At 56.2% G+C, this 57671-nt stretch carries 47 protein-coding genes and 2 pseudogenes (2 of these 49 running past the window's edge); 20 read left to right on the top strand and 29 right to left on the bottom strand.

What is annotated here, in order from left to right; translation table 11 throughout:
* The 3 genes from gspE to nadC form a co-directional block, all read right to left on the bottom strand.
* Positions 1 to 527: the beginning of a type II secretion system protein GspE gene (gene gspE, locus DVA43_RS13970; protein WP_114315887.1), read on the bottom strand. 859 nt of this gene lie to the left of the window's left edge; 527 of the gene's 1386 nt are visible here — the first part of the coding sequence; its start codon is at positions 525 to 527; its stop codon lies off the left edge, out of view.
* The gene (gene ppdD, locus DVA43_RS13965; RefSeq protein WP_114315886.1) at positions 524 to 976 is read right to left on the bottom strand and encodes a prepilin peptidase-dependent pilin; all 453 of its coding nucleotides are present in this window, start codon (positions 974 to 976) and stop codon (positions 524 to 526) included. The genes gspE and ppdD overlap by 4 nt, the downstream gene beginning before the upstream one ends.
* A 183-nt stretch (positions 977 to 1159) precedes the next feature.
* On the bottom strand, positions 1160 to 2053 hold the full coding sequence (gene nadC, locus DVA43_RS13960) for a carboxylating nicotinate-nucleotide diphosphorylase (protein WP_114315885.1): 894 nt from the start codon (positions 2051 to 2053) through the stop codon (positions 1160 to 1162).
* An 87-nt stretch (positions 2054 to 2140) separates the two neighbouring features.
* On the opposite strand from nadC, the gene ampD reads away from it, so the two are divergent.
* Together ampD and ampE are read left to right on the top strand one after the other, a co-directional pair.
* Positions 2141 to 2704: a 1,6-anhydro-N-acetylmuramyl-L-alanine amidase AmpD gene (gene ampD, locus DVA43_RS13955; protein WP_114315884.1), complete on the top strand. Its 564-nt coding sequence runs from the start codon at positions 2141 to 2143 to the stop codon at positions 2702 to 2704.
* On the top strand, positions 2701 to 3555 hold the full coding sequence (ampE, locus tag DVA43_RS13950) for a beta-lactamase regulator AmpE (RefSeq protein WP_103823264.1): 855 nt from the start codon (positions 2701 to 2703) through the stop codon (positions 3553 to 3555). Before ampD ends, ampE begins: the two co-directional genes overlap by 4 nt.
* Before the next feature lie 18 nt (positions 3556 to 3573).
* Here ampE and DVA43_RS13945 read toward each other — a convergent pair whose 3' ends face one another.
* From DVA43_RS13945 to aroP, 3 genes are all read right to left on the bottom strand, one after another.
* Positions 3574 to 4524, bottom strand: coding sequence for a family 43 glycosylhydrolase (locus DVA43_RS13945; protein WP_114315883.1), 951 nt, complete (start codon positions 4522 to 4524; stop codon positions 3574 to 3576).
* A gap of 10 nt (positions 4525 to 4534) precedes the next feature.
* A complete protein-coding gene (locus tag DVA43_RS13940; RefSeq protein ID WP_103178290.1) occupies positions 4535 to 5932 on the bottom strand; it encodes a glycoside-pentoside-hexuronide (GPH):cation symporter in 1398 nt (465 codons plus the stop codon).
* A gap of 160 nt (positions 5933 to 6092) precedes the next feature.
* Positions 6093 to 7463 carry an aromatic amino acid transporter AroP gene (gene aroP, locus DVA43_RS13935; RefSeq protein WP_146052349.1) on the bottom strand — a complete coding sequence of 457 codons (1371 nt, stop codon included), beginning with the start codon at positions 7461 to 7463 and terminating at the stop codon, positions 6093 to 6095.
* Positions 7464 to 8001: 538 nt separating this feature from the next.
* Between aroP and pdhR the strand changes: the two genes are divergently transcribed.
* From pdhR to lpdA, 4 genes are all read left to right on the top strand, one after another.
* Complete coding sequence (pdhR, locus tag DVA43_RS13930; protein WP_039030352.1) at positions 8002 to 8766, top strand: pyruvate dehydrogenase complex transcriptional repressor PdhR; 765 nt, start codon at positions 8002 to 8004, stop codon at positions 8764 to 8766.
* A 121-nt stretch (positions 8767 to 8887) separates the two neighbouring features.
* Positions 8888 to 11551 carry a pyruvate dehydrogenase (acetyl-transferring), homodimeric type gene (aceE, locus tag DVA43_RS13925; protein WP_103178292.1) on the top strand — a complete coding sequence of 888 codons (2664 nt, stop codon included), beginning with the start codon at positions 8888 to 8890 and terminating at the stop codon, positions 11549 to 11551.
* 14 nt (positions 11552 to 11565) lie between these two features.
* Positions 11566 to 13482: a pyruvate dehydrogenase complex dihydrolipoyllysine-residue acetyltransferase gene (aceF, locus tag DVA43_RS13920; RefSeq protein WP_114315882.1), complete on the top strand. Its 1917-nt coding sequence runs from the start codon at positions 11566 to 11568 to the stop codon at positions 13480 to 13482.
* A gap of 199 nt (positions 13483 to 13681) precedes the next feature.
* Entirely contained in the window at positions 13682 to 15106 is a 1425-nt protein-coding gene (gene lpdA, locus DVA43_RS13915; RefSeq protein ID WP_103178294.1) for a dihydrolipoyl dehydrogenase, read from the top strand.
* A gap of 55 nt (positions 15107 to 15161) precedes the next feature.
* Here the strand turns inward: lpdA and DVA43_RS13910 are convergent.
* Positions 15162 to 15955 (bottom strand): annotated as a pseudogene (locus DVA43_RS13910) (DUF2950 family protein).
* Positions 15956 to 15965: 10 nt separating this feature from the next.
* Positions 15966 to 17501 (bottom strand): DUF3300 domain-containing protein, encoded by a 1536-nt coding sequence (locus tag DVA43_RS13905; protein WP_114315881.1) that lies wholly within the window; start codon positions 17499 to 17501, stop codon positions 15966 to 15968.
* 890 nt (positions 17502 to 18391) lie between these two features.
* Between DVA43_RS13905 and acnB the strand changes: the two genes are divergently transcribed.
* On the top strand, positions 18392 to 20989 hold the full coding sequence (gene acnB, locus DVA43_RS13895) for a bifunctional aconitate hydratase 2/2-methylisocitrate dehydratase (protein ID WP_114315880.1): 2598 nt from the start codon (positions 18392 to 18394) through the stop codon (positions 20987 to 20989).
* Between the two features lie 157 nt (positions 20990 to 21146).
* On the top strand, positions 21147 to 21509 hold the full coding sequence (gene yacL / locus DVA43_RS13890) for a protein YacL (protein ID WP_103178299.1): 363 nt from the start codon (positions 21147 to 21149) through the stop codon (positions 21507 to 21509).
* A gap of 30 nt (positions 21510 to 21539) precedes the next feature.
* On the opposite strand, the gene speD is transcribed toward yacL, so the two are convergent.
* The 3 genes from speD to DVA43_RS13875 form a co-directional block, all read right to left on the bottom strand.
* A complete protein-coding gene (gene speD / locus DVA43_RS13885) occupies positions 21540 to 22334 on the bottom strand; it encodes an adenosylmethionine decarboxylase (RefSeq protein ID WP_103181029.1) in 795 nt (264 codons plus the stop codon).
* 5 nt (positions 22335 to 22339) lie between these two features.
* Complete coding sequence (gene speE / locus DVA43_RS13880; RefSeq protein WP_103178300.1) at positions 22340 to 23197, bottom strand: polyamine aminopropyltransferase; 858 nt, start codon at positions 23195 to 23197, stop codon at positions 22340 to 22342.
* Between the two features lie 110 nt (positions 23198 to 23307).
* On the bottom strand, positions 23308 to 23655 hold the full coding sequence (locus DVA43_RS13875) for a YacC family pilotin-like protein (protein WP_103178301.1): 348 nt from the start codon (positions 23653 to 23655) through the stop codon (positions 23308 to 23310).
* Between the two features lie 145 nt (positions 23656 to 23800).
* Between DVA43_RS13875 and cueO the strand changes: the two are divergent.
* Positions 23801 to 25350, top strand: a pseudogene (gene cueO / locus DVA43_RS13870) (multicopper oxidase CueO).
* Positions 25351 to 25434: 84 nt separating this feature from the next.
* Here cueO and DVA43_RS13865 read toward each other — a convergent pair.
* Positions 25435 to 27825, bottom strand: coding sequence for a glucose/quinate/shikimate family membrane-bound PQQ-dependent dehydrogenase (locus DVA43_RS13865; protein WP_103823274.1), 2391 nt, complete (start codon positions 27823 to 27825; stop codon positions 25435 to 25437).
* Between the two features lie 205 nt (positions 27826 to 28030).
* Here DVA43_RS13865 and hpt point away from each other — a divergent pair, with 205 nt between their 5' ends.
* Positions 28031 to 28567, top strand: a complete 537-nt coding sequence (hpt, locus tag DVA43_RS13860) for a hypoxanthine phosphoribosyltransferase (RefSeq protein WP_103178304.1) — start codon at positions 28031 to 28033, stop codon at positions 28565 to 28567.
* A 76-nt stretch (positions 28568 to 28643) separates the two neighbouring features.
* Here the strand turns inward: hpt and can are convergent, their stop codons facing one another.
* Positions 28644 to 29306, bottom strand: coding sequence for a carbonate dehydratase (can, locus tag DVA43_RS13855; RefSeq protein WP_103178305.1), 663 nt, complete (start codon positions 29304 to 29306; stop codon positions 28644 to 28646).
* Positions 29307 to 29413: 107 nt separating this feature from the next.
* Between can and DVA43_RS13850 the strand changes: the two genes are divergently transcribed.
* The 4 genes from DVA43_RS13850 (at position 29414) to DVA43_RS13835 (ending at position 32963) form a co-directional block, all read left to right on the top strand.
* On the top strand, positions 29414 to 30340 hold the full coding sequence (locus DVA43_RS13850) for an ABC transporter ATP-binding protein (RefSeq protein WP_103178306.1): 927 nt from the start codon (positions 29414 to 29416) through the stop codon (positions 30338 to 30340).
* Entirely contained in the window at positions 30337 to 31107 is a 771-nt protein-coding gene (locus DVA43_RS13845; protein ID WP_103823275.1) for an ABC transporter permease, read from the top strand. The genes DVA43_RS13850 and DVA43_RS13845 overlap by 4 nt, the downstream gene beginning before the upstream one ends.
* Positions 31108 to 31212: 105 nt before the next feature.
* Positions 31213 to 31653 (top strand): PTS sugar transporter subunit IIA, encoded by a 441-nt coding sequence (locus DVA43_RS13840; protein ID WP_114315879.1) that lies wholly within the window; start codon positions 31213 to 31215, stop codon positions 31651 to 31653.
* Between the two features lie 62 nt (positions 31654 to 31715).
* Positions 31716 to 32963, top strand: a complete 1248-nt coding sequence (locus DVA43_RS13835; protein WP_114315878.1) for a polysaccharide deacetylase family protein — start codon at positions 31716 to 31718, stop codon at positions 32961 to 32963.
* 2 nt (positions 32964 to 32965) lie between these two features.
* Here the strand turns inward: DVA43_RS13835 and DVA43_RS13830 are convergent, their stop codons facing one another.
* From DVA43_RS13830 to thpR, 16 genes are all read right to left on the bottom strand, one after another.
* Complete coding sequence (locus tag DVA43_RS13830) at positions 32966 to 34075, bottom strand: fimbrial protein (protein ID WP_114315877.1); 1110 nt, start codon at positions 34073 to 34075, stop codon at positions 32966 to 32968.
* Entirely contained in the window at positions 34068 to 34655 is a 588-nt protein-coding gene (locus DVA43_RS13825; RefSeq protein ID WP_114315876.1) for a fimbrial-like protein, read from the bottom strand. The genes DVA43_RS13830 and DVA43_RS13825 overlap by 8 nt, the downstream gene beginning before the upstream one ends.
* Before the next feature lie 27 nt (positions 34656 to 34682).
* Positions 34683 to 35237, bottom strand: coding sequence for a fimbrial protein (locus DVA43_RS13820; RefSeq protein ID WP_114315875.1), 555 nt, complete (start codon positions 35235 to 35237; stop codon positions 34683 to 34685).
* Between the two features lie 24 nt (positions 35238 to 35261).
* Positions 35262 to 35831 carry a fimbrial protein gene (locus tag DVA43_RS13815; RefSeq protein WP_114315874.1) on the bottom strand — a complete coding sequence of 190 codons (570 nt, stop codon included), beginning with the start codon at positions 35829 to 35831 and terminating at the stop codon, positions 35262 to 35264.
* 13 nt (positions 35832 to 35844) lie between these two features.
* A complete protein-coding gene (locus DVA43_RS13810; protein ID WP_114317146.1) occupies positions 35845 to 38415 on the bottom strand; it encodes an outer membrane usher protein in 2571 nt (856 codons plus the stop codon).
* A gap of 60 nt (positions 38416 to 38475) precedes the next feature.
* Positions 38476 to 39219: a fimbrial chaperone gene (locus DVA43_RS13805; protein ID WP_114315873.1), complete on the bottom strand. Its 744-nt coding sequence runs from the start codon at positions 39217 to 39219 to the stop codon at positions 38476 to 38478.
* 58 nt (positions 39220 to 39277) lie between these two features.
* A complete protein-coding gene (locus tag DVA43_RS13800; RefSeq protein ID WP_114315872.1) occupies positions 39278 to 39862 on the bottom strand; it encodes a fimbrial protein in 585 nt (194 codons plus the stop codon).
* A 249-nt stretch (positions 39863 to 40111) separates the two neighbouring features.
* Entirely contained in the window at positions 40112 to 40492 is a 381-nt protein-coding gene (panD, locus tag DVA43_RS13795; RefSeq protein ID WP_032616579.1) for an aspartate 1-decarboxylase, read from the bottom strand.
* Positions 40493 to 40577: 85 nt separating this feature from the next.
* Positions 40578 to 41432, bottom strand: a complete 855-nt coding sequence (panC, locus tag DVA43_RS13790) for a pantoate--beta-alanine ligase (protein WP_114315871.1) — start codon at positions 41430 to 41432, stop codon at positions 40578 to 40580.
* Between the two features lie 11 nt (positions 41433 to 41443).
* A complete protein-coding gene (gene panB, locus DVA43_RS13785; RefSeq protein WP_103823279.1) occupies positions 41444 to 42235 on the bottom strand; it encodes a 3-methyl-2-oxobutanoate hydroxymethyltransferase in 792 nt (263 codons plus the stop codon).
* Positions 42236 to 42357: 122 nt separating this feature from the next.
* Positions 42358 to 42837 carry a 2-amino-4-hydroxy-6-hydroxymethyldihydropteridine diphosphokinase gene (gene folK, locus DVA43_RS13780; RefSeq protein ID WP_103823280.1) on the bottom strand — a complete coding sequence of 160 codons (480 nt, stop codon included), beginning with the start codon at positions 42835 to 42837 and terminating at the stop codon, positions 42358 to 42360.
* Complete coding sequence (pcnB, locus tag DVA43_RS13775) at positions 42834 to 44231, bottom strand: polynucleotide adenylyltransferase PcnB (RefSeq protein WP_210406709.1); 1398 nt, start codon at positions 44229 to 44231, stop codon at positions 42834 to 42836. Before pcnB ends, folK begins: the two co-directional genes overlap by 4 nt.
* Before the next feature lie 53 nt (positions 44232 to 44284).
* The gene (gene gluQRS / locus DVA43_RS13770; RefSeq protein WP_114315869.1) at positions 44285 to 45172 is read right to left on the bottom strand and encodes a tRNA glutamyl-Q(34) synthetase GluQRS; all 888 of its coding nucleotides are present in this window, start codon (positions 45170 to 45172) and stop codon (positions 44285 to 44287) included.
* A 72-nt stretch (positions 45173 to 45244) separates the two neighbouring features.
* Positions 45245 to 45700 (bottom strand): RNA polymerase-binding protein DksA, encoded by a 456-nt coding sequence (gene dksA / locus DVA43_RS13765; protein WP_012016093.1) that lies wholly within the window; start codon positions 45698 to 45700, stop codon positions 45245 to 45247.
* 178 nt (positions 45701 to 45878) lie between these two features.
* The gene (gene sfsA, locus DVA43_RS13760; protein ID WP_114315868.1) at positions 45879 to 46583 is read right to left on the bottom strand and encodes a DNA/RNA nuclease SfsA; all 705 of its coding nucleotides are present in this window, start codon (positions 46581 to 46583) and stop codon (positions 45879 to 45881) included.
* Positions 46584 to 46595: 12 nt separating this feature from the next.
* Positions 46596 to 47126, bottom strand: coding sequence for an RNA 2',3'-cyclic phosphodiesterase (gene thpR, locus DVA43_RS13755; protein WP_114315867.1), 531 nt, complete (start codon positions 47124 to 47126; stop codon positions 46596 to 46598).
* 73 nt (positions 47127 to 47199) lie between these two features.
* On the opposite strand from thpR, the gene hrpB reads away from it, so the two are divergent.
* The 6 genes from hrpB to fhuB all read left to right on the top strand — a co-directional run.
* The gene (gene hrpB, locus DVA43_RS13750) at positions 47200 to 49629 is read left to right on the top strand and encodes an ATP-dependent helicase HrpB (protein WP_114315866.1); all 2430 of its coding nucleotides are present in this window, start codon (positions 47200 to 47202) and stop codon (positions 49627 to 49629) included.
* A 112-nt stretch (positions 49630 to 49741) separates the two neighbouring features.
* Positions 49742 to 52258 (top strand): bifunctional glycosyl transferase/transpeptidase, encoded by a 2517-nt coding sequence (gene mrcB, locus DVA43_RS13745; RefSeq protein ID WP_114315865.1) that lies wholly within the window; start codon positions 49742 to 49744, stop codon positions 52256 to 52258.
* A gap of 236 nt (positions 52259 to 52494) precedes the next feature.
* Positions 52495 to 54705 carry a ferrichrome porin FhuA gene (gene fhuA, locus DVA43_RS13740; protein WP_114315864.1) on the top strand — a complete coding sequence of 737 codons (2211 nt, stop codon included), beginning with the start codon at positions 52495 to 52497 and terminating at the stop codon, positions 54703 to 54705.
* A gap of 54 nt (positions 54706 to 54759) precedes the next feature.
* On the top strand, positions 54760 to 55557 hold the full coding sequence (fhuC, locus tag DVA43_RS13735; protein ID WP_103823288.1) for a Fe3+-hydroxamate ABC transporter ATP-binding protein FhuC: 798 nt from the start codon (positions 54760 to 54762) through the stop codon (positions 55555 to 55557).
* A complete protein-coding gene (fhuD, locus tag DVA43_RS13730; protein ID WP_371413988.1) occupies positions 55557 to 56444 on the top strand; it encodes a Fe(3+)-hydroxamate ABC transporter substrate-binding protein FhuD in 888 nt (295 codons plus the stop codon). Before fhuC ends, fhuD begins: the two co-directional genes overlap by 1 nt.
* A protein-coding gene (fhuB, locus tag DVA43_RS13725; RefSeq protein WP_114315862.1) for a Fe(3+)-hydroxamate ABC transporter permease FhuB crosses the window boundary here: on the top strand, positions 56441 to 57671 show its 5' portion. It continues 752 nt past the right edge of the window; only the first 1231 of its 1983 coding nucleotides appear in the window; its start codon is at positions 56441 to 56443; the stop codon falls past the right edge of the window. Before fhuD ends, fhuB begins: the two co-directional genes overlap by 4 nt.

Genomic DNA, 57671 nt, shown 5'->3' with positions numbered 1-57671 from the left:
TTGCGACAGGGGAGGGTAGCAATACGAAACGAGACGGGAGCGCCGGATAGCTCAACCGTAAATTGCCCATCCTGGGGTAAGCGCCGCTCGGCGATATCCAGATTGCCCAGCACCTTCAGTCTGGCGATAAGCGTAGTGCCCAGCTCGGACGAAAGAGGCTGTTGCGGATACAACACGCCGTCGATGCGTAACCGGATCTGCCAGCTCTCGTCGGCGGGCTCGATGTGAATATCCGATGCCCGCTGGCTCATCGCCTGCATCAAGGTGCGGTTAAGGATCTCAATGGCGGAGCGGGTGGAGATGGCGGCCACAGGCAGATGCGAGTCTGACGCGGTTTGCCGGTGTTTTTCCATTCTCTCGCTGGTCCAGCATTCGATATCTATCCTTTTCTGCGTCGCGAAACGTAACGCCTCCAACAGTTCAGCAGGCGGGTTACCGACCACTGCAATCGTGACTCTGTCCGGGGCGCTGGTCAGCAACAAAGCGTTGTGACGCTGACACAGCGCGGTGAGCTGGTCAGAATTCATTGCACGTTCTCCTCGCCAGCCGTAAAGCGGAACACCTCTTCACAGGCCTGCTTCAGCGCGCTGTCGTTGGCAATGGTGCAAACGCGCGTCCAGCCGGTGATGCCGTTGCCATTATTCCATTGCGGCGTCATCACGACCTCCAGACCGTTCAGGCTCTCCTGACCCGTCAGGGTAACGGTACCCTTGGCAATGCTCATGGCTGAGACATAGCGGGAGGTGGCAGGGGAGGGAACGCCGTTGACGCCCGCGTCGCAGCTTTCTGTCCCGCCATGATCGAGCGCGCAAAGTTCAACGGCGGTACGGTAGGGCAGGAAGGTTTGCAGCATATCGGTGAGAGCGGCTTTTCGCAGGTAGTTCTGATAGGCCGGAATGCCGATGGCGCTGAGTATGGCGACGATGCCGATGACGACCATTAGCTCGATGAGGGTAAATCCTTTTTGTCTTTCCATGAGTCTCTCCTTATGTGAACTGGCACTACTGTGGCAGTACGGCAAAACAGGAGCGAGCGGCAAAAATCATTTCGGGAAGCAGGATTCAGCGAGGAGTGTTGACGTTACAGCGTGGTGCAGCGGGTTTGCGAGAGGGGTCGTAAATCGGGCGAGCCCGGCCCTGGCAGACCGGGCTGAAGTCAGCTAGCGAAAGCGCATCGACAGATCGAGGGCGCGAATATGTTTAGTCAGTGCGCCAACGGAGATGAAGTCGACGCCGGTTTCGGCAAATTCACGTAAGGTTTCACGCGTCACGTTGCCGGAGACCTCCAGACGGGCCTGACCATTGGTACGCTTCACGGCCTCACGCATCTGCTCAGTTTCGAAGTTATCCAGCATGATGATGTCGGCACCCGCTTTCAGTGCGTCTTCCAGCTCCTGCAGGCTTTCTACTTCCACTTCGACCGGCACATCCGGATGCAGCCAGAAGGCTTTTTCCACCGCCTGGCGAACGGAGCCGGAGGCGATAATGTGGTTCTCTTTGATCAGGAAGGCATCGGACAACCCCAGGCGATGGTTGGCGCCGCCGCCACACAGCACGGCATATTTCAGCGCGGTACGCAGGCCGGGCAGGGTTTTGCGCGTATCCAGCAGTTGGGTGTTTGTGCCTTCCAGCAGGTTGACGTAGCTGCGCACTTCGCTTGCCACGCCCGAGAGCGTCTGGACAAAGTTCAGCGCGGTGCGTTCACCGGTGAGCAGGACGCGCGACGGCCCTTCAAGCTCAAAGAGCGGCTGGTTAGCCACAATGCTGTCGCCATCTTCGACATGCCACGTCACCTGAACGCCATCCCCGGCCAGTTGCGTAAAGACCTCTTCCACCCAACGTTTGCCACAGAAAACGCCATCTTCACGGGTGATGACAACCGCATGGGAACGGGCATCTTCCGCCAGCAGCTGGGCGGTAATGTCGTTGTCTGCGTTAACGTCTCCACCCAGATCTTCGCGCAGCGCATTGGCGACGCTTGCTGGAATATCCATATTTATACGTTCCAGCAGTACGTTACGTCTGTGGTCGGGGTTGTAGCGGCGTGGCGGCATGTTAAAACTCCAAATTGGTAACGAATCATAAGATTGAAACATGCTACTCTGAACCGGGAATCAGCACCATATATAAGGAGATCCTGCATGCACTCAGAACATGGCTGGCTGGTGGAGGCTCGGCGTGTTCCTTCGCCACACCACGATTGCCGCCCGGAGGATGAAATTCCGTCGCTGCTGGTTGTGCATAACATCAGCCTGCCGCCCGGCGAGTTCGGCGGCCCGTGGATTGACGCGTTATTCACCGGGACAATCGATCCCGATGCTCACCCCTTTTTCGCAGAAATTGCCCACCTGCGCGTTTCTGCCCATTGTCTGATTCGTCGTGACGGCGAGATCGTCCAGTATGTTCCTTTCGCTAAACGCGCCTGGCATGCGGGCGTTTCTCAGTATCAGGGGCGTGAACGCTGCAACGATTTTTCCATCGGTATTGAGCTCGAAGGGACAGATACGCTGCCCTACACCGATGCCCAATATCAGCAACTGGCTGCGGTAACGCGCACGCTGATTTCACTCTACCCGGCTATTGCCCACAACGTGACCGGTCACAGCGATATTGCGCCGCAGCGCAAGACCGATCCCGGCCCGGCGTTTGACTGGGAACGATTCAAAACCCTGCTTACCGCCCTGTCAGAAAAGGAGATGACATGACGTTATTTACCATGCTGCTGGTGTTGATTGCCGAGCGTTTGTTTAAGCTGGGCGAGCACTGGCATCTGGACCATCGGATGGAAGTGCTGTTTCGTCGCATCCGCCACTTTTCCATGCTTCGCACACTGCTGATGACGGCGGGCGTGATGGTGGTGGTATTCCTGCTGCTGCGGTCGCTGTATGGTCTCTTCTTCAACGTGCCGCTGCTGGTGGTGTGGATCCTGCTCGGCGTGCTCTGTATTGGCGCGGGCAAGGTGCGTTTGCACTACCATGCCTATCTGAAGGCGGCCACTAACGGTGACGCCCATGCCCGTGGGGCGATGGCCAGCGAGCTGACCTTAATTCACGGCGTACCGCCGGAGTGCGATGAGCGCGAGTTTTTACGCGAACTGCAGAATGCGCTGCTGTGGATTAACTTCCGCTTCTATCTGGCGCCATTGTTCTGGTTTGTGGTGGGCGGCGCGTGGGGTCCGGTTCTGCTGATGGGCTATGCGTTTTTACGCGCCTGGCAGAGCTGGCTGGCACGTTATCTGACCCCGCACGAGCGGTTGCAGTCCGGCATCGATGCGATCCTGCACGTGGTAGACTGGCTGCCGGTGCGGCTGTTCGGCGTGGTGTATGCCCTGATCGGCCACGGCGAGAAAGCCCTGCCGGCATGGTTCGCCTCGCTGGGCGATCGCCACACCTCGCAATATCTGGTGTTAACACGTCTGGCCCAGTTCTCCCTGGCCCGCGAGCCGCACACGGATAAGATCGCAACGCCGAAAGCGGCCGTTTCGATGGCTAAAAAAACCTCTTTTGTGGTGGTGGTGATTGTGGCGCTGCTGACCATTTACGGCACGCTGATCTAAACCAGCGCGCCGCAGGCTTCAGACTGTATCAGCTGACGGGATGCCGAAATCGGGCATCCCGTTTTCGTTCCAGCGTACGGTTTTCAGGCGGGTGTGGCGGTTTGGATCGTACAGCGGATCGCCTTCGATTTCGGTGTAGTTGCGTGCATGGTAAACCAGCACGTCTTCCCCCTCCGGCGTTTGGGTAAAGCTGTTGTGACCCGGTCCGTACTGGCGGTTCTCGTAGCTGGTGGTGAACACCGGCTGCGGGGATTTATGCCAGTTCGCCGGGTTACGTGGGTCAGCATTGAGGTCGATCCACAGCAGTCCCATGCAGTAGTTTTCATCGGTGGCGCTGGCGGAGTAGCTGATAAACAGCCGTTCGCCGTGGAACAGCACCGCCGGACCTTCGTTGACCCAGAAACCGCGGCACTCCCAGTCATATTCCGGTTTGCTGAGCATCACCGGGTCGCCTTTGAGCGTCCATGGGTTTTCCATTTCGCACAGATAAAGGTTTGAGTTACCGGTGATATCCGGGGCTTTTTGCGCCCAGAGATACCAGCGTTTACCCTGATGGACAAAGGTGGTGGCATCCAGCGCAAAGGTATCAAAGTGCGTTTTGATCTGCCCCTTCTCTACCCACTTGCCGGTGAGCGGGTCGCTGTCGGTGCACTCCAGGGCATACATCCGGTGCTGGAACATGCCCAGCTCGTCCAGCGCCTGGGTGTGGGCAGCCGCGAAGTAGATGTACCATTTGCCGTCGATAGCGTGCAGTTCCGGCGCCCAGATCAGATTGCCCATCGGGCCGCTGTCGGGCTTGCGCCAGACCACGACCTCTTTCGCGCTGCGCAGCCCTTCCAGCGAGTCGGCGCGGCGGATCGCCAGCCGGTCATACTCCGGAACTGAGGCGATAAAATAGTACTGTCCTTCATGATGAAGAATGTACGGGTCAGCGCGTTGTTCAATAAACGGGTTTGGCCAGGTTTGCATTCGGCTTTCCTTATTTCGTCTCAGCGGCGCTGAGTTCCTGATACTCGTTCAGCTCGCGGTAGTTATTGCGACGCTTCTCCAGGTCTTCCTGGATCCGCTTCATCGTTTCGCGGTCGACCTTCAGCAGACGCACCACGCCTGCGGTAATGAGGTATCCGATGCCAGGGATAACAGTGAATAGCAGGACGATACCATTGATGGCGTCAGCGCTTTGCGCTTTTGCGCCTGCATCATAACCGTACCAGGAGAGCAGGAAGCCCACCATGGCACCGGCAATGGCCAGCCCCAGCTTGAGGAAGAAGATGTTGCCGGAGAAGCTGATCCCGGTGATACGTTTCCCGGTTTTCCATTCGCCGTAGTCATCCACGTCGGCCATCAGGGACCAGTGCAGCGGGGACGGGATCTGGTGCAGGATGTTCAGCAGGAAGTAGAGCACCACAATGGTCACGGTGGCTTTTGGATCGAAGAAATAGAAGGCGCAGGAGAAGATCGCCAGCGCGATGTTGGTCCAGAAGAAGACCTTCAGTTTACACCAGCGGTCGGTCAGCACTTTTGCCATAACGCTGCCGAGCATCATGCCCACCACACCCAGGCTGATAAACAGTGTCGCAAAGTGGGTGCTTTGGCCCATCACCCAGGTGACGTAATACATGGTGGCCGCCATGCGGATAAAGCCAGGGCAGACGTTACACAGGGTCAGCAGCAGGATGCGCACCCACTGGTCGTTCTTCCAGACATCTTTCAGATCGTTTTTCAGTTCGTCATGGGTCTGTACCGCCGGGCGCACACGTTCGCGCACCGTGGCGAAGCAGAACAGGAACATGCAGGTGCCAATCAGCGCCAGCACGGTCATGGCCATCTGATAACCTTTGGCTTTGTCCTCGCCGCCGAACCAGTCGGCCATCGGCAGCAGCGTCAGCGACAGCAGCAGCGTGGCAATACCCACCAGCACAAAGCGGTAGGACTGGCAGGCAACACGCTCTTTAGGATCGTTGGTGATCACCCCGCCCAACGAGCAGTAGGGAATGTTAATCGCCGTATAGGTCAGAGAGAGCAGGAAGTAGGTGACGAAGGCATAGATAACTTTGCTGTTGTAGGTCCAGTCCGGGGTGGTGAACATCAGGATGCTGAAGAGCGCATAGGGGAAGGCGATCCACAGCAGCCATGGACGAAATCGCCCATACTTACTGCGGGTACGATCGGCAATAGCCCCCATAATCGGGTCGGTAACGGCATCAATTACGCGTACCGAGAGCAGCAGTACGCCCACCAGGGCCGGTGCCAGGCCAAAAATATCCGTATAAAAATAATTCACAAACAACATGATGGCGCCAAAGATGATGTTGCACCCGGCATCACCCATCCCATAGCCGATCTTTTCTTTCACTGATAATTTATTGTTATCCATCGACGTTTCTCCGAGTAGCGGTATGGAGAGAATTATTCGCTGGCAAAGGAAAATATGCGTTGCAGTATAACGTCGCTGATATGGATAAAATTGCTGTTGACGGGAAAGTGTGAGGAAGGTAACAACCCTCTGCGTCCGGGAGGACACAGAGGGGAGAGGATTAGTGCGCTTTTACCGTTTTAGCATTTTTCTGCTTACACATGTAGCCCACCCCGAGGATCACAATCCATACCGGGATCAGGTAGACCGAAATGGCCATGCCTGGGGTCATCAACATGATAACCAGTACGGCGGCCATGAACAGCAGGCAAATCCAGTTACCCAGCGGGTAGAGCAGGGCAGGGAAACGCGTTTTCACGCCTTGCTGCTGCTTGGTACGACGGAACTTCATGTGCGCCAGGCTAATCATCGCCCAGTTGATCACCAGGGCAGAGACCACCAGCGCCATCAGCAGGCCGAAGGCCGATTCCGGTGCCAGGTAGTTAATCAGCACACACAGGGCCGTCACAATAGCCGACACGATAATGGTGTTTACCGGTACGCCACGTTTATCAACAGAAAGCAGCGCTTTCGGGGCGTTACCCTGCTGGGCCAGGCCGAACAGCATACGGCTGTTGCAGTAGACGCAGCTGTTGTAAACCGACAGCGCCGCGGTCAGTACTACTACGTTCAGCGCGTTCGCCACGAAAGTGTCGCCCAGCTCGTGGAAGATGAGGACAAACGGGCTGGTATCTGCGGTGACGCGGGTCCATGGCAGCAGGGAGAGCAGCACGGCCAGCGAGCCCACATAGAAGATCAGGATACGGTAGATAACCTGGTTGGTTGCTTTCGGGATGCTCTGCTCCGGGTTGTCTGCTTCCGCGGCGGTGATGCCCACCAGCTCCAGCCCCCCGAAGGAGAACATGATGATCGCCATCATCATCACCAGCCCGGTCATGCCGTGCGGCAGGAAGCCGCCTTGATCCCACAGGTTGCTGACGCTTGCCTGCGGGCCGCCATTGCCGCTGAAGAGCAGCCAGCCGCCGAACAGAATCATCGCCACAACGGCAATAACTTTAATAATGGCGAACCAGAACTCCATCTCGCCGAACACTTTCACGTTGGTCAGGTTAATGGCGTTGATCACCACAAAGAAGACCGCCGCTGAGGCCCAGGTTGGGATTTCAGGCCACCAGAACTGGATATATTTACCGACCGCGGTCAGTTCCGCCATCGCGACAAGAACATAGAGTACCCAGTAGTTCCAGCCGGACGCGAAGCCGGCAAAACTGCCCCAGTATTTATAAGCAAAATGGCTGAAGGAACCGGCTACCGGTTCTTCGACCACCATCTCACCTAACTGACGCATAATAAGGAATGCGATAAAACCGGCAATGGCATAGCCCAGAATAATACCCGGCCCGGCAGACTGAATAACCGATGCGCTACCCAGAAACAGGCCGGTACCGATCGCACCACCGAGGGCAATAAGCTGGATATGGCGGTTTTTAAGGCCGCGCTTTAGCTGATCGCCGTGCTGTTGACCTTCCATTATAAAACCTCGTGTGTGGTTGTTATGTTCACGCTCTGTCGTGTGTAATTATGAAATTCCATTTCATGTATTTATTAGTTTACGGTTCAATTGGCTGAAATAACCGGCTGTGTCTTCCGTATTCGGAAGAATAGTGGTAAGCGACGGCGAATGCACCTGCTTTATGCGAGGAGAAAGCGAGTTCGAATAAAAAGAAAGCATTTGTAAATCGTCCCGTTTAAGTCCCTTTATCAACCTATAGAATAAAAATGCGCCATAAGTGGGCAGATTTTCATTTTTTACTCCGCTAAATCGGTTCAGATCGCACTTTTCACCGTTTCAATAAAGTTAAAACTGCCTCTTTCGGGGTAATCAATTCATTTGTGCAGAGTTACACTTTTGAAACGTTATTTCTGTAAGGTTGTTAAAATAAGCAGGGTTTAATGATTTCAATCAAAACCAATATGGACACAAGGTGAATACTTTGTTACTTTAGCGATACGAACATGAAATTGGTAAGACCAATTGACTCCGGGCAAAAAGGCGTAAAACAGGGAATATGGCCTACAGCAAAATTCGCCAACCAAAATTATCCGATGTGATTGAGCAGCAGCTGGAGTTTTTGATCCTTGAGGGGACCCTGCGCCCCGGTGAAAAACTACCACCTGAACGCGAACTGGCTAAACAGTTCGACGTTTCCCGTCCCTCGCTGCGTGAGGCGATCCAACGCCTTGAAGCCAAGGGCCTGCTGCTTCGTCGCCAGGGTGGCGGAACCTTTGTGCAAAACAGCCTGTGGCAGAGTTTCAGCGACCCGTTAGTGGAGCTGCTCTCCGACCACCCAGAATCCCAGTTTGATCTGCTTGAGACCCGTCACGCGCTTGAAGGCATCGCGGCTTATTACGCGGCGCTGCGCAGCAATGATGCCGATCGCGAGCGCATCCGCGAACTGCATCAGGCCATCGAACGGGCTCAGGAATCCGGCGATCTCGACGCCGAGTCCGACGCCGTCGTCCAGTATCAAATCGCCGTCACTGAAGCGGCCCACAACGTGGTGCTCCTCCATCTGCTACGCTGCATGGAGCCAATGCTTGCCCAGAACGTTCGTCAGAATTTTGAATTGTTGTATGCCCGCCGGGAGATGCTTCCGCTGGTCAGCAACCATCGCACCCGAATATTCGAGGCGATAATGGCCGGGGAGCCGGAGCAGGCGCGTGAAGCGTCGCACCGTCACCTGGCTTTCATTGAGGAAATCTTGCTGGACCGCAGCCGTGAACAGTCGCGTCGCGAACGTTCATTACGCCGCATACAGCAACGAAAGGATTAAGCGCCAGTTTTTTAGAGCGCGGCAACTAAACGCAGAACCTGTCTTATTGCGTTTTCTGGCGAAAATGCAATGGGACAGGTTCCAGACAAATCAACGTATTAGATAGATAAGGAATACCCCCATGTCAGAACGTCTCCAAAATGACGTGGATCCGATCGAAACTCGCGACTGGCAACAGGCGATCGAATCGGTCATCCGTGAAGAAGGTGTTGAGCGCGCTCAGTATCTGATTGAACAGATGCTTTCTGAAGCCCGCAAAGGCGGCGTGAAAGTAGCTGCAGGTGCAGGGGCTAACAACTACGTAAACACGATTGCCGTTGAAGACGAACCGGAATACCCGGGCAATCTGGATCTGGAACGCCGTATCCGTTCTGCAATCCGTTGGAACGCCATCATGACCGTTCTGCGCGCATCCAAAAAAGATCTGGAGCTGGGTGGCCACATGGCATCCTTCCAGTCCTCTGCAACCGTTTATGAAGTGTGCTTTAACCACTTCTTCCGCGCGCGCACTGAAAAAGATGGCGGCGACCTGGTTTACTTCCAGGGCCACATCTCTCCGGGCGTCTACGCACGTGCCTTCCTGGAAGGTCGTCTGACTGAAGAGCAGATGAACAACTTCCGTCAGGAAGTTCACGGTAAAGGTCTCTCCTCTTACCCGCACCCGAAACTGATGCCAGAATTCTGGCAGTTCCCGACCGTTTCCATGGGTCTGGGCCCAATCGGTGCGATCTACCAGGCTAAATTCCTGAAATATCTGGAACACCGTGGCCTGAAAGATACCTCTCAGCAGACCGTTTACGCCTTCCTGGGCGACGGCGAGATGGATGAGCCAGAATCCAAAGGCGCGATCACCATCGCGACTCGTGAGAAGCTGGACAACCTCTGCTTCATCATCAACTGTAACCTGCAGCGTCTGGATGGTCCGGTAACCGGTAACGGCAAGATCATCAACGAACTGGAAGGCATCTTCGCAGGTGCTGGCTGGAACGTTATCAAAGTGATGTGGGGCGGTCGTTGGGATGAGCTGCTGCGTAAAGATACCAGCGGTAAGCTGATCCAGCTGATGAACGAAACCGTTGACGGCGACTACCAGACCTTCAAATCCAAAGATGGTGCCTATGTTCGTGAGCACTTCTTCGGTAAATATCCTGAAACCGCAGCCCTGGTTGCAGACTGGACTGACGAGCAGATCTGGGCCCTGAACCGTGGTGGTCACGATCCGAAGAAAGTCTACGCTGCACTGAAAAAAGCGCAGGAAACCAAAGGCAAAGCAACCGTCATCCTGGCTCATACCGTTAAAGGTTATGGCATGGGTGACACTGCCGAAGGTAAAAACATCGCGCACCAGGTTAAGAAAATGAACATGGACGGCGTGCGTTATATCCGCGACCGTTTCAACGTTCCAGTGACCGACGAGCAGGTTGAAAACCTCTCTTACATCACCTTCCCGGAAGGTTCTGAAGAGCACACCTATCTGCACGCGCAGCGTCAGAAACTGAACGGCTACCTGCCGTCCCGTCAGGTGAACTTCACTGAGAAACTGGAACTGCCAGCGCTGGAAGACTTCTCTCAGCTGCTGGAAGAGCAGAACAAAGAGATCTCTACCACTATCGCCTTCGTGCGTGCCCTGAACGTGATGCTGAAGAACAAGTCGATCAAAGATCGTCTGGTACCAATCATCGCGGACGAAGCGCGTACCTTCGGTATGGAAGGTCTGTTCCGTCAGATCGGTATCTACAGCCCGAACGGCCAGCAGTACACCCCGCAGGACCGTGAGCAGGTTGCATACTACAAAGAAGACGAGAAAGGCCAGATCCTGCAGGAAGGTATCAACGAGCTGGGCGCAGGCGCATCCTGGCTGGCTGCTGCGACCTCTTACAGCACCAACAACCTGCCGATGATCCCGTTCTACATCTACTACTCCATGTTCGGGTTCCAGCGTATCGGCGACCTGTGCTGGCAGGCAGGCGACCAGCAGGCTCGCGGCTTCCTGATCGGTGGTACTTCCGGTCGTACGACCCTGAACGGCGAAGGTCTGCAGCACGAAGATGGTCACAGCCACATTCAGTCTCTGACTATCCCGAACTGTATCTCTTACGATCCGTCCTACGCGTACGAAGTGGCAGTCATCATGCATGACGGTCTGCAGCGCATGTACGGTGAAGCGCAAGAGAACATTTACTACTACATCACCACCCTGAACGAAAACTACCACATGCCGGCCATGCCGGAAGGTGCCGAGGAAGGTATCCGTAAAGGTATCTACAAACTCGAAACCGTTGAAGGTAGCAAAGGTAAAGTTCAGCTGCTGGGCTCCGGTTCTATCCTGCGTCACGTTCGTGAAGCAGCGCAGATCCTGGCGAAAGACTACGGTGTGGGCTCCGACGTGTACAGCGTAACCTCCTTCACTGAACTGGCGCGTGATGGCCAGGATTGTGAGCGCTGGAACATGCTGCACCCGCTGGAAACTCCGCGCGTTCCGTACATCGCTCAGGTGATGAACGACGCTCCGGCCGTAGCATCTACTGACTACATGAAACTGTTCGCAGAGCAGGTTCGTACTTACGTTCCAGCTGATGATTATCGCGTACTGGGTACTGACGGCTTCGGTCGTTCTGACAGCCGCGAAAACCTGCGTCACCACTTCGAAGTTGATGCTTCTTACGTGGTTGTAGCAGCCCTGGGCGAACTGGCTAAACGTGGCGAAATCGATAAGAAAGTGGTTGCGGACGCAATTACCAAATTCAACATCGATGCAGAAAAAGTTAACCCGCGTCTGGCGTAAGAGGTAAAAGAATAATGGCTATCGAAATCAATGTACCGGACATCGGGGCTGATGAAGTTGAAATCACCGAGATCCTGGTCAAAGTAGGCGACAAAGTTGAAGCTGAACAGTCGCTGATCACCGTAGAAGGCGATAAAGCCTCTATGGAAGTCCCGTCTCCTCAGGCTGGCATCGTTAAAGAGATCAAAGTCTCTGTTGGCGATAAAACCGAGACGGGCAAACTGATCATGATTTTCGATTCCGCCGACGGTGCAGCAGCTGCTGCACCTGCGCAGGAAGAGAAGAAAGAAGCCGCTCCGGCCGCCGCTGCTCCAGCAGCTGCCGCGAGCGCGAAAGAAGTGAACGTGCCTGACATCGGCGGTGACGAAGTTGAAGTCACTGAGATCCTGGTGAAAGTGGGCGATACCGTTGCGGCTGAGCAGTCTCTGATCACCGTAGAAGGCGACAAAGCCTCTATGGAAGTGCCAGCGCCGTTCGCCGGTACCGTTAAAGAGATCAAGATCAACACCGGTGACAAAGTCTCTACCGGCTCCCTGATCATGGTCTTCGAAGTGGCGGGTGCTGAAGGCGCTGCGGCTCCAGCGAAAGCGGAAGCTGCTCCGGCTCAGGCTGCTGCTCCAGCTGCGGCTGGCGGTGCGAAAGAGGTTAACGTACCGGACATCGGTGGTGACGAAGTTGAAGTTACCGAAGTGATGGTGAAAGTGGGCGACAAAGTTGCCGCTGAACAGTCACTGATCACCGTTGAAGGCGACAAGGCTTCTATGGAAGTGCCTGCGCCATTCGCCGGTACCGTTAAAGAGATCAAAATCAGCACCGGCGACAAAGTCTCTACCGGCTCCCTGATCATGGTCTTCGAAGTGGAAGGCGCTGCGCCTGCTTCTGCTGCCGCTGCTGCGCCAGCACCTGCTGCTGCGCCAGCACCTGCTGCTGCACCGGCTCAGGCTGCTAAACCGGCTGCGGCTCCGGCTGCTAAAGCGGAAGGCAAATCTGAGTTCGCTGAGAACGACGCTTATGTCCACGCGACTCCGCTGATTCGTCGCCTGGCGCGCGAATTCGGTGTGAACCTGGCGAAAGTGAAAGGAACTGGCCGTAAAGGTCGTATCCTGCGCGAAGACGTTCAGGCTTACGTGAAAGAAGCGGTTAAACGCGCTGAAGCGGCACCTGCTGCTGCCACCGGTGGCGGTATCCCGGGCATGCTGCCTTGGCCGAAAGTGGACTTCAGCAAGTTCGGCGAAATCGAAGAAGTGGAACTGGGCCGTATCCAGAAAATCTCTGGTGCTAACCTGAGCCGTAACTGGGTGATGATCCCGCACGTTACCCACTTCGACAAAACCGATATCACCGATCTGGAAGCGTTCCGTAAACAGCAGAACGCCGAAGCTGAGAAGCGTAAACTGGACGTGAAATTCACCCCAGTGGTCTTCATCATGAAGGCGGTTGCTGCGGCTCTGGAACAGATGCCACGCTTCAACAGCTCCCTGTCCGAAGATGGCCAGAAGCTGACGCTGAAGAAATACATCAACATCGGTGTTGCGGTTGATACGCCAAACGGCCTGGTTGTTCCGGTCTTTAAAGACGTGAACAAGAAGAGCGTTACCGAGCTGTCTCGTGAACTGACCACCATCTCCAAGAAAGCGCGTGATGGTAAGCTGACTGCCGGCGAAATGCAGGGCGGCTGCTTCACCATCTCCAGCATCGGCGGCCTGGGTACCACCCACTTCGCGCCGATCGTGAACGCGCCGGAAGTGGCGATCCTGGGTGTCTCCAAGTCCGCGATGGAGCCGGTGTGGAATGGCAAAGAGTTTGTGCCGCGTCTGATGATGCCAATCTCTCTCTCCTTCGACCACCGCGTGATCGACGGTGCTGATGGTGCGCGCTTTATCACCATCATCAACAACATGCTGAGCGACATTCGCCGCCTGGTGATGTAAGTAAAAAAGCCGGCCTGACGGCCGGCTTTTTTCTGTTAATCTCATGCAGTTCGTGAGGTTATTGGCGAAAGCGGAAATTCGTGAGCCGTTTGTTGTTTCAAAATTGTTAACAATTTTGTAAACTGCGGGCGGATAGAACGTCCCGGTGGATGAAGGGCGACAAAGTACCTGGACCGCCGGAAATCAATAAGAGGTCATGATGAGTACTGAAATCAAAACTCAGGTCGTGGTACTTGGGGCAGGCCCGGCAGGTTATTCTGCTGCCTTCCGTTGCGCTGATTTAGGTCTGGAAACCGTCATCGTAGAACGCTACAACACCCTGGGTGGTGTTTGTCTGAACGTCGGCTGTATCCCTTCTAAAGCGCTGCTGCACGTAGCGAAAGTTATCGAAGAAGCTAAAGCGCTGGCTGAACACGGTATCGTCTTCGGCGAGCCGAAGACCGATATCGACAAAATCCGTACCTGGAAAGAGAAAGTCATCAATCAGCTGACCGGCGGTCTGGCGGGTATGGCTAAAGGCCGTAAAGTGAAAGTGGTTAACGGTCTGGGTAAATTCACCGGGGCCAACACCCTGGAAGTGGAAGGCGAAAACGGCAAAACCGTGATCAACTTCGACAACGCGATCATCGCGGCGGGCTCCCGTCCGATCGAACTGCCATTCATTCCACATGAAGATCCGCGCGTGTGGGACTCCACCGATGCGCTGGAGCTGAAAGAAGTACCAAAACGCCTGCTGGTTATGGGCGGTGGTATCATCGGTCTGGAAATGGGTACCGTTTACCATGCGCTGGGTTCAGACATTGACGTGGTTGAGATGTTCGACCAGGTTATCCCGGCTGCTGACAAAGACATCGTTAAAGTCTTCACCAAACGCATCAGCAAGAAATTCAACCTGATGCTGGAAACCAAAGTGACTGCCGTTGAAGCGAAAGAAGACGGTATTTACGTTTCCATGGAAGGCAAAAAAGCCCCTGCTGAAGCGCAGCGTTACGACGCGGTGCTGGTGGCGATCGGTCGTGTGCCGAACGGTAAAAACCTCAATGCAGGTGCAGCGGGCGTGGAAGTTGACGACCGTGGTTTCATCCGTGTTGATAAACAGCTGCGCACTAACGTGCCGCACATCTTTGCTATCGGCGATATCGTCGGTCAGCCAATGCTGGCGCACAAAGGTGTTCACGAAGGCCACGTTGCCGCAGAAGTTATCGCCGGTATGAAGCACTACTTCGACCCGAAAGTGATCCCATCTATCGCCTACACCGAGCCAGAAGTGGCATGGGTCGGTCTGACCGAGAAAGAAGCGAAAGAGAAAGGCATCAGCTACGAAACCGCCACCTTCCCGTGGGCTGCTTCTGGCCGTGCTATCGCTTCCGACTGCGCAGACGGTATGACCAAACTGATCTTCGACAAAGAGACTCACCGCGTGATCGGTGGTGCAATTGTCGGTACCAACGGCGGCGAGCTGCTGGGTGAGATCGGTCTGGCGATCGAAATGGGCTGTGACGCTGAAGACATCGCGCTGACCATCCACGCTCACCCGACTCTGCACGAGTCTGTTGGCCTGGCGGCAGAAGTGTTTGAAGGCAGCATCACCGACCTGCCAAACGCGAAAGCGAAGAAGAAATAATTTTCTTCCGGCATGAAAAAAGCGGCTCCTGAGCCGCTTTTTTTATTCTGAAAACCTACTGCGCGACCTGCTGCCAGCGATCGTCTGGGTTATACGTCGGGATCGCTTTCGCTTCCTCCGCTGACTTCTCGCCCAGATTCGCCTGCCAGACCCGATCGTCGCCGTTGATCATAAAGCTCATTACCCCGGTCTCGCCGTAGCTCACTGGCCAGGCGATCATCGCAAAGCCTGATTGACTGTCCGGCAGAATACGGAAGTGATAGCCGTGATACCCCTGACCAGGCTCTTTCGGGCTGAAGGCCGGGCCGAGCGGGCTGGGCGCTTCGCCAGGCTGCCCAGGCCAGTAGAGGCCATCTTTTTGCCCTCGCTGCTGACAATCTTCTGCGCATAGTGCGTGGTAAGCGCGTAATAGCGCTCCTGCGCATCCACATAGGCATGCAGCGCTTCGATGGCGGCCAACTCGTTGCGTCCAATCTCGCGGGTCAGGATCGCTTCGGCCCCCTCCTTGATATCGAATTGCCAGCCAGCAGCGGTTTTGACAACCGGGATCGGCAACTGCCAGTCGCTGTTTCCCACCACAAGATGTGCCGTATTACCCTCGATGATCGTATTGTGCCGGACTTTCCAGTCACGCAGGAAGCGATCGACGGCATCAGGCTCGACCCCTTCAGGTGGCAGAAAAGCGCGCCAGTTATCCCCCAGCAGATTATTCATTGCGCTTTCATTTTGCTCCCGGATGGCGCTTGCCAGGGCATCGGTCGCCTGGTCGGGCGTGTTGAAGGATTGCTGCGCCATCGTCGTGGCTGAAACCATGAACAACACCATTCCACAGAGTAGTTTGCTTTTCATGTCGGCTCCCTTAACGATGACGGAATTCACGGTGTTCAGTCCGCCCGGCAGGCATCTGCCGTAGCTGCTGATGTTGGGCTGCTATCTGTCTGCTCTGCGCCCCGCGCTGCTGTTGCGCTTGCCAGCTGGCGGAACGGCTGTCGTTGCCGCTTAACGCATTTGCGCGGGTGGGCAAGGCGTGTACTCTGCGCTGTTGCGCAGGGTGTGAAACCCGTTTCTCTTGTCCCTGGGTTGTTATCTGATGCCGCATGGTTGCTCTGTGTGTGGTGTGCGGCTGGGTATCGTAGCCACGGAAGTTGTTGCGTTGAGATAGCTGTTTTAACTGTTGATTTGAGACCTGACGCTGCGTATCTCTGTTTCCGGAATGGACTGTCTGTGGGAAGGTCTTGCCCGTCGACTTCTCCATTTGGCTCAGGGCAGCCTGACGCTGGCTATCGCGATTGACCAGTTTTTGTTGTGTGGAACTGAGCCCCGTTACTGTATTTGTGGTGTGAAAACGGTTGTTAAGCGGGTTCGTCGGATAGGGCACGTTCTCACGGTAGGCCGGGTTATGCTGCCAGGTGCGGTTAGCGTCAGTCAGATGCTCGCCACTTATCTTATTGAAATTATTTACATTGATATTGATATTATTATTACCGTTGCGGTTATAGCCGTCGTGATGATCCCAGTCATCATCGTGGTGATGGTGATCCCAGTCGTCGTCGTCCCAGTCAATATTGCTGAAGATGGCGTAGGTTGTTGCTACCCCCAGGCTAAAGCCTAACCCTTTAACCAGGCTGTTGGTAAATTGCTCGCCAGGAGAAGGAGGCAAATAGACCGGCGGATAGGCGGTGTTCGGCCAGGTGCCGTATACGGTATTAGGGTTATAGGTGGGGACGTAAACCACCTGCGGATCGGCCGATTCTATCTTGATCACCGTTGGGTTTGTCGGAGGGGTATATGTGTCCGACTCGCGGGTGGTGGTTTTAGCGGGCGCAGGTTTTGTCACGGTGGTGACAGTCTGCTGGGGCGTCGATTGTAATGCCCCGGTTTGCTGCGCCAGCAAGCGCAGACGTTGAACGGAGTCCATCACATCCTTCGGCTGAGCGAGGAACGCATCGCCCAGGTTTTGTACCCACGGCGGATTTTCGCCCATTAGCGACATCAGCTGCGGGAAGGCGACCAGCGATTTTACGCTGGGATCCCAGGGTTGCCCTGCAACGGCCTGTATCGCGGCATCCCCCTGCATACGTGGGTTGTCACGGGACCACTGGGCCGCCTGTATCACGTTCGTCGGATAGGTCGCCGCCATTAGGATCTGCGACAGCAGGGTGTCGGGATAGAGGGCGATGGGCGCCACCCACTGGTCGATTTGCGCGGCGGTATAGACCACCGGGGCTGGCTGCGCGGGAGCAGGCACCGGTGCGGCTTGCGCTGTCGGCGCGGGCTGTGGTGGCTGAGTGAGGGTCTCCGGCGCGCGGCTGTTTACGTAGACGACGCCAGATGCGGCTAACAGCCCGGCGCTACACAGGAGAACAAGCAGATGTGGCTTAAAGGGCAACTTCATAATGAGACTCCGACGAAAGCGAGGCCGTGAGGCATTTACGTTGTCGCGAGTATAGGCACCCGGGGATGACTTTTTTGACTTAAACTGGGAACCGTGCCGAATGACCGGATAAAGAGTGTGAGCAGTTATTACACAGATTATACCGGATAGCGAAAAACGCGCCGGGATTTCAAATGGCCGCTCTTGCGAGCGGCCAGCAGCTAGTTGCCGAGGTTAATGACAAACAGCACTGTGATGTCGGATATGCTCCAGCCACCGTGCAGCGCGGTAAGCAGTAAACCGGTCACAACGATCAGCGCATAGATTCGCATCTCCATTGCGTGCGTTCCTTTGCAGGCTACGCGGGTTCATTCTCCACCGGGAAAGGCAGAACCAGGCAAATTGGGACTTTGCCACGTAGGTTACGGAACTGCTCCCGGGCCCGGTGACTGGTTGCTACACCAGCGAAGCAGGCCGATACAAACAATAGCGGATTAATATTTTGCTCAGAAGCGGAAAGAGACAATGAGATGCGGCTTCATCCGAAATTGGATAACGCTACGCAAAAGTGAGTGACAGAGTTGCAAATGAGCAGGGCTGGTAGCAAAATCTTTCTCGTTGGGACTTTGCCGCAAATCTGCCAACCCGGTGTGCTACCACCGCAAGGCAACAAACTAACCGCCTCAGGGCGGTTTTTTTGTGCCCGAAATTTGTACCGCCTCGCTGCTATACCATGCTTAACGATTCAGCAAACAATTTAATGTTGCTTTTTTGTAAACGGATTAACACTGTCTGAAAATCCTGCTATGCTGCCCGACGCGGTATCGGGCATATACCCTACAAACTGCTGTCTCACAGGAGCGTGAAGAGAACGCCCGCCGCATATGACAATGAGAGCGAGGAGAACCGTCGTGCTAGAAGAATACCGTAAGCACGTAGCAGAACGTGCCGCCGAGGGGATTGTACCCAAACCGTTAGATGCAACCCAAATGGCCGCGCTCGTCGAGCTGCTGAAGAATCCGCCAAAAGGCGAAGAAGAATTCCTGTTAGATCTGTTGATCAACCGCGTACCGCCAGGCGTAGATGAAGCTGCCTACGTAAAAGCCGGTTTCCTTGCTGCGATTGCCAAAGGCGAAGCAACGTCCCCACTGGTTACTCCTGAAAAAGCCATTGAACTGCTCGGCACCATGCAGGGTGGTTATAACATTCATCCGCTGATTGATGCCCTGGACAGCGACACGCTGGCGCCTGGCGCCGCCAAAGCCCTGTCCCACACGCTGCTGATGTTTGATAACTTCTACGACGTAGAAGATAAAGCCAAAGCGGGCAACAGCTACGCGAAGCAGGTGATGCAGTCCTGGGCCGATGCCGAGTGGTTCCTGAGCCGCCCTGCGCTGGCGGAAAAAATGACCGTTACCGTCTTCAAGGTGACTGGCGAAACCAACACCGATGACCTCTCTCCGGCCCCGGATGCCTGGTCACGCCCGGATATCCCACTGCACGCCCTGGCGATGCTGAAAAACGCCCGCGAAGGCATTGAGCCGGATCAGCCAGGCGTTGTCGGCCCGATCAAACAGATCGAAGCCCTGCAGAAAAAAGGCTTCCCGCTGGCGTACGTGGGTGACGTAGTCGGTACCGGCTCTTCCCGTAAGTCCGCGACCAACTCCGTGCTGTGGTTCATGGGTGATGATATCCCACACGTGCCGAACAAACGTGGCGGTGGCCTGTGCCTCGGCGGCAAAATCGCGCCAATCTTCTTCAACACTATGGAAGATGCGGGCGCACTGCCAATTGAAGTGGATGTCTCTAACCTGAACATGGGCGACGTGATTGACGTTTACCCGTTCAAAGGCGAAGTGCGTAACCACGAAACCAACGAGCTGCTGGCGAGCTTCGAGCTGAAAACCGACGTGCTGATCGACGAAGTGCGTGCCGGTGGCCGTATCCCGCTGATCATCGGTCGTGGCCTGACCACCAAAGCGCGTGAAGCGCTGGGTCTGCCGCATTCAGACGTGTTCCGTCAGGCAAAAGACGTGGCGGAAAGCAACCGTGGTTACTCTCTGGCGCAGAAAATGGTTGGCCGTGCATGCGGCGTAGCCGGTATCCGTCCGGGTGCGTACTGCGAGCCGAAGATGACCTCCGTGGGCTCTCAGGACACCACCGGTCCAATGACCCGTGACGAACTGAAAGACCTGGCGTGTCTGGGCTTCTCGTCTGACCTGGTGATGCAGTCCTTCTGCCACACCGCGGCCTATCCGAAGCCGGTTGACGTCACCACGCACCACACGCTGCCAGACTTCATCATGAACCGCGGCGGTGTCTCCCTGCGTCCGGGCGACGGCGTGATCCACTCCTGGCTGAACCGCATGCTGCTGCCGGATACCGTCGGTACCGGTGGTGACTCCCACACCCGCTTCCCGATTGGTATCTCCTTCCCGGCGGGCTCCGGTCTGGTGGCCTTTGCTGCCGCGACCGGCGTGATGCCGCTGGACATGCCGGAATCCGTTCTGGTGCGTTTCAAAGGTAAAATGCAGCCGGGCATCACCCTGCGCGACCTGGTGCATGCGATCCCGCTGTACGCCATCAAACAGGGCCTGCTGACCGTTGAGAAGAAAGGCAAAAAGAACATCTTCTCTGGCCGCATTCTGGAGATCGAAGGTCTGCCGGATCTGAAAGTGGAGCAGGCGTTCGAGCTGACCGATGCCTCCGCCGAGCGTTCCGCTGCGGGCTGTACCATCAAGCTCAACAAAGAGCCGATTATCGAGTACCTGACCTCCAACATCGTGCTGCTGAAGTGGATGATCGCTGAAGGCTACGGCGACCGCCGTACCCTGGAGCGTCGTATTCAGGGCATGGAGAAATGGCTGGCAGATCCGCAGTTGCTGGAAGCTGACGCCGATGCAGAATATGCCGCGGTGATCGAGATCGACCTTGCTGACATCAAAGAGCCAATCCTCTGTGCGCCGAACGACCCGGACGATGCGCGTCTGCTCTCTGACGTTCAGGGCGACAAGATCGACGAAGTGTTCATCGGCTCCTGCATGACCAACATCGGTCACTTCCGTGCTGCCGGTAAACTGCTGGATACCCATAAAGGCCAGCTGCCAACCCGTCTGTGGGTGGCGCCGCCAACCCGTATGGATGCGGCTCAGCTGACGGAAGAGGGCTACTACAGCGTGTTTGGTAAGAGCGGGGCGCGTATCGAAATCCCTGGCTGTTCCCTCTGTATGGGTAACCAGGCGCGCGTGGCTGACGGTGCGACGGTGGTCTCCACCTCTACCCGTAACTTCCCGAACCGTTTAGGTACCGGTGCAAACGTCTACCTGGCCTCTGCGGAGCTGGCGGCGGTAGCAGCGCTGATTGGTAAACTGCCAACGCCGGAAGAGTACCAGACCTTCGTGTCGCAGGTAGATAAGACCGCGGTGGATACCTATCGCTATCTGAACTTCGACCAGCTCTCTCAGTACACCGAGAAAGCGGACGGGGTGATCTTCCAGACGGCGGTGTAATCAACGCCTCATTGCCCGGTGGCTCGACGCTTACCGGGCCTGTCAAACCCATCGCCCACGCGGTGGGTTTTTTATTTTCATTCCTTCCACCCGTTCGGCTTTTTTTCTTCCCCGCTGCTGCGATAATTACTGCAAGAGCTTTGTAGAGGAAAATACTATGGATTACGAATTTCTGCGTGATATCACCGGTGTGGTGAAAGTGCGGATGTCTATGGGCCACGAGGTGGTCGGTCACTGGTTCAACGAAGAAGTAAAAGAGAACCTGGGCCTGCTCGATGAAGTAGAACAGGCTGCGCGCACGGTCAAAGGCAGTGAGCGATCCTGGCAACGCGCCGGGCATGAATACACGCTGTGGATGGATGGCGAAGAGGTCATGGTTCGCGCCAATCAGCTGGAGTTTTCCGGCGACGAGATGGAAGAGGGGATGAGCTACTACGATGAAGAGAGTCTGTCGCTGTGCGGCGTAGAGGATTTTCTGCAGGTGGTGGCGGCCTACCGCGAATTTGTGAAGCAGAAATAGTATCAGGAGCATCCCTGCTCCTGACGCATCTTATACGGTCGCGATATTGCGGCCGTAGTAAATTTCGCGCATCTCTTTCCACAGCAGGTCAGTAATGACCTTGCGCTCATCTTCGCTTAAATCTTCCGGCCGGGTATGGAACATGTAGTGCTTCAGGTCGAACTCCTTAAGCAGCATCTTGGTATGGAAGATATTCTCCTGATAAACATTCACATCCATCATGTCATACAGCGCTTTCATGTCTTCGGACATGAAGTTCTGTATGGAATTAATTTCATGGTCGATAAAGTGCTTCATGCCGTTGATATCACGAGTAAAACCGCGCACACGGTAGTCAATGGTCACGATATCGGACTCAAGCTGATGAATTAAGTAATTGAGCGCGTTAAGCGGGGAGATCACGCCGCAGGTCGACACTTCAATATCGGCGCGGAAAGTACACAGCCCACCTTCAGGATGGCTCTCCGGGTAGGTATGTACGCAGATATGGCTTTTATCGAGATGGGCAACCACCGCTTCCGGCAGCGGACCGGGGTGCTCCGTATGGTCGATAAGGGTGGGATCGACGGGCTCCTCGCTGACCAGAATGGTGACGCTGGCGCCCTGGGGTTCATAATCCTGACGCGCAATGTTCAGGATATTGGCGCCAATGATAGAGCAGGTTTCTGACAGGATCTCGGTCAGTCGGTTGGCGTTATAGAGTTCATCGATATAGGCGATATAACCATCGCGCTCTTCCGCCGTTTTTACATAGCAGATATCGTAAATACAAAAACTCAGGCTTTTGGTCAGGTTGTTAAAGCCATGCAGTTTCAGCTTTTTCAATTCGTTCACCCCCTCAGAGCATCGTGCAAATATTGCGGTAAGGCAAAGGCTGCGGTATGGACGGCCGGATTGTAATAGCGGCAGGTCAGATTCGCCTGCTGGAAGCGCGCCTGAATGATGCCGGTGGAGAGATGGCGCAGGGCATCGTTGTCCGTCGCCCAGGCAAAGGTCATGACTCCGCCGTAATAGGTCGGGATCGCCGCCTGGTAGAAGCTGACGTCGGTAAAGTAGTGGCTCAGCTTGCGGTGGCTGTCGATGGCCTCGTCCTGCTGCAGGAAGCAGACGCCGTTCTGGGCAACGAAGATACCGCCAGGGTTCAGGCAGCGTTTGCAGCCTTCATAGAACGCCGAGGTAAAGAGGCTCTCGCCGGGACCAATCGGATCGGTGCAATCGGAGATGATCACATCGAAGGTCTGCGTCGTCTGGTTAACAAAATTGACGCCGTCGTCGATCACAAGCGTAAAGCGCGGATCGTCGTAGCTGCCAGCATTGTGGTTCGGCAGGTACTGGCGGCAGAAAGAGACGACGCCTGCGTCAATCTCGACCATGGTGATGCTTTCAATGGATTTATGGCGGGAGACTTCGCGCAGCATAGCGCCGTCGCCGCCGCCGATGATCAGCACATGTTTCGCATTGCCGTGTGCCAGCAGCGGGACGTGAGTCATCATTTCATGATAAATGAACTCGTCACGCTCGGTGGTTTGCACCACGCCATCCAGCGCCATCACCCGGCCAAAGGCCGCGTTTTCGAAAATGATCAGATCCTGATGATCGGTTTTCTCATGATAGAGCACGTTATCAATGGCAAAGTACTGTCCAAAATGGTCATGCAGCGTTTCATGCCACATATTTTTTTCGGCCATGGGATGATACCTCCTTTGTTAACACCCGCATAAAACGGGGGCAACATCATAGCTAACTATGACCGTGGTTGCACGGTCATAAATTCAGCAAAGGGGCATCGGGTAGGGATTTACTTAACGTAGGCAAGGAGGCTCAGCGAGTCGCGAGCCAGGGCTTTACATTTCTTTGCTGTGGGAATGCCGATGCCGCTGAGATCGCGGTAGCTGTCTTCACCGAGGGTTTTCATGTCAAAACTGTCGTAGTTGCTCAGATCCCACTGGTTCTGTTGAGCAAAAAAGACCAGGGCGCGGCGAATCTGACCGTTGGGTAAATTTTGATAGCCGCAGTCGTTTTTCAGGAATACGAACACCGCCGTTAAATCCGCCATATCTTCGGCTTCATTTTCACTCAGCGCATAGCTGTTTGCGCAACTAATCATCAGGGTGCTGAACAGAATTGTTCGGAAAAACGTCTTCATTGCTTCTACCAATACGTCACGGAAATTCAACGTTAGCACACTTCCCGTCGGCACGACGATCTTTATTATTGCGGCTTTTCTTGACCTTCCGGCAAGGGGAGGGTTTATGCTCAGGCGAATGACTGCTGCGAATAAGGAGATGAACATGCAACGCCGTGATTTTTTAAAATATTCTGCCGCACTGGGCGTCGCCAGTGCGCTGCCCCTATGGAGCCGCGCGGCCTTTGCCGCCGAGCGGCCTGTTCTGCCGATCCCGAATTTACTCACGCCCGATGCACGCAATCAGGTGAATCTGGTGGTGCAGGCGGGGAAAACCGCCTTTGGTGGGCACAACGCCACCACCTGGGGCTACAACGGCAACCTGCTCGGCCCGGCCATTCAGCTACGCAAGGGAAAAGCGCTGACCGTTAACATCCACAATACCCTGAACGAAGAGACCACCGTCCACTGGCACGGTCTGGAAGTGCCGGGCGAGGTAGACGGCGGACCGCACGGTATCATTAAGCCCGGCGGCCAGCGGACGGTGACCTTTACTCCGGATCAGCGGGCGGCAACCTGCTGGTTTCACCCCCATCAGCACGGTAAAACCGGTCATCAGGTGGCTATGGGGTTAGCCGGTCTGGTACTGATTGAGGATGATGAGAGTCGTCTGCTGCGCCTGCCAAAGCAGTGGGGCATCGACGATGTTCCGGTGATTGTGCAGGACAAGAAATTTACCGCCGACGGGCAAATTGACTATCAGCTGGATGTGATGAGCGCCGCGGTGGGCTGGTTTGGCGACACGCTGCTGACCAACGGGGCGATCTACCCGCAGCACAATGCCCCGAAAGGGTGGCTGCGCCTGCGCCTGCTCAACGGCTGTAACGCTCGCTCAATTTCGCCGCCAGCGATAAGCGTCCACTCTATGTCGTCGCCAGCGACGGCGGGCTGCTGGCTGAACCGGTAAAAGTGACCGAGCTGCCAATGCTGATGGGGGAGCGTTTTGAGGTGCTGGTGGACATCAGCGACGGCAAGCCCTTTGACCTGATAACCCTGCCGGTAAGCCAGATGGGGATGGCGGTGGCGCCGTTCGATAAACCGCAGCCGGTGCTGCGCATTCAGCCGCTGCTGGTGACCGCGTCGGGCGTATTGCCGGACACCCTGACCACGCTGCCCGCTCTGCCGTCGCTGGAAGGAGTGACCCAGCGCAAACTCCAGCTCTCCATGGACCCGATGCTCGACATGATGGGCATGCAGGCGTTAATGAAGAAGTATGGCGACCAGGCGATGGCGGGGATGCATCATGGCCAGATGAAGGGCCATATGAATCATGGTCAGATGGTTGGAATGGATCACAGCATGCATGGGTTCGATTTCCATAACGGCAACCGGATCAATGGCAAAGCCTTTGATATGCACACGCCACAGTTTGCCGCCGCTAAAGGGCAGTATGAACGTTGGACGATCTCCTGGGAAGGGGACATGATGCTGCATCCGTTCCATATTCACGGCACCCAGTTCCGCATCCTGACGGAAAATGGCAAAGCGCCAGCGGTACACCGTGCAGGCTGGAAGGATACGGTGCGCGTCGAGGGCGGAGTGAGCGAGGTGTTAGTGAAGTTCGATCATGACGCGCCGAAAGAGTATGCCTATATGGCGCACTGCCATCTGTTAGAGCATGAAGATACCGGGATGATGCTCGGATTCACGGTATAAAAAAGCCGGGTGGCGGCGTCGCCTCACCCGGCCTGGATAGCGTACCCATAGGCCCGGTAAGCGCAGCGCCACCGGGCTTTTTAGTTACTTACTTTCGTCAGGTAACGCATACGCGACAATATAGTCGCCCATCTTCGTCCCAAACGAACCATGACCCCCCGCAGAGATGACAACGTACTGCTTGCCATTCACTTCATAGGTCATCGGTGTGGCCTGTCCACCCGCAGGCAGACGGCCCTGCCACAGTTTTTCACCGTTGCTCATGTTGTAAGCGCGCAGATAGTTATCGGCGGTGGCGGCGATAAAGAGCACGTTACCAGCGGTGGAGATTGGACCGCCCAGCATCGGCATACCCATATTGAACGGCACCGGGATCGGCATCGGGAACGGCATGCTGTCCTGTGGCGTACCAATACGTTTTTTCCAGACGACCTGATTAGTTTTCAGATCCAGCGCAGAGATATAACCCCATGCAGGCTGTTTACACGGCAGGCCAAACGGAGAGAGGAACGGGTTCAGCGTCACGCCATACGGCACGCCGTACTGCGGCTGAATACCGGATTCCGTACCGGTGCCCTGGGCGTCTTTCGGCTGTTCCATCGGGTTGCCCGGGCCGCGTGGGATCAGTTTAGAGACAAACGGCAGTGCCATCGGGTTGGCAATCGCCACCTGACGGTTCGGATCCACGGAGATACCGCCCCATTCGAACATCCCCAGGTTACCCGGGAACACCAGCGTGCCCTGCTCGGATGGTGGGGTGAAAATGCCTTCATAACGCAGCTGGTGGAACATCACGCGGCACACCAGCTGGTCGAACATGGTGGCGCCCCACATGTCCGCACCGCTGAGATCTTTCTTCGGACGGAAGCTCAGATCGGAGAACGGCTGGGTTTTGGTAACGTAATCGCCTTTCGCCGCGCCCTGCGGAACCGGTTTTTCCGGTGCCGGCACGACCAGCTCGCCGTTACGACGGTCCAGCACAAAGATATTACCTGTCTTCGCCGGGGCGTAGATCACCGGTACGGTTTTACCGTTGACGGTAATGTCTGCCAGCGTCGGCTGGGACGGCATGTCCATATCCCACAGATCGTGGTGAACGGTCTGGTAGCTCCAGGCCAGTTTACCGGTGGTCGCATTCAGCGCCAGGACAGAGCTGGCATAACGCTCCTGCTCTGGCGTGCGGTTGCCACCCCAGATATCTGGCGTGGTGACGCCCATCGGCAGGTAGACCAGGTCCAGCTTCGCGTCATAGGCGGCTGGCGCCCAGGAGTTTGGCGAGTTGAAGGTAAAGGTGTGTTCATCCGACGGGATAGCGTTTGGATCTTTCGCACCCGGATCGAAGGCCCACAGCAGCTTACCAGTGTTGACGTCAAAACCGCGGATCACGCCGGAGGTTTCGCGAACGGAGAAGTTATCCGTTACCGAACCGGCAATCACGATGGTTTTATCGGTGATGATTGGCGGTGAAGTAGGTTCATACAGACCCGGGGTCTGATCCGGCATGTTGGTCTGCAGGTTCAGCACACCTTTGTTGGCAAAGGTTTCGCACAGCTTGCCGGTTTCGGCGTTAATGGCAAACAGACGACCGTCGTTTACCGGCAGCATGATGCGGCGCGGACAGTCGGCGATCACCTCCGGGCTGGCGTTATCGGCGCGTGCTTCGTGGTAAGAGACGCCACGGCAGGTCACGTGCTGGAACTGGTTGTTGGTTTTAAGCTGCGGATCGAAGTGCCATTTCTCTTTACCGGTGGCCGCGTCAAGCGCGAACAGACGCTGGTGCGCCGTACACAGGTAGAGCATGTTGCCCACTTTAATTGGGGTCACTTCGTTGGTCAGTTCACCCGGATCGTTCGGCATCTTGAGATCGCCGGTACGGAATACCCAGGCTTCTTTCAGGTTTTTCACGTTGTCCGCGTTGATCTGCTTCAGCGGGGAGTAACGCTGACCTTCCTGATTACGGCCATAGGCAGGCCAGTCACCATCTGCCACGTCGGAGATCGCCGCCGCAGGCGTAGATTCCGCATTCAGGGTACCTTTCACCTCCTGCGGATCGTTAAAGCCAGCCCAGGTCAGGATGCCACCGCTAATCAGCAGCGCCACGACCAGGGCGGCAACCGCACCGCTGGAGCGCACAAGCAGGCGACGCCAGACGAAAGGCAGGATCAGCCAGATACCGAAGAAGACCAGGATGTCGCTACGCGGGGTCAGGGCCCAGAAGTCGAAGCCGACCTCCCATACGCCCCAGATCATCGTAGCCAGCAGCAGGGCCGCATAGAGCCACAGTGCCGATTGTTTACTGCGCCAGAGAAGCAGGGTGACGCCGAGCATAACCACACCTGCTACCGGGTAGTACCAGGAGCCGCCAATGGCTACCAGCCAGACCCCGCCGATTAACAGATACAGTCCGCAAAATGCAGCGAACAGGGCTGTTAGCCTCACGAGTAAACGTGAATGTTGATTTTTTGTTTCCGCCATAAAAGACACTCGATAAGTTTGTTAATTATTTAGTAGCAATTAATTATAGGACTTAACAAGTGTGATCGGAATCACAAATATGGCTTTTGTGAACTCATGCGCCAGGAGGATCCATTTGCTGGTATACTTCAGGGCTTATGAAGCGATGCCGGACGCGAATCCATAGGCATTGATAAATTCGTTATAAAATCATACGGTTAGTAAAATGAAACATACTGTTGAAGTGATGATCCCTGAAGCGGAGATCAAAACGCGTATCGCCGAACTGGGTCGTCAGATCACCGAACATTATAAAGACAGCGGTAGTGAGATGGTGCTGGTGGGTCTGTTACGCGGTTCCTTCATGTTTATGGCCGATCTCTGCCGCGAAGTGCAGGTCTCCCATGAAGTCGATTTTATGACCGCCTCCAGCTATGGCAGCGGCATGTCGACCACCCGTGATGTTAAAATTCTCAAAGATCTGGATGAAGACATTCGCGGCAAAGATGTTCTGATTGTGGAAGACATCATCGATTCCGGTAACACCCTGTCAAAAGTACGCGAAATTCTCAGCCTGCGCGGCCCTAAATCGCTGGCGATTTGTACCCTGCTGGATAAACCGACCCGCCGCGAAGTGGATGTTCCCGTAGAGTTTGTCGGTTTCTCGATCCCGGACGAATTTGTGGTGGGCTACGGGATTGACTACGCGCAGCGCTATCGCCATCTGCCGTATGTCGGCAAAGTGGTGCTGCTGGACGAGTAAGGCGGGTATTGCCCGGTGGCGCTACGCTTAACGGGCCTGCGGACTAAAAACGGCAACTTGCGTTGCCGTTTTGCGTTTACTTGTGGTTAACGTGCTTCTGGGTCAGGTTAGAGACACCCTGACGGTAGCGTTGCTCCAGAGTTTCCCGGTTGGTGGCGGTCACTTCCAGATCGCGCAGCAGGCCATCATGAATGCCATACGCCCAGCCGTGGATCGTCACTTTTTGCCCGCGTTTCCACGCCGACTGCATAATGGTGGAGTGGCCGAGGTTGTAGACCTGTTCCATCACGTTCAGCTCGCACAGGGTGTCCAGGCGGCGCTCCTGCGGCATTTGCCCCAGCAGTGAGCTATGTTTGAACCAGATATCACGAATGTGCAGTAGCCAGTTGTCGATAAGGCCCAGTTCCGGATTTTCAACCGCTGCCTGCACGCCGCCGCAGCCGTAGTGACCACAAATGATGATGTGTTCGACTTCCAGAACATCCACCGCATACTGCACCACGGAGAGACAGTTCAGGTCGGTGTGGATCACCAGGTTCGCAACGTTGCGGTGAACAAAGAGTTCGCCAGGTTCAAGGCCGGTAAGGCGTTCAGCCGGAACGCGGCTGTCGGAGCATCCAATCCAGAGAAAGCGTGGTTTCTGCGACTGAGACAGTTTCTCAAAAAATCCGGAATCTTCTTCCAGCAGCATCTTTGACCATAGTGCGTTATTGCTGATGAGTGTATCTATGTCATTCATGGAGGCTAACGGCCTGTAACCGAGTGATTGCGTTGCGCTACTATAGGGTAACCCGACTTTTAATGAAACCACACAACGTGTGTCAGAACTATAGGTAAGTTTATTTCATGGCGATTGCACTTGAGCTTGAGCAACTTAAAAAAACCTATCCGGGCGGCGTCCAGGCGCTGCGCGGAATAGATCTCAAAGTAGAAGCCGGTGATTTTTATGCGCTTCTGGGGCCTAACGGGGCAGGTAAATCCACCACCATCGGTATCATCAGCTCGCTGGTGAACAAATCCTCCGGCCGGGTGAGCGTGTTTGGCTACGATCTCGAGAAAGATGTGGTCAACGCCAAACGCCAGCTGGGGCTGGTGCCGCAGGAGTTTAACTTCAATCCGTTTGAGACCGTACAGCAGATTGTGGTCAACCAGGCGGGTTACTACGGCGTGGAGCGCAAAGAGGCGGTCGCGCGCAGCGAAAAGTATCTTAAGCAGCTCGATCTGTGGGAAAAGCGTAACGAACGTGCGCGGATGTTGTCCGGCGGCATGAAGCGTCGTCTGATGATTGCCCGCGCCCTGATGCACGAGCCAAAGCTGCTGATCCTCGATGAACCCACCGCCGGGGTGGATATCGAGCTTCGCCGCTCAATGTGGAGCTTTTTGAAGGACTTAAACGACAAAGGCACCACCATTATCCTCACCACCCACTATCTGGAAGAGGCTGAGATGCTCTGTCGCAATATCGGCATCATTCAGCACGGCGAGCTGGTGGAAAACACCTCAATGAAAGATCTGCTCTCCAAGCTGAAGTCAGAGACGTTCATTCTCGACCTGGCGGCAAAAAGCCCGCTGCCGAAGCTGGTCGGCTATCAGTATCGTCTGGTGGATACCTCCACGCTTGAAGTGGAAGTGCTGCGCGAGCAGGGGATCAACAGCGTCTTCAGCCAGCTGAGCGAGCAGGGGATTCAGGTATTAAGTATGCGTAACAAAGCAAACCGACTGGAAGAGCTCTTCGTCTCGCTGGTCCATGAGAAACAAGGAGATCGCGCATGATGCAGCTTTACTGGGTGGCGCTGAAAAGTATCTGGGCCAAAGAGATCAACCGTTTCATGCGTATCTGGATCCAGACCCTGGTTCCGCCGGTGATCACCATGACTCTCTACTTTATTATCTTCGGCAACCTGATTGGCTCGCGCATCGGCGAGATGCACGGCTTTACCTATATGCAGTTTATCGTGCCGGGCCTGATCATGATGGCGGTCATCACCAACGCCTACGCCAACGTGGCGTCGTCGTTCTTCAGCGCCAAGTTCCAGCGCAACATTGAAGAGCTGCTGGTGGCGCCGGTGCCTACCCACGTCATCATCGCCGGTTACGTCGGAGGCGGGGTCGCGCGCGGCCTGTGCGTCGGGATTCTGGTCACCGCCGTTTCGCTGTTCTTTGTGCCGTTCCAGGTGCACTCCTGGCTGTTTGTCGGCCTGACGCTGTTGCTGACGGCGATACTGTTCTCCCTGGCAGGGCTGCTGAACGCGGTATTCGCCAAAACCTTTGACGATATCAGCCTGATCCCGACCTTCGTCCTGACGCCGCTCACCTACCTCGGTGGGGTCTTCTACTCCCTGACGCTGCTGCCGCCGTTCTGGCAGGGGCTGTCACACCTGAACCCCATCGTCTATATGATCAGCGGCTTCCGCTTTGGTTTCCTCGGTATTTCCGATGTGCCGCTGGTGACCACCGTTGCCGTGCTGGTGATCTTTATCGTTGCCTTCTATCTGCTGTGCTGGAATCTGATCCAGCGCGGACGCGGGCTGCGTAGCTAACCATCAGGCCCGGCGGCGTTCTGCTGCCGGGCCGCTTTATTGACCACCGTCACCCCCATACCTTATCTCTCCCGCTACACTACCCCTTTCTGATGAGAGGTGACGATGCTGGGTTGGGTAATCACGTGCCATGACGAACATGCACAGGAGATAGCGGAGAAGCTCGCCGTCCGGTTTGGGCCGCTGGTGCAGTGCCAGGTGGTCAATTTCTGGCGCGGCTTAAGCTGCAATATGCTCAGCCGTATGTTGTGTGATGCCCAGCACCATGCCGACAGCGGTGATGGGGTGATCTTCCTGACCGACATCTCCGGCGCAGCGCCCTATCGCGCAGCAGCGCTACTCAGCCATAAGCATGAGAATTGCGAAGTGATCTCCGGGATAAGCTATTCGCTGCTGGAGATGATGTACCCCCTGCGTGAAACGACCGACAGCGCCAGCTTTCGTAACACCATCGTGGCCCACGGCGCGCCGGACGTCAGCAGCCTTTGGCACCAGCAGCAGAAAAACCCGCCCTTCGTTCTGCTGCATGGACCGGAGAAATATTAAGCATTGGTATTACTGGCGCTTTTGCTACAATGTCGTCCGATTTTCGTACTGAATAACTCTCTATGTTCTCGCGTATTTTTCTTCTGCTTCTGCTGCTGGTTTCCGGCGGCGCTTCTGCCAGTCTGCTAAGCCAGCAAGGGGCTACGGCCCGTTATATGCAAACCACCGAAGATGCCACCATCTGGGCGCAGGTAGGTAACCGCGTCGTGACCGTCGGCAATGTGCGCGCCGGGCAGATCATCGCCGTTTCTCCCACCCCGGCGGATTACTATGAATTCCGGTTTGGCTTTGGCACCGGTTTTATCGACAAAGGGCATCTGGGCGAAGTGCAGGGCAAACAGCGGGTGGAGGATAGCCTGGGCGATCTGAACAAGCCGCTCAGCAACCAGAATTTAATTACGTGGAAGGATACGCCGGTCTACAACGCCCCCAGCGTCGGCAGCGCCCCGTTCGGTACGCTGGCAGATAATCTGCGCTATCCGATCCTCAATAAACTCAAGGATCGCCTGAATCAGACGTGGTATCAGATCCGCATCGCTAACCGCCTGGCCTGGGTCAGCAGTCTGGATGCGCAGGAAGATAATGGCCTGCCGGTGCTCACTTATCACCATATCCTGCGCGATGAAGAGAACACCCGTTTCCGCCACACCTCAACCACCACCAGCGTACGCGCTTTCAATAACCAGATGACCTGGCTGCGCGACCAGGGCTACACCACGCTGACGATGTATCAGCTCGAAGGTTATGTGCGTAACAAAATGAACCTGCCCGCCAGGGCAGTGGTGATCACCTTTGACGACGGCCTGAAATCGGTCAGCCGCTACGCCTGGCCAATCCTCAGGCAGTACGGCTTTCACGCCACGGCGTTTATCATCTCCTCACGGATCAAAGCGCATCCGCTGAAGTGGGATCCAAAGACGCTGCAGTTTATGAGCATTTCCGAGCTGCGGGAGATCCAGGATGTTTTCGACGTGCAGTCGCATACCCATTTCCTGCACCGGGTGGACAATAACCGCCATCCGATCCTGCTCAGCCGCAGTTACCATAACATTCTGATGGATTTCAAACACTCCCGCCGCGCGCTGGCGCAGTTTAACCCGCACGTGCTGTATCTCTCCTACCCGTTTGGCGGTTACAACGATAATGCGGTAAAAGCGGCGAATGATGCAGGGTTTCACCTTGCCGTAACGACCGTGCGGGGCAAGGTGAAGCCAGGGGATAATCCGTTTCTGTTAAAACGGCTCTATGTTCTGCGCACTGATTCGCTGGAGACCATGTCGCGGATGATCGGCAACCAGCCGCAGAGCTAAGGCTATTCGTAATTAAGCATAAAGGTGGCGGCGGCGTTAAAGTCCCCCGCCTTGATAGTTTGCCCATCCCGCTTGAGCTGCGCTGAAAAGTTAAGGCTCTCCTGGGAGGACCAGTCATTTGTACGATCGTAAACCGCGCTGGTGGAGCCATCCGGCTTCATATTAATATTCTTATCAGTATTGATAACGTTCACGCCGACACCGGCAGCGCTGCCGCTGCTTTTACCGAGCAGGGCGCTATCAGGGGAGATATAGGCGCTGGTCATCTTCACCGACAGCTTAGGGGTATAGCAGTTCTCAAGAGTCAGCGAGAAAGGGTACACCTGTGTCTGGTCCTGCCTTACTTCGCTGGCAAAGTAGTCCCCAAGCGCCACGTTATTATTCGTCACGCTATCGCCCTGGGCTACCCCCAGCGAGCAGCTGCTGGCAGGCACGGTGAACGTAAGCGTCGAGGCGATACTGACAAACGTGATGATCGGCTGGCTGCTGGGCCCAATCTGGAAGCGCGCCAGCGTACCGCTCAGCGAGCCCCCTGTCGGCACCCCTTCCTGCGGTTTGAAGTCTGGCGTAACCCAGAGCACCATTTTTAACCGCCACTGCGTATCGGAGCCTTCCCAGGGAAAGCCGTCGCTACTGGAAGGGAAGACGTTATCCGTGCCGTCACTGCCCTTCAGGAACAGCGACAGGTTAGGGTGAGCGCTACCGCTGCCGCAACCGTCGGATGTCGAGCAGATTAACTCGAGTGAATAGTCGATGCCCGGCACGCTGGTTTTTATCAGCGCATTGCCCTCCGGGGTGGTGTATTTACTGTCGAGGCTGGCGCCTGCGGCATTAATAAAATGGACCGAGTTATCCCACGGCTCTGCCGATTTACAGCCCACGGGGTTGGTGCCGCGAAACTGAATGATAAAGGTGTAGCTCGCGCCAAGCTCGGTCGGGGTAGTGACTTTGGTGGGGTTAAGCACCAGCTGTGGCGAATCCCCGACAATATAGGTCCCTTCGGCGCTGGTGTTGATGAAACAGCTCTGGTCGGCCAGGGCCGGGCGCAGGATAAACAGCCCTAACAGTAACAGCAGCGTGCGGATCATCTGGTTGCCTCTTCGTTTATTCATAAGTCACACTCACCAGCACATTGCTGGTCACTCTGCCTGAACTCACCTCGCCGGTATTCTGGTAGCGGGCATAAAAGGTGTACCAGGTCAGGTAGTTGTCGGCTGACTGGCTGGAGGCGTTGTTAAAAATCACGTCTGAAGTCCCATCGCTTTGCAGCACATTTTGATGGCTGGCTTCGGAAAAGATGACGACGCCGACATTTTTTGCCCCTTCTGGCGCATTTTCGCGTTCGTTAACAAAAACCTGTTTTTGCGATGCAATTCCCCGGGATTGCGGACGAAAAGTGAAATGCAGCGTATTATCTTTGCCCAACGTGTTGCCGCCACAGTCCGTTACCTGCACGGTGAATTTTTTACCGCCTGCGTCATCCGTGGGTTTAAAACGATCGCTGCCGTCGGGGTTATAAAACCAGCTGCGCGGCACCACTGACAGCTGAATATTTCCCCCTTCAGGCAGGCTTAACTCGCACGTGTTAGTCATGATTGATGCTGACAGCGTGACATCAATTCCCGTCGTATCGGCAAAGCCGGGAACGGAAAGTGAGGCGAGAATCAGTGCCAGTAATGAATAGATACGCATCGCCCGCTTCACCTCCTGCAGTGCGGCTTACTGATAGGTTACCGTGAAGGTCACGGGTGAGGTCACGGTACCGGTAGTGACATCACCGATGGTTTTATCGTCAGCGATAACGATCCGCGCGTTCATATCCAGGCTACCGCTGCCCGGCGTCAGCTTCACTACCTGCGCTACTGGGTTTTTGCAGCTGAGCTGCGTCTCCGCGCCGGCCGTTCCCTTCCAGATCTCAAAGGCGACATTATGCGTGGCGCCAAACTTATCGCTGGTGGCGGTTGAGCAGGCACCGCCTGCACCCGGCGTGGCGGTGACTTTTGCGGAAACCACCCCTGAACAGTTGGTGAAATTGATTTTGAACGCTTCGACGCGGCTTTTGTTAATCAGATCGGATTTAAAAACATCGCCAAAGTTGATGTCAGTTGCGTCTTCCCCTGCGGCATTCTTTACGCTGGCGTTACAGGTGCCAGGAATGATGGTGGTGACGAAGGTCGCGGTCAGCGAACTGGTGCCCTTAATTTCCGCGCTGGCAAGGGTAGAAAATAGCCCGCAACAAAGCGCCAGAGTGAAAATTGCAGCGTGATGTTTCATGGTCTTGTTCCTCACTCGGCCGGGTTATTCATAGGTGAAGTTAAAGATTGCCAGGGTTTTGAATTCCCCTGTCGTCGCGCCGCCAGACAGGGTTTCCACCAGGAATGCGGTCAGGTCCACCTGTTTATTGAGGATTTCTTCTGGCGTCCATACCAGGCGCTTGCTGTCGTCGTTGGAATTAATTTCGAACGGGGAGCCGGTGGCGGAGGTACGGGCGATGGAAAGCCCGACGTTTTCAGCGCCGCCTGCGGCTTTGGTGATGCTATTGTCCAGGGCAGTACTCATCGTCGAGGCGGTGCCGCTAATGCTGGTTTTTAATGTGCTCAGGCTGGACGGGCATTCAGTGATGACCAGTTTGAAGGGGCTTTGGATATTGCCGCCTGCGATGTAATCGACACGGGTCTTACCATCGGTACCCAAAAGGATGGTGTTGTTAGCGCCATCGCCAGTGCCTCCGTCGATCTTAATATCGCAGGTGGTTTCGCGAATGTTGGCGCTGAACGTGACATCCAGATTTTCTGCGGCAGCGGCATACCCGCTAAGAAGCGCAATCAACGTGAAAGCGCATCGCAGTGTATTGGTCAGAGGGTTCATATAATGGTTCCTGCTACATTTGACATATCTGGTTATTCAGCATCGTGGTGAGCCCCACTTTCTGCGCACCCGCATCCAGTCGATAACGCGCGGTACAGGTGTTCTCTTTACCGGGCCCCCATACCACCCGCAGCGTGCCGCTATTTTCAACACCTCTGACGTAAGCCTGGCCTGCCTGACCCACCGTGCCGATATTCTCGCCTTTCTCATCAAAGACATCGGCGCCCAGCGGGATAAAACCTTTGTCGGAACGCACGAGCTCAACCACTGCCGAGCGCGCCTGATTGGTTTCAAAATCGACCATCACCACCGCACCGCTGCGTGGAACGGCAATTGTGCTGTTGTTTTTTACATCCACATCGGCGGTTAAGGTGCTGGTATCAAGCGTGATACGGTTTTCGCGATAAGCAGAGAGATACGGCATCACCGTGTAGCCGGAATCGCCAATCTCGCCGCTGCCGTTAGTTAAATGCGCCCCCTTCGCGCCGCTGGCTTTTACCAGCGCCAGGGCGTCGGCTTCACCAATGCTGCCCGGCGTAAACGTTAACCCGCCAGCGTGAATGAGCATGCCGCCGCTGTAGCTTGCGGAGTATTGCCGGCTATGGTCACTGCCTGTAGAGGCAGACACGCTCAGCGGACCGTACCCGCTGTTATAGCCGCCGTAGGTACTGATCTGGCTGAGATTACTGTCCGGACTCTGGTTATAGGTTGTGGTAACGCTGTAGCTCAGACGGCTGCTATCGGCGCTGCCGTTGGCGGTCATGTTCAGGCCATTGCTGTTTTTGAAATCGGAGTTCATGCCTATGTTGATATTCGAGAAGCCAGCCGGGCGTTTATCCCTGCCCAACAGGGCGTCAAATGGCAGGTTAATGCTCAGGTAGAGGCTGTCATCCTGGGCGCCATATTCGTCATAGGTGCGTTGCAGCGAAACGGAGTAACTCCCGTAACGAAACGCGTTGCTGTAGCCCATGGAGAAGCTGGAATTGTTACCGCTGTTATTCCAGTAATTTTGCCAACTGCCATTGATGTAGATGGAACCATAATCGGTCTCCCCCTGTTTGAGCGGCTGGCTGATGTTGACCTGCAGTTGGTTCTTCATGCGCTGGAAATTGCGTGCGTTCTGCTGGGCTTCCTCTCCCTGGCCCTGATCTTTAACCTGCTCCGCGAGAGAGGCGGCATCGTGCAGGTTCAGATAATCCTTCGTGGAAAAGCGATATCCCGCGACGTTGAAGGCAGTGTCGGTGGCGCTCAGCGTTTTACTCCAGGAGAGGCGATAGCTTTGGCCCTTCAGCGTCTGTAAACCCTCAATGCTGGCATGCGACTGGGTCACATCAAAGGCAAATGCGCCTAGTGATGTGTTCATCGCCAGCCCTGCCAGGGCAGCGTAGAAGCCGATATCCAGATACTGCAGGCCGGTGTAGCCGGTAAAGGTGTTGTTCAGCCCGTAATAGACCGCGCCGTAGGCCAGCTGCGGTTTATCGCGAAGGTCGTCATCTTTCAGACGACCTGCCCCAACATCCCAGCGGGCAAAGCCGGGACGCAGCATCTGTGTGACGGATGAGTAAGGCACGGAGAAGGAATGTTTGCTACCGTCAGACTCTTCAATAGTGACGATCAGGTCGTTACCGTAGCCGGTAGTATTGAGATCGTTAATCTCGAACGCACCGGGAGGAACGGTCGTTTCGTAAATTTTGTTCCCGCTCTGCGCGATCGTCACTTTGGCATTGCTGTTAGCCACGCCGCGGATCGTGGGAGCGTAACTGGAAAGTCCGTTGGGCAGCATACGATCGTCGTTGTACATCCGCACGCCACGCAGAGAGACTGAATCAAAGGCGTCGCCGCGGGTGTACGAGTCGCCAATCAACATCTGCGCTTTCAGGGCAGTAATATCGCGCTGCAGGTAAATATCCTGGTTGGCATAGCGGGTTCCGACGCTGCGATCCCAGTTGAGGTTGCTTCTGGAACGAAAGCGCCAGGGGCCATAGTTAAAGCCGTAGCGTAGCCCGGCGTAAGCGGTATCCTGGCTCGCATCCGGATTCTGGCTATGCCAGGCGTTCAGGTCATAAGACAGCAGACCGACGGGAATACCGTCATCCCACAGGGAGGCGTCAATATACCCGGCCGGGCGCTTCAACATATAGATCTGAGGAATGCTTAGCGCCAGCTCCTGGGTAGAGGTATTAAACTCTATGGATGAACCGGGATAGCGCTCAGCCATATTAACGCAGGCGTTTTCACCCTCTGCTTCAGCATTAATTTTTGCCGTATCAATATCGAGTTGATTCAGCAGCTTTTGGCTTAAGCAGGGAGATGCGCGTAGGGTTCCGTTATCGTTAAAATGAACGGTAGCAGTTAATTTAGTTTTATTATTGACCGTAATTTTAGTGCGGTAGTCTCCGGGCATTATAGGGCTGCCCTGGGCATACCGGCTGACATCAATCTTACTGCCGGTGTTAAATAAAAATTGATCGTTAAATTCTACCTCGTCCTGTCCGTTATTTGCAGGCGACGCCACCTCTGCGTAAGCGCAAGACGATAGCGCTGCGCATACAGATAAGCACAGGATGGAAAGGCGGAAAAACATTTTTAAATACACTCGTCTGGAAGTGATCCCTTTACACGATTCCTGTGCTAAAGAGCTAAATTATTTGATTAAAGACTGATGCTGCTCCGTGCCGCCAAAATCATTGATGGACAAAAATTTTACGGTGCCCGTAGTTGGGGCCGTTGTAGCAGTTATTTTCATTTTCTCCTGGTCAAACGGTTTAATAGAGTGGGTGTTAACATTAAAGGCTTTGCCTGCGGATTCAAAAGTTGCGCTGGCAATGGAAATATTCCATGGCGTATTATTATTAGCGACAAGATAGGTTCCACCGGCCTCTTTTTTTACACGCCACTGCAGATTTTTAACGGCATCACCCGGTGAGCCAGCTAACCCCGCTGGGCGGAAAAATAATTTAATCCGCGTCCGGAATGCCAGCTGGAGTAAATTCTGGGAGCCTTCGCCTTTGGCCTTCGGTGGCACTTCCAGCACATTAAACCACAGCAGTGATTCCCTGTCTTTTGGCAGCGCCTGACCCAGCCAGGTAATGCGAATAGCCTGCCCTTTGCGTGCATCAACGCGCGTAACCGGCGGCGTGATAATAAAAGGAAGCTTCAGCTCCTGCGGATTCACCGTATCACGGCCATCATCCAGCCAGGATTGCACCAGCAGAGGCTTATTACCGCGGTTTTCCAGATTAACGGTTACATCTTTTGCTGATTCAGGGTAAATGACGCGGGTGCCGGAAATGACAATATCGGCGCGGGCAGTAAAAGCGGTAATACTTGCGAACACCAGCGCCATGGCGCAAACACTTTTTTTAAAAGGGTGGTTAAGCAGTGGCATTGATGCTCCTGAAAATGGGCAGGATATGCCCATTATTAAGGCGTATCCTGCAAAAGTATTATTCGTAATTCATGGTGAAGTAGGCGTTAGCGGAAACTTTGCCAGCGACTACCGGATTTGTGGTTGCTACCCAGGCAGAACCTGGAACGTAAGCAACGCGATATTGTAATCGACCCGTACCGTTCTCCAGAGTGACTTTTTGCGTGTTGCTGCCAGGCTGGCCGATTTTAATTCGGTCAGTGCTCGTTGTTGTATTATTGTAAAGCGCTAATGCAACATTCGAGGCCGCGCCACTAATATTGGCATCTGGTTCAATAGTACCGTTAGCGATCGCGCCCATATTATTGGACATAAAGGACACCGAGGCTTTTTTTACTGATTCCGGGCAGCCGGTCAACAGTAATTCAAAGTTCCTTGAGCCTACGCCTTTATCAACGGTAGTGCTTTCCACTTCGGATTTTTTAACGACAGGCAGAGAGATGGTCACGTTATTAACATCTGCGCCATTGCTGGTTGTCAGCGTGCAAGTGCTGTCAGTTACAGCGCCATCAAATGTCAGCAGGCCAACGTCATTTGCCATTGCGGAAAAAGATCCCATTGCCGCTGTGGCAATAAATGCCGCGGTCAGTGTTTTGTTCAACATATTTAACTTCCTTTTTATATGCCTGTTAAATTATCCAGTCAGGATAATGTCATCCGTTTATTCAGCTATTTTATGCATTTTTATCTTGAATAGGTTTAAATCTTCTAAAGCTGCTTTTAATGAAAGCCGTATCTGATTGAGAAAGTGTAGTGCAAGGAGAGGGGGCGACGAAAGCAAGGGCGGCGATAAAAAGAGCTAAATTAATGCTGGAATTACTCGCGCAAAGAGAGCAATTCCAGCGGAAGTGCGTCAGGCGACCTGTACCGGGATCGCTTTCGCGGTGCGTTTCATGTCGTTGTCGCCCTCGAAGTAGGCCACTTTTGGCTGCCAGCGGCGGGCTTCCTCGTCGGACATCATAACGAAGCTGGCGATGATGACGATATCACCCACGTTGGCACAGTGCGCGGCCGCGCCGTTCACGGAGATGATTTTAGAACCCCGTTCAGCCGCGATAGCATAGGTTGAGAAACGATTGCCGTTACTCACGTTCCAGATATCAATGGCTTCGTTTTCAAGAATACCCGCCGCGTCGAGAAAATCCTGATCGATCGCGCAGGAGCCTTCATAGTGCAGATCGGCCTGAGTGACCTTCACACGGTGAAGCTTACCTTGCAACATTTTGCGAATCATGATGTTACCTTTACTCTTCTTCGTAACCCACTTGCCTGCAAGTGGGAAGGGAAACTAATCCATTAGCTATCTATCAGCCCAGTCATTACTGAGCCAGTTCAACGACACTGTTGTCGATCAGGCGCGCCTGACCGAGCCACGCAGCAACCAGGATCACCGCGCGTTTGCTGGTGGCAGAGAGTTCCAGCAGCGTATCGGCATCGCGGATCTGAATATCATCAGCCCGGAAACCTTTGTCATTCAGCTCCTGTTCGGCAATGGCGATAATCTCTTCACTGCTCAGGGCTTTCTGCTGCAGCTTTTCAACCATCGCGCTCATCACCTTATACAGGCCCGGCGCGATTTTGCGCTGGTCAGCGGTGAGGTAGCCGTTGCGGGAGCTCAGCGCCAGGCCATCTTTGGCACGCACGATCGGCACGCCAACGATGTCGATATCGTAGCCCATGTCGGCCACCATCTTGCGGATCAGGGCCAGCTGCTGGAAATCTTTCTCGCCGAAGCAGGCGATATCCGGCTGCACAAGGTTAAAGAGCTTGCTGACGATGGTGGAGACGCCGCGGAAATGACCCGGACGGCTGGCGCCCTCCAGCATGGTGGAGATGCCCGGTACGTCCACATAGGTCGTCTCTTCCGTGCCCTTCGGATAGACATCATTCGGTGCCGGGGCGAAGACGAAATCGACCTGATGCTTTTTCAGCTTCTCGCAGTCTTCCTGCAGCGTGCGCGGGTAGCGGGCCAGGTCGTCGGCGCGGTCAAACTGCATCGGGTTAACGAAAATGCTCACCACCACCACATCGGCGCGGGCTTTGGCTTCGTCCACCAGCTTCATGTGGCCTTCATGCAGATTGCCCATGGTGGGAACCAGCGCGATACGTTTACCTTCCTGGCGCAGGCGACGAATGTGCTGGCGCAGCAGCGGCAGAGTTTCAATGATTAGCACAACAAGACTCCTTACTGGAAACTGTGTTCTTCACCCGGGTAAACACCCGATTCAACGTCGGCAATATACTGCCTGACTGCGCCGCGCATGTCGCCTGCGTCGATAAGGAAATTCTTCGCAAATTTCGGGATATGCCCGCCGGTAATGCCAAAGGCATCGTGCATTACCAGAATTTGTCCGTCGGTGACGTTACCGGCACCAATGCCAATCACCGGAATAGAGAGCGCCTCGGTAATGCGTTTCGCCAGTGCAACCGGCACGCATTCCAGCACCAGCAGCTGTGCGCCCGCTGCTTCAATTGCCAGCGCATCATCAAACAGCGTCTGGGCGGCGTCACCGCGCCCTTGCACCTTATAGCCGCCAAAGATATTGACCGACTGCGGGGTTAATCCCAGATGGCCGCAGACCGGTACCGCGCGCTCGGTGAGCATACGCACGGTCTCAACTAGCCAGGCACCGCCTTCTACTTTGACCATGTTGGCGCCGGCGCGCATTACCGTGGCGGCACTTTCGAACGCCTGTTCAGGCGTGGCGTAGGCCATAAACGGCAGATCGGCGAGCAGCAGACAGGCTGGCGCACCGCGGCGAACCGCCCGGGTATGATAAGCAATATCTTCTACCGTTACCGGCAGAGTGGAGTCATGTCCCTGGACCGTCATCCCTAACGAGTCGCCGACCAGCATGACGTTAATGCCCTCTTCGGCAAAGAGTTTGGCGAAGCTGTAGTCATAGGCGGTAATGGTGGCGAAGCGCTGCTTGTCCTGTTTGCATTTCTGCAGGGTAGCGATGGTGGTTGGTTTCATACTGTTTCCTGATAGCCCAAAGCGAATCTTTGCGCATTCTAACAGTAACATTCGGGGGAACAATGATTTTAGGCAACCGATTAACCACAAATATTTCGTGGTTAATCAACTAAAATTTGCTGTTACCAGTTGGCCGGTTTTTCGGCGTTAAGCTGCGTCAGCAGGGCGCTGAGACTTTCGCCGTCGGGGAAGATCAGATCGGGGGCGATTTCGAACAGTGGCCAGAGCATAAAGCCGCGGCGTTTCATATCGTAATGCGGCACGGTCAGGCGTTCGGTGTTAATCACCGCATCACCAAACAGCATGATATCTAAATCGAGGGTGCGCGGTCCCCAGCGCTCTTCTTTACGCACGCGCCCCTGCTGCAGCTCAATACGCTGGGTGTTGTCCAGCAGCGCCTCTGCGCTAAGGGCGGTTTCCAGCGCAATGGCGGCGTTGAGGTAGTCGGGCTGATCCTGCGGGCCCAGGGGAGGCGTACGATAGAAAGAGGAGAGGGCGACAACGCGGGTCTGCGGAATGTCGCCCAGCGCCTGGACGGCAGCATTGACCTGCTCCAGCGGAGAGGCCAGATTACTGCCGATGGCGATATAGGCCAGCGTCATGCGGCGCCTTCGCGGCGTGGAGCACGCTTACGCGGACGACGATGGCGGCGACGCGGCGCCGGCTCTTCATCGAGACCGGTCAGCATGTCCTTCTGTGCCGGTGGCGCAGAAACCTGGAACTCACCCCACCACTGCACCAGCGCCTGCAGCTCACGGTTGTTCTCCGCTTCGGCACGCAGGGCCATGAGATCGTAAGCCGCACGGAATTTTGGATGCTCCATTAACTTCCATGCGCGTTTACCCTGACGACGGGACATCCGCAACTGAAGCTGCCAGATATCACGCACCAGCGTGGTGATGCGTTTCGGGATCGCCAGCGAACGGCAGGCTTCATCCAGCACATCGTTGGCAGCCAGGGCGAAGGCATCGTAGTAGGCCAGACCGCTCTCCTGAGCAATCTTCTGCGCCGTCTCCAGCAGCGGATACCAGAACATTGCCGCAAAGAGGAATGCCGGGTTAACGCGCATATCGTTCTGAATGCGGTTATCGGTATTTTTCAGCACCTGGTCGATGATACGTTCCATCGCGCTGTCACCTTTTTCGGTGAAGTTGCGCGTAATGGTCGGGAACAGGGGCTGGAACAGGCTGTATTCACGCAGCAGCTGATAGGTGGCAAAACCGTGACCAGCCTGCAGCAGCTTCAGCGCCTCTTCAAACAGACGCGCCGGGGGCACATCGTTGATCAGCGTCGCCAGGCGCGGGATCGTCTCTGCGGTTTCCGGGCTGATGCGCATACCCAGCTTGGCGGCAAAACGCACGGCACGCAGCATCCGCACCGGATCTTCGCGGTAGCGGGTTTCCGGGTTGCCGATCAGGCGAATCAGACCCGCTTTCAGGTCCGGCACCCCACCCACGAAATCGCGGACGGTAAAGTCAGCCACGCTGTAATAAAGGCTGTTAATCGTGAAATCGCGACGCTGGGCATCTTCTTCGATAGAGCCGAAGATATTGTCACGCAGCAGCATACCGTTCTGGCCGCGCTGGGATGTGGTGCGATCGGTTGGCGTGCCTTCGTGATGACCACGGAAGGTGGCCACTTCGATGATCTCCGGCCCAAACATCACGTGAGCAAGACGGAAGCGGCGGCCAACCAGACGGCAGTTGCGGAATAATTTACGCACCTGCTCAGGCGTGGCGCTGGTGGTCACGTCAAAATCTTTCGGCTTTTTGCCCAGCAACAGGTCACGCACCCCGCCACCAACGAGATACGCCTCATAGCCAGCTTTATTCAGGCGATAAAGCACCTTAAGGGCGTTTTCACTGATATCTTTGCGGGAAATAGCATGCTGTTCGCGCGGAATAACCGACATCGTATTTTGAACAATGACGTCATCCGCCATGCTCTCATCGCGGCTCAGCACCTTACGGCAAAAATTAGCGACTCGGGTAAAAATAGTACACCTCGGTAGTGTGTGTTTCAGAATTCAGGACAAAAAATAGCGGCTAATCATAGCTCAGCGAGACGCATTTGAGAATGCTGGATTTTCGGCACGCGAATGAGCGACCAGTTGGCCACCGCTTTTTCCAGCAATTCTTCGGTGCGCAGATCCTGCCACTCATTTGTTACATCCTGGTTTAGAAATTGTAAAGCATTGATAAGGACAGGGCGAGGATCGCCGGTCGGTAATGCGGGGGCATGATTCTGTTTCGAGAGTTTCATCCCTTTTTCATTCACCACCAGTGGCAGGTGAATGTAGTCCGGAACCGGCCAGCCAAACAGCCGGTAGAGCGAAATCTGCCGGACGGTAGGTTCAATCAGGTCGGCCCCACGCACAATTTCGCTTACGCCCTGGAAATGGTCATCCACCACCACCGCCAGGTTATAAGCAAACAGCCCGTCCCGCCGATGGATAATGAAATCCTCGCCCGCCAGGCGCGCATCGGCGTGGAGCTCTCCCTGTAACCGGTCGGTAAAGCAGGTGACGGGATGCTGTTGCATCACGCGCACCGCCGCATTTTCCGGGCCGTGATGCAGGGTGCGGCAGTGGCCGTCATAGACGCCGCCGACGCTCTGAATGCGGGCGCGGGTGCAGGTGCAGTAGTACGAAAGGCCCTCGGCATGCAGCCAGGCCAGGCGTTCGCGGTAGGCTTCGTGACGTTGGGATTGCCAGAGAACATCGCCGTCCCAGTGCAGGCCGTAATGTTCCAGTTGCCGCAGAATGGACTCTGCCGCACCGGGAACTTCACGCGGAGGGTCGATATCTTCAATCCGCACGCGCCAGATACCCTGTCGGGCGCGGGCTTGCAGATAGCTGCCAAGGGCGGCAATAAGCGAGCCGAAATGCAGTTCGCCAGAGGGGGATGGCGCGAAGCGCCCAATATAGTCAGCAGGCATAATTACACGGCGCAGAAAGTAATCAGGCGGGAGAGAACTCCCGCCTGTGGTAGCGTCATAACAGGGCTGGCATTAACCGGCCATCTGTTTTTCGCGGATTTCTGCCAGCGTTTTACAGTCGATGCACAGGTCGGCTGTCGGACGGGCTTCCAGACGACGAATGCCGATTTCGACACCGCAGGACTCGCAGAAGCCGAAATCTTCGTCTTCGACTTTTTTCAGCGTTTTCTCAATCTTTTTGATCAGCTTGCGCTCGCGGTCACGGTTACGCAGTTCGAGGCTGAACTCTTCTTCCTGGGCGGCACGGTCTACCGGATCCGGGAAGTTAGCCGCTTCGTCCTGCATATGTGTAACGGTGCGATCGACTTCATCCCGGAGTTGATTACGCCATGCTTCAAGGATTCGCTTGAAGTGTGATAGCTGGGCTTCATTCATATACTCTTCGCCCGGCTTCTCTTGATACGGCTCCACCCCAGCGATGGCGAGAATACTCAGGGACGATGTTTTACGGTTTTGCCCTTCTTGCATGTTGCTTCTCCTTAACACGCACTATCGATCCCCGTGTTGGGGGAAAAATCAGGCCGCTATAAATAGCAGATGCTTTTCCGTATGGCAATTATCTAAACGTAACACTTGACAAGCCTGTGAGGAAAAGCGTATTTGCGCACACGACCAGAATACTTATTAGCCAACGCTCAACCCCTTTTCATAACGTGGCGGGGAGAGCGGATCTCAGAGTGATATTATCGGCAGAAAGTTCAGCTTTATACACCAAAACCTCTACCCCCTGCTTTTGTGCCTCATTCAACAGTTGCGCGTACTTAAGGTCAATATGGCGAGCAGGTGAAAATCGCCCAATTGCGCTGTGCAATACCGCAAATAACAGCACGGCGCGTTTGCCCGCCGCCGCTACACTCATGAGCTCCCGGAGGTGCTTCTGCCCTCGCAGCGTCACCGCATCCGGGAAATAACCGTTATCTTTCTCAGCTAACGTCACTGATTTCACTTCAATATAGCACTCAGGGCGATCATCTGCCTGCAACATAAAGTCGATTCTGCTGCTTTCGCTGCCATATTTTACTTCGCTTTTTAAGAGGTTATAGCCGCGCAGTTCCGGAATAAAATCCAGACTAATCGCCTCTTTGACCAGCTGGTTCGCTCGCAGCGTATTGACGCAAATATATTCTCCGTCCGCGGTCTGGGTTATTTCCCAGGTGTGGGGATATTTACGTTTGATATTACTGGAGGTGGAGTACCAGACGGTATCCCCCGGCGTGGAGCAGCCGGTCATCGCCCCGGTATTGGGGCAGTGCAGGGTCAGGGTTTCACCGTTGGGCGTTACCACGTCGGCAAGAAAACGTTTATAGCGTTGTATCAGCGTGGCGGGTTGTAGGGGAGGGGTAAACTGCATGCAAATTCCTTGTTATTCGGTAAGCGTCCAGCGCTGGAGCGGCGTGTAGCGCGTGCGCCCGCCTGCGAAACGGCTCTCGTAGAGGACAAAATCTTTCACCGCAAACGACCAGTGAAAACCCGGTGGCGGAATGGCGACGGCGTGGCTGGCATCGCGCAGTAGGGTGATATGCGGATGAAACGGCTGTGGGCTTTGATAGCAGCCGCTGCGCGCCGCCTGGGCCCGCAACATACTGGCTAGCTGTAATAACCCCCGCGGCGGCTGACGGGTACCCAGCCAGACCACGCGAGAGCGCAGCCACTGTCCGGCATCGTCCAGCGTCAGGGTAAACTCCGGCTGGCGGATGCGTCCGGCCATTGCCGCCAGCGCCTGCTGTTTCTCAGGGCTGACATCCCCTAAAAACGCCAACGTCAGGTGCAGGTTGCCGCCCGCCACTGGACGGCCCGCTTCCGGCGCAAAATGGTCGGCGCGCCAGCGGACGATCTGCCGCTGGAGCGGGGCAGGCATTTCAATGGCAAAAAACAACCTTTTTGACTCGGACATACGGCGCACTCGGTAATGAATTGTGGCGATGCTACAATGTACGCCGTCTAAAGTTAACCCTCTGGAGCCATTCGTGTCCTTGTTGCCGGTCGCCGCTGTCCTTCCCGATCTCCTTCTCGCCTTACAACATGCCCCCCAGGTGCTGCTGAACGCGCCAACCGGTGCGGGTAAATCGACCTGGCTGCCGCTGCAGATCCTGGCGCAGGGGGCGATCAACGGCAAAATCATCCTGCTCGAACCGCGCAGGCTCGCGGCCCGCAACGTGGCGCAGCGCCTGGCGGAGCTGCTGGGGGAAAAGCCCGGCGAGACGGTCGGCTACCGGATGCGCGCCGAAACCTGCGTGGGGGCCAACACCCGGCTGGAGGTGGTCACCGAGGGGATCCTCACCCGGATGCTCCAGCAGGATCCGGAGCTTAACGGCGTAGGGCTGGTGATCCTCGATGAGTTCCACGAGCGCAGTTTGCAGGCGGATCTGGCGCTGGCGCTGCTGCTGGATGTCCAGCAGGGGCTGCGGGACGATCTCAAACTGCTGATCATGTCCGCGACGCTGGACAACGAGCGGCTCCAGCGCCTGCTGCCGGAGGCACCCACCATTGTGTCTGAGGGCCGGACGTTTCCGGTGGAGCGGCGCTATCAGTCGCTCTCCACGCAGCTGCGCTTCGACGAGGCGGTGGCGGTGGCGACCGCCGAACTGTTGCGCCAGGAGCCGGGCTCGCTGCTGCTGTTCTTACCCGGCGTGATTGAGATCCAGCGTGTGCAGGAGCAGCTGTCACGTCGCGTAAGTGATGACGTGGTGCTCTGCCCGCTGTATGGCGCGCTGCCGCTGGCCGAGCAGCGTAAAGCGATCCTGCCAGCCCCGCCAGGGCAGCGCAAAGTGGTGCTGGCGACCAATATTGCCGAAACCAGCCTGACCATCGAGGGCATCCGGCTGGTGGTGGACTCCGCCCAGGAGCGGGTGGCGAATTTCGACCCGCGCACCGGCCTGACCCGTCTGTTGACCCAGCGCGTGAGCCAGGCCTCCATGACCCAGCGCGCCGGGCGCGCCGGGCGACTGGAGCCGGGTATCTGTCTGCATCTTACGCCGTTTGAACAGGCAGAACGCGCCGCGGCGCAGGGCACACCCGAAATTATGCAAAGCGATCTCAGCGGCCTGCTGATGGAGCTGTTGCAGTGGGGCTGCCGGGAGCCCTCGCAATTAAACTGGCTGGATCTGCCGCCTGCGACTAACCTTGCGGCGGCCCGGCGCTTATTAACGCAGCTTGGGGCGCTGGCGGGAGAGCAGCTCACCGCCTTTGGTCAGAAGATGGCAACGCTCGGCAACGATCCGCGGCTGGCGGCCATGCTGGCCAGCGCCGTGGGCGAAGACGAAATTGCGACGGCGGCAAAGCTGGCGGCTATCCTTGAACAGCCGCCGCGAGGCGCCAGCAGCGATCTGGCCCAGGCCTTTTCCCGCAATCAGCCGGAGTGGCAGCAGCGTGCCCGGCAGTTAAGTTCGCGCCTCAACAGCCGGGGCGGGGCGCCGGAGAGCGACCGGGTGCCCGCGCTGCTGGCGAAGGCCTTTCCGGACCGGATTGCCCGCCGCCGTGGGCTTGATGGACGCTATCAACTGGCGAACGGCATGGGCGCGATGCTGCAGAGCGACGACGCCATGACCCGCCACGAGTGGCTGATTGCCCCGCTGCTGTTGCAGGGCAGCCAGTCGCCGGATGCCCGTATTCTGCAGGCCATAGCAGTGGATATTGATACTCTAATCGCCGCGTCTCCGGGCCTGGTGGCACAGTCTGACACCGTGGAGTGGGATGAAGCGCAAGGCACGCTGAAGGCGCTGCGGCGTTCCCAGATTGGCCGTCTGACGGTGAGCGTTAAGCCGCTGGCGAAGCCCTCGGAAGAGGAGCTGCATCAGGCGATGCTTAACGGCATCCGCGATAAAGGGCTCAGCGTACTGAACTGGACCCCGGAGGCGGAGCAGTACCGGCTTCGCCTGCACTGCGCGGCGCAGTGGCTGCCGGAGTACGCGTGGCCCGCGGTAGATGAAGCCTCGCTGCTGGCAAATCTGGAAAACTGGTTACTGCCGCAAATGAGTGGCGTACACTCCCTGCGCGCGTTGAAAGCGCTGGATGTTAAGGCGGCGTTACAGAATTTAACCGACTGGTCGTTACGCCAACGTCTGGATACCGAGCTTCCGGGGCATTACACTGTGCCCACCGGCAGCCGGATAGCCATTCGTTATCATGAAGATAATCCTCCGGCGCTGGCAGTACGCATGCAGGAGATGTTTGGCGAGGCGACCACGCCTGCCATTGCGCAGGGGCGGGTGCCGCTGGTGCTGGAGCTGTTGTCACCGGCCCAGCGTCCGCTGCAGATCACCCGGGATTTGGGTGCATTCTGGGCTGGCAGCTACCGCGAGGTGCAAAAAGAGATGAAAGGGCGTTATCCCAAACATGTCTGGCCGGACGACCCGGCAAATACCGCGCCGACCCGTCGCACGAAGAAGTATTCGTAGCGCCACCCGGCAATACCCTCTGAGAGGGTAAATTTGAGAGATTTCTTCTTCCTCCATCAGGGGGAAGACCAGAGAATCGGGCCTTTGCGCCTGATAGTTGCGGAGAGAAAGCATGGCGGGGAATGACCGCGAGCCAATTGGACGTAAAGGAAGACCTGCCCGTCCGGCAAAAGAAAAGGCAGGCCGTCGACGCCTCAGAGATGAAGAGTACGACGATGTTGATAATGAGTATGACGATGACGCACCTGCGCCACGTAAAGGAAAAGGCAAAAAAGGTAAACCTCGTGGCAAGCGCGGCTGGTTCTGGCTGCTGCTGAAGCTGTTTATTGTTTTCCTCATCCTGCTGGCGATCTATGGTGTCTATCTGGATCAGAAGATCCGCAGCCGTATTGACGGCAAAGTCTGGCAGCTGCCGGCGGCGGTCTATGGCCGGATGGTTAACCTTGAGCCGGATATGTCCATCAGCAAGAACGAGATGGTCAAGCTGCTGGAGGCGACCCAGTACCGCCAGGTGACGAAGATGACCCGTCCCGGCGAGTTTACGGTGCAGGCGAAGAGCATTGAGATGATCCGCCGTCCGTTTGACTTCCCGGACAGCAAAGAAGGGCAGGTGCGTGCGCGTCTGACCTTCGATGGCGATCATCTGGAAACCATTGAGAACATGGAGAACAACCGTCAGTTCGGTTTCTTCCGTCTCGATCCGCGGCTGATCACCATGCTCTCCTCGCCAAACGGCGAGCAGCGCCTCTTTGTTGCGCGTAATGGCTTCCCGGATCTGCTGGTGGATACCCTGCTGGCGACCGAGGACCGTCACTTCTATGAGCACGATGGCGTCAGCCTCTACTCCATTGGTCGTGCGGTGCTGGCGAACCTCACCGCAGGACGCACGGTGCAGGGGGCAAGTACCCTGACCCAGCAGCTGGTGAAGAACCTGTTCCTCTCCAGCGAACGCTCCTACTGGCGTAAGGCCAACGAAGCCTACATGGCCGTGCTGATGGATGCGCGCTACAGCAAAGACCGCATTCTTGAGCTCTATATGAACGAGGTCTACCTCGGTCAGAGCGGCGACAATGAAATTCGCGGCTTCCCGCTGGCGAGTCTTTATTACTTTGGCCGTCCGGTGGAAGAGCTGAGCCTCGACCAGCAGGCGTTGCTGGTGGGCATGGTTAAGGGTGCCTCCATCTACAACCCGTGGCGTAACCCGAAACTGGCCCTGGAGCGGCGTAATCTGGTGCTGCGTCTGCTGCAGCAGCAGCAGGTGATCGACCAGGAGCTGTATGACATGCTCAGCGCGCGTCCGTTAGGCGTACAGCCGCGCGGCGGCGTCATCTCCCCGCAGCCTGCATTTATGCAGATGGTGCGTCAGGAGCTGCAGGCCAAACTGGGCGATAAAGTTAAAGATCTCTCCGGCGTGAAGATCTTCACCACCTTTGACTCCGTGGCGCAGGATGCCGCAGAGAAGGCGGCGGTGGAAGGCATTCCGGCGCTGAAAAAACAGCGCAAGCTGAGCGATCTGGAGACCGCGATGGTGGTCGTCGATCGTACCACCGGCGAAGTGCGGGCGATGGTCGGCGGGGCAGAGCCGCAGTTTGCGGGCTATAACCGCGCCATGCAGGCACGTCGTTCGATCGGCTCTCTGGCTAAACCGGCGACCTATCTCACCGCCCTGAGCCAGCCGAACCAGTATCGTCTCAACACCTGGATCGCCGATGCCCCGATTGCCCTGCGCCAGCCAAATGGCCAGGTGTGGTCGCCGCAGAACGACGATAAGCAGTACAGCGGTCAGGTGATGCTGGTGGACGCTCTGACGCGTTCCATGAACGTGCCGACGGTTAACCTCGGGATGGCGCTGGGTCTGCCAGCAGTCACCGATACCTGGTTGAAGCTGGGCGTGCCGAAAGATCAGCTGCATCCGGTTCCGGCCATGCTGCTGGGGGCCCTGAACCTGACGCCAATTGAAGTGGCGCAGGCGTTCCAGACCATCGCCAGCGGCGGGAACCGTGCTCCGCTCTCTGCGCTGCGTTCAGTGATTGCCGAAGACGGCACTCCGCTGTACCAGAGCTTCCCGCAGGCGGAGCGTGCCGTACCGGCGCAGGCTGCCTATATGACCCTCTGGACCATGCAGCAGGTTGTGCAGCGCGGTACCGGGCGTCAGCTAGGGGCGAAGTACCCTGGCCTGCATCTGGCGGGTAAAACCGGGACCACCAATAACAACGTCGACACCTGGTTTGCGGGTATCGACGGACGTGAAGTGGTGATCACCTGGGTTGGCCGCGATAACAACCAGCCGACGAAGCTGTACGGCGCCAGCGGCGCGATGTCGATTTACCAGCGCTATCTGGCTAACCAGTCGCCGGTGCCGTTAACCCTGACGCCACCGGAAGATATCGTCGATATGGGCGTGGATGAGTCGGGCAACTTTGTGTGTGGCGGCGGTATGCGCCATGTGCCGGTCTGGACCAGCAACCCGGACTCCCTGTGTCAGCAGGCTGCCCCGGAACCGTCGGGTAATCCGTTTGACCAGTCTTCTCAGCCGCAGTCGCAGCCGCAACAACAGCAGCCGCAGCAGCCTGAGAAGAAAGAGAGCGACGGTGTCGCGGGCTGGATCAAGGATATGTTCGGCGGTTAACTCACCACTATTCCCTCTCCTGCGGGAGAGGGAATTTTCACCTCAATTAAACATCCCTCCAACACTAAAATCTCCATTTATTAACCCTCTATTTTCCATTGTTTAATTCTTATACCCTCATTTCCTGTAGGGGCGCATATCACTTGCTATGCCGTGAATGTTTCGCATAATATGCTGCGGTCATAATAATAATTCTCGTTTACGTTATCATTCACGCTTTCATCAGAGATATACCAATGGCGCTTTCAAAAACTGCTCAGCCAATGCAATCTTCACTGCGTAAAATCGCAGTTGTTGTAGCCACAGCGGTTAGCGGCATGTCTGCTTACGCTCACGCTGCCGAAACCCCTAAAAAAGAAGAAACGATCACCGTCACCGCAGCGCCTGCTCCGCAGGAGAGTGCCTGGGGACCGGCGGCGACCATTGCGGCAAAACGTACCGCTACGGCGACCAAAACTGATACGCCTATTGAAAAGACGCCGCAATCTATCTCAGTGGTAACTCGTGAAGAGATGGACATGAAGCAGCCTGGCACGGTTAAACAAACTCTGGCCTATACGCCAAGCGTCTTTGCTACACGCGGTGCTTCCACGACGTATGACGTGGTTTCCATTCGTGGCTTCACGACCTCCAGCACAGTGAATACTAACCAGTATCTGGATGGTATGAAGCTGCAGGGTGATAACTATTCTGAAGCGTCTATGGATCCATATTTCCTTGAACGCGTTGAACTTCTGCGTGGCCCAACATCCGTCCTGTACGGCAAAAGCCACCCAGGCGGCGTGGTAAGCATGGTCAGCAAACGCCCGACCACCGAGCCGCTGAAAGAAATTCAGTTCAAGATGGGCACCGATAACTTATGGCAAACTGGGTTTGATTTCAGCGATGCGATTGACGATGACGGCGTGTGGTCATACCGCCTGACTGGTCTGGGCCACAGTGAAAATGCACAGCAGGAGATGGTCAAATCCACCCGCTACGCCATTGCTCCTTCCTTCAGCTGGCGTCCTGACGACAAAACCGATTTCACTTTCCTGAGCAACTTCCAGAGCGATCCGGATGCGGGCTATTACGGCTGGCTGCCGCGTGAAGGTACCGTGGTTCCTTACTATGACGCCAACGGAAAAGCGCACAAGCTGCCGACCGATTTTAACGAAGGTGAAGAAGACAATAAGATCTCCCGTCGCCAGAAGATGGTGGGTTACAGCTTCTCGCATGAATTTGACGATACCTTTACCGTGCGTCAGAACTTGCGTTACACCAAAATCAACACGCTTTACCGCTCGGTCTACGGCAACGGCTATATCGCCCCGGCACAGATTAGCCGCGCCTATGTGCGTTCTGATGAAGATCTTAACTCGTTCACGGTGGATACCCAGCTACAGTCCAAATTTGCAACCGGTGCGGTCGATCATACTCTGTTAACGGGTGTCGATTACCTGCGTATGCGAAATGATATCAATGCAGACTACGGTACTGCTGATGCGATCAGCATGACCAAGCCTGCGTATGGCAATCCAAATGTCGACGTTTACTATCTTTATAAAGTGCTTAACCGTCAGGAACAAACCGGCCTGTATGCACAAGACCAGGCAGAATGGGATAAATGGGTGCTCACAATGGGGGGCCGCTATGACTTCGCTAAAACCTCTGCACTGACCCGTACTTCTGGCACAACCGCAGAGATTAACGATCAGGCATTCACCTGGCGTGGTGGTATCAACTACCTGTTCGACAACGGCATAACGCCGTACTTTAGCTACAGCGAATCTTTCGAACCAATCTCGGGTACCACCCAAGGCGGCAAACCGTTTGATCCGGCGCGCGGTAAGCAATATGAAGCGGGTGTGAAATACGTACCGAAAGATCTGCCTGTTGTTGTGACGGCTGCTGTGTATCAGCTGACCAAAAACAATAACCTGACTGCCGATCCGGCAAACCCTACCAGCGGGTTTAGCGTGCAGGGTGGTGAAATTCGTTCACGTGGTTTCGAACTGGAAGCCAAAGCAGCCGTATCGGCCAACGTTGATGTGACGGCGTCTTATAGCTACACCGATGCAGAATACACTCATGATACCTGGTTTGAAGGCCGTCGTCCGGCGGAGGTGCCACGTAACATGGCTTCTCTGTGGGCGGATTACACCTTCCACGAGACGGCGCTGAGCGGTCTGACTGTCGGTGCGGGTACCCGTTATATAGGTAATACAGTCTCCTACTATTCTGCTGGATCGCCAAAGGCTTATCAGTCGTTTAACGTGGCGGGTTATGCGCTGGCGGATGCGACCGTGAAATACGATCTGGCGCGCTTCGGGCTGCCGGGCTCATCAGTCGGCGTCAACGTGAACAACATCTTTGACCGTGAATACGTCTCCAGCTGCTATAGCGAATATGCGTGCTACTGGGGAGCAGAACGCCAGGTTGTTGCGACTGCGACCTTCCGCTTCTAACCTTTAAATTTGGGCACGTTTTTCGTGCCCTTTTCTTTACTTAAGTTGGCTGACATGCAGGAAAACAACCCGCAATCCGATACCACTTTTGCGCTCGACGGCGTCTCCTTTCGCGTTCCCGGCCGCACGCTGCTGCATCCGCTTTCGCTGACCTTTCCCGCAGGCCAGGTGACCGGCCTGATCGGCCATAATGGCTCCGGCAAATCCACCTTACTGAAAATGCTCGGCCGCCATCAGCCGCCCTCTGAGGGCGATATCCTGCTGGATGGACAGCCGCTGGAGAGCTGGAACAGCAAAGCCTTTGCCCGCAAGGTGGCCTATCTGCCGCAGCAACTGCCGCAGGCGGAGGGTATGACCGTTCGCGAACTGGTGGCGATCGGGCGTTATCCGTGGCATGGCGCGCTGGGGCGTTTTGGCGTGGCCGACCGCGAGAAAGTGGAAGAGGCGATTGCGCTGGTGGGGTTAAAACCGTTGGCCCATCGTCTGGTGGATAGCCTCTCCGGCGGCGAGCGCCAGCGGGCGTGGATCGCCATGCTGGTGGCGCAGGATAGCCGTTGTTTACTGCTGGATGAGCCGACATCGGCCCTCGATATCGCCCATCAGGTGGATGTGCTGGCGCTGGTGCATCGCTTAAGCCAGCAGCGCGGGCTGACGGTGATTGCGGTGCTGCACGACATCAACATGGCGGCGCGTTACTGCGATTACCTGGTGGCGCTGCGCGGCGGGGAGATGATCGCCCAGGGCACGCCTGCCGAGCTGATGCGCAGCGAGACGCTGGAAAACATTTACGGCATTCCTATGGGTATTCTGCCGCATCCTGCGGGAGCGGCACCGGTGAGCTTTGTCTACTGATGCCTGATTTTATGATTAGCCGTCGCCGCCTGCTGACGGCCATGGCCCTCTCGCCGCTGCTGTGGAAAATGAACACGGCGCAGGCTGCGGCAATCGATCCGCAGCGCATTGTGGCCCTGGAGTGGCTCCCCGTTGAGCTGCTGCTGGCGCTTGGCGTGACCCCTTACGGCGTGGCCGATATTCCCAACTACACCCTGTGGGTGAACGAGCCCCGGCTGCCGGCGTCGGTTATCGACATCGGCCTGCGTACCGAGCCCAACCTCGAACTGCTCACCCAGATGAAACCCTCGTACCTGGTCTGGTCGGCCGGGTATGGCCCGTCAGAAGAGAAGCTGGCGCGCATTGCGCCGGGGCGGGGTTTTACCTTCAGCGACGGGAAAAAGCCGCTGACCAATGCCCGGAAATCATTAACCGAGATGGCACAGCTCCTGAATCTGGAGAGTGCGGCCCGCCAGCATCTCGACCATTTCGACAGCGTGATTGACAGTTTCAAACCGCGCTTCGCCGGTCGTGGAGATCGTCCGCTGCTGATGGTGACGCTGCTCGATGCCCGCCATATGCTGGTGTTTGGCAATAACTGCCTGTTCCAGGAAGTGCTGGATCGCTATGGGATTAAAAACGCCTGGGAAGGGGAGATGACCTTCTGGGGGAGTACCGCCGTCGGGATCGACCGTCTGGCAGCGTTTAAGGATGTGGATGTGCTCTGCTTCGATCACGGCAATGAACGGGAAATGCAGACCTTAATGGCGACGCCGCTATGGCAGGCGATGCCGTTTGTTCGCCAGCAGCGCGTGAAGCGCGTTCCCGCGGTGTGGTTCTACGGCGCGACGCTGTCGGCGATGCACTTTGCCCGCGTGCTGGATAGCGCCCTGGGAGGCCAGGCATGAGGTCACGGATTGCCCTTTTCCCGGCGCTCTTTATGGCGCTACTGCTGGCCGTTGCGCTGGGCTTAACCTGGTGGAACCTGAGCATTGCGCTGCCGCGCAGCCAGTGGGGTAGCGCGCTGGCCGCCCCCGATATCGACAATATTCAACAGATGCTGTTCCACTACAGCCTGCTGCCGCGGCTGGCGATCTCGCTGCTGGTGGGGGCGGGGCTCGGGCTGGTGGGCATACTGTTCCAGCAGGTGCTGCGTAACCCGCTGGCGGAGCCAACCACCCTGGGGGTGGCGACCGGCGCTCAGCTGGGGATGACTATTATCACCCTGTGGGCGCTACCGGGCGTACTGGCGGCGCAGTTCGCCGCGCTGGTGGGCGCTTGCGTCGTCGGGGCGATTGTCTTTGGCGTGGCCTGGGGCAAACGCCTCTCGCCGGTCACCCTGATCCTGGCAGGCTTGGTGGTGAGTCTCTACTGTGGCGCGATCAACCAGCTGCTGGTGATTTTCCATCATGACCAGCTGCAAAGCATGTTCCTCTGGAGTACCGGGACGCTGACGCAAACCGACTGGAGCATCGTCCAGCGCCTCTGGCCGCAGCTGCTCGGCGGCGTGGTGTTGACTCTGCTGCTGCTGCGCCCGCTCACCCTGATGGGGCTGGATGATGGCGTGGCGCGCAACCTCGGGTTGGCGCTCTCGCTGGCGCGTCTGGCAGCGCTGACGCTGGCGATTGTTATCAGTGCTCTGCTGGTGAATGCTGTGGGCATCATCGGCTTTATCGGCCTGTTCGCGCCGCTGCTGGCGAAAATGCTGGGGGCGCGGCGCTTGCTCTCCCGACTGATACTGGCCCCGCTGATTGGGGCGCTGATCCTCTGGCTCTCTGACCAGGTGATCCTCTGGCTGACCCGGGTGCGGATGGAGGTCTCCACCGGTTCGGTGACGGCCCTGATCGGCGCGCCGCTGCTGCTGTGGCTGCTGCCGCGTCTGCGCAGCATGAGCGCCCCGGCGATGAACGCGGGCGATAAAGTGCAGGCCGAGCGCCACCACGTGGTGTGGTTTGCCCTGGCAGGCGGCGCGGTACTGCTGCTGGCGGTGATAGCGGCGATGGCGTTTGGCCGGGATGCGCAGGGATGGCACTGGGCGAGCGGAGCGATGCTTGACGAACTTTTGCCGTGGCGCGCGCCGCGTATTTTTGCCGCCCTGATGGCCGGGGTGATGCTGGCGGTGGCGGGCTGCATTA

This window comes from Leclercia sp. W6, from assembly GCF_003336345.1.
Classification (GTDB): domain Bacteria; phylum Pseudomonadota; class Gammaproteobacteria; order Enterobacterales; family Enterobacteriaceae; genus Enterobacter.
This window is presented reverse-complemented; position numbering and strand designations above follow the sequence as displayed.

Excerpts from the sequence above, each read along its gene's own strand:
- ppdD (WP_114315886.1), bottom strand. The coding sequence starts at position 976 with ATGGAAAGACAAAAAGGATTTACCCTCATCGAGCTAATGGTCGTCATC.
- nadC (WP_114315885.1), bottom strand. The coding sequence starts at position 2,053 with ATGCCGCCACGCCGCTACAACCCCGACCACAGACGTAACGTACTGCTG.
- ampD (WP_114315884.1), top strand. The coding sequence starts at position 2,141 with ATGCACTCAGAACATGGCTGGCTGGTGGAGGCTCGGCGTGTTCCTTCG.
- ampE (WP_103823264.1), top strand. The coding sequence starts at position 2,701 with ATGACGTTATTTACCATGCTGCTGGTGTTGATTGCCGAGCGTTTGTTT.
- DVA43_RS13945 (WP_114315883.1), bottom strand. The coding sequence starts at position 4,524 with ATGCAAACCTGGCCAAACCCGTTTATTGAACAACGCGCTGACCCGTAC.
- DVA43_RS13940 (WP_103178290.1), bottom strand. The coding sequence starts at position 5,932 with ATGGATAACAATAAATTATCAGTGAAAGAAAAGATCGGCTATGGGATG.
- aroP (WP_146052349.1), bottom strand. The coding sequence starts at position 7,463 with ATGGAAGGTCAACAGCACGGCGATCAGCTAAAGCGCGGCCTTAAAAAC.
- pdhR (WP_039030352.1), top strand. The coding sequence starts at position 8,002 with ATGGCCTACAGCAAAATTCGCCAACCAAAATTATCCGATGTGATTGAG.
- aceE (WP_103178292.1), top strand. The coding sequence starts at position 8,888 with ATGTCAGAACGTCTCCAAAATGACGTGGATCCGATCGAAACTCGCGAC.
- aceF (WP_114315882.1), top strand. The coding sequence starts at position 11,566 with ATGGCTATCGAAATCAATGTACCGGACATCGGGGCTGATGAAGTTGAA.
- lpdA (WP_103178294.1), top strand. The coding sequence starts at position 13,682 with ATGAGTACTGAAATCAAAACTCAGGTCGTGGTACTTGGGGCAGGCCCG.
- DVA43_RS13905 (WP_114315881.1), bottom strand. The coding sequence starts at position 17,501 with ATGAAGTTGCCCTTTAAGCCACATCTGCTTGTTCTCCTGTGTAGCGCC.
- yacL (WP_103178299.1), top strand. The coding sequence starts at position 21,147 with ATGGATTACGAATTTCTGCGTGATATCACCGGTGTGGTGAAAGTGCGG.
- speE (WP_103178300.1), bottom strand. The coding sequence starts at position 23,197 with ATGGCCGAAAAAAATATGTGGCATGAAACGCTGCATGACCATTTTGGA.
- DVA43_RS13875 (WP_103178301.1), bottom strand. The coding sequence starts at position 23,655 with ATGAAGACGTTTTTCCGAACAATTCTGTTCAGCACCCTGATGATTAGT.
- DVA43_RS13865 (WP_103823274.1), bottom strand. The coding sequence starts at position 27,825 with ATGGCGGAAACAAAAAATCAACATTCACGTTTACTCGTGAGGCTAACA.
- hpt (WP_103178304.1), top strand. The coding sequence starts at position 28,031 with ATGAAACATACTGTTGAAGTGATGATCCCTGAAGCGGAGATCAAAACG.
- can (WP_103178305.1), bottom strand. The coding sequence starts at position 29,306 with ATGAATGACATAGATACACTCATCAGCAATAACGCACTATGGTCAAAG.
- DVA43_RS13850 (WP_103178306.1), top strand. The coding sequence starts at position 29,414 with ATGGCGATTGCACTTGAGCTTGAGCAACTTAAAAAAACCTATCCGGGC.
- DVA43_RS13845 (WP_103823275.1), top strand. The coding sequence starts at position 30,337 with ATGATGCAGCTTTACTGGGTGGCGCTGAAAAGTATCTGGGCCAAAGAG.
- DVA43_RS13840 (WP_114315879.1), top strand. The coding sequence starts at position 31,213 with ATGCTGGGTTGGGTAATCACGTGCCATGACGAACATGCACAGGAGATA.
- DVA43_RS13835 (WP_114315878.1), top strand. The coding sequence starts at position 31,716 with ATGTTCTCGCGTATTTTTCTTCTGCTTCTGCTGCTGGTTTCCGGCGGC.
- DVA43_RS13830 (WP_114315877.1), bottom strand. The coding sequence starts at position 34,075 with ATGAATAAACGAAGAGGCAACCAGATGATCCGCACGCTGCTGTTACTG.
- DVA43_RS13825 (WP_114315876.1), bottom strand. The coding sequence starts at position 34,655 with ATGCGTATCTATTCATTACTGGCACTGATTCTCGCCTCACTTTCCGTT.
- DVA43_RS13820 (WP_114315875.1), bottom strand. The coding sequence starts at position 35,237 with ATGAAACATCACGCTGCAATTTTCACTCTGGCGCTTTGTTGCGGGCTA.
- DVA43_RS13815 (WP_114315874.1), bottom strand. The coding sequence starts at position 35,831 with ATGAACCCTCTGACCAATACACTGCGATGCGCTTTCACGTTGATTGCG.
- DVA43_RS13810 (WP_114317146.1), bottom strand. The coding sequence starts at position 38,415 with ATGTTTTTCCGCCTTTCCATCCTGTGCTTATCTGTATGCGCAGCGCTA.
- DVA43_RS13805 (WP_114315873.1), bottom strand. The coding sequence starts at position 39,219 with ATGCCACTGCTTAACCACCCTTTTAAAAAAAGTGTTTGCGCCATGGCG.
- DVA43_RS13800 (WP_114315872.1), bottom strand. The coding sequence starts at position 39,862 with ATGTTGAACAAAACACTGACCGCGGCATTTATTGCCACAGCGGCAATG.
- panD (WP_032616579.1), bottom strand. The coding sequence starts at position 40,492 with ATGATTCGCAAAATGTTGCAAGGTAAGCTTCACCGTGTGAAGGTCACT.
- panB (WP_103823279.1), bottom strand. The coding sequence starts at position 42,235 with ATGAAACCAACCACCATCGCTACCCTGCAGAAATGCAAACAGGACAAG.
- folK (WP_103823280.1), bottom strand. The coding sequence starts at position 42,837 with ATGACGCTGGCCTATATCGCCATCGGCAGTAATCTGGCCTCTCCGCTG.
- gluQRS (WP_114315869.1), bottom strand. The coding sequence starts at position 45,172 with ATGCCTGCTGACTATATTGGGCGCTTCGCGCCATCCCCCTCTGGCGAA.
- dksA (WP_012016093.1), bottom strand. The coding sequence starts at position 45,700 with ATGCAAGAAGGGCAAAACCGTAAAACATCGTCCCTGAGTATTCTCGCC.
- sfsA (WP_114315868.1), bottom strand. The coding sequence starts at position 46,583 with ATGCAGTTTACCCCTCCCCTACAACCCGCCACGCTGATACAACGCTAT.
- thpR (WP_114315867.1), bottom strand. The coding sequence starts at position 47,126 with ATGTCCGAGTCAAAAAGGTTGTTTTTTGCCATTGAAATGCCTGCCCCG.
- mrcB (WP_114315865.1), top strand. The coding sequence starts at position 49,742 with ATGGCGGGGAATGACCGCGAGCCAATTGGACGTAAAGGAAGACCTGCC.
- fhuA (WP_114315864.1), top strand. The coding sequence starts at position 52,495 with ATGGCGCTTTCAAAAACTGCTCAGCCAATGCAATCTTCACTGCGTAAA.
- fhuC (WP_103823288.1), top strand. The coding sequence starts at position 54,760 with ATGCAGGAAAACAACCCGCAATCCGATACCACTTTTGCGCTCGACGGC.
- fhuD (WP_371413988.1), top strand. The coding sequence starts at position 55,557 with ATGCCTGATTTTATGATTAGCCGTCGCCGCCTGCTGACGGCCATGGCC.